56 protein-coding genes and 4 pseudogenes are annotated in these 55807 nt (G+C 58.8%); 31 read left to right on the forward strand and 29 right to left on the reverse strand.

Translation table 11 applies throughout. From position 1 onward, the window contains the following. Nucleotides 1-134 (forward strand): annotated as a pseudogene (locus tag G7016_RS22015) (IS3 family transposase); the annotation flags it as partial. Here the strand turns inward: G7016_RS22015 and G7016_RS22020 are convergent. From G7016_RS22020 to G7016_RS22035, 4 genes are all read right to left on the reverse strand, one after another. After that, complete coding sequence (locus G7016_RS22020) at nt 127-1077, reverse strand: LysR substrate-binding domain-containing protein (protein WP_181117849.1); 951 nt, start codon at nt 1075-1077, stop codon at nt 127-129. The pseudogene G7016_RS22015 and the gene G7016_RS22020 overlap by 8 nt on opposite strands. Nucleotides 1078-1137: 60 nt before the next feature. Beyond that, on the reverse strand, nt 1138-1848 hold the full coding sequence (locus G7016_RS22025) for a LysE family transporter (RefSeq protein ID WP_181117850.1): 711 nt from the start codon (nt 1846-1848) through the stop codon (nt 1138-1140). Beyond that, a complete protein-coding gene (locus G7016_RS22030; RefSeq protein WP_181117851.1) occupies nt 1829-2590 on the reverse strand; it encodes an SDR family oxidoreductase in 762 nt (253 codons plus the stop codon). The genes G7016_RS22025 and G7016_RS22030 overlap by 20 nt, the downstream gene beginning before the upstream one ends. Before the next feature lie 336 nt (nt 2591-2926). Next, nucleotides 2927-3799, reverse strand: coding sequence for a LysR family transcriptional regulator (locus tag G7016_RS22035; RefSeq protein ID WP_181117852.1), 873 nt, complete (start codon nt 3797-3799; stop codon nt 2927-2929). A 213-nt stretch (nt 3800-4012) separates the two neighbouring features. Between G7016_RS22035 and G7016_RS22040 the strand changes: the two genes are divergently transcribed. Beyond that, nucleotides 4013-4639: a hydrolase gene (locus tag G7016_RS22040; RefSeq protein WP_181117853.1), complete on the forward strand. Its 627-nt coding sequence runs from the start codon at nt 4013-4015 to the stop codon at nt 4637-4639. 319 nt (nt 4640-4958) lie between these two features. Here G7016_RS22040 and G7016_RS22045 read toward each other — a convergent pair whose 3' ends face one another. Continuing rightward, nucleotides 4959-5843, reverse strand: coding sequence for a LysR family transcriptional regulator (locus G7016_RS22045; RefSeq protein WP_181117854.1), 885 nt, complete (start codon nt 5841-5843; stop codon nt 4959-4961). A 103-nt stretch (nt 5844-5946) separates the two neighbouring features. Here G7016_RS22045 and G7016_RS22050 point away from each other — a divergent pair, with 103 nt between their 5' ends. The 8 genes from G7016_RS22050 to G7016_RS22085 all read left to right on the forward strand — a co-directional run bounded on the left by G7016_RS22050 (nt 5947) and on the right by G7016_RS22085 (nt 13236). Next, on the forward strand, nt 5947-7068 hold the full coding sequence (locus tag G7016_RS22050) for a muconate cycloisomerase family protein (protein WP_181117855.1): 1122 nt from the start codon (nt 5947-5949) through the stop codon (nt 7066-7068). A gap of 21 nt (nt 7069-7089) precedes the next feature. Beyond that, nucleotides 7090-7380, forward strand: coding sequence for a muconolactone Delta-isomerase (gene catC, locus G7016_RS22055; RefSeq protein ID WP_181117856.1), 291 nt, complete (start codon nt 7090-7092; stop codon nt 7378-7380). A 59-nt stretch (nt 7381-7439) separates the two neighbouring features. Beyond that, a complete protein-coding gene (catA, locus tag G7016_RS22060; protein ID WP_181117921.1) occupies nt 7440-8369 on the forward strand; it encodes a catechol 1,2-dioxygenase in 930 nt (309 codons plus the stop codon). A gap of 110 nt (nt 8370-8479) precedes the next feature. Next, nucleotides 8480-9439 (forward strand): AraC family transcriptional regulator, encoded by a 960-nt coding sequence (locus G7016_RS22065; protein WP_181117857.1) that lies wholly within the window; start codon nt 8480-8482, stop codon nt 9437-9439. A gap of 116 nt (nt 9440-9555) precedes the next feature. After that, complete coding sequence (locus G7016_RS22070) at nt 9556-10932, forward strand: Rieske 2Fe-2S domain-containing protein (RefSeq protein ID WP_181117858.1); 1377 nt, start codon at nt 9556-9558, stop codon at nt 10930-10932. Further along, on the forward strand, nt 10929-11417 hold the full coding sequence (gene benB / locus G7016_RS22075; RefSeq protein ID WP_181117859.1) for a benzoate 1,2-dioxygenase small subunit: 489 nt from the start codon (nt 10929-10931) through the stop codon (nt 11415-11417). The genes G7016_RS22070 and benB overlap by 4 nt, the downstream gene beginning before the upstream one ends. A 9-nt stretch (nt 11418-11426) precedes the next feature. Further along, nucleotides 11427-12464, forward strand: coding sequence for a benzoate 1,2-dioxygenase electron transfer component BenC (gene benC, locus G7016_RS22080; protein ID WP_181117860.1), 1038 nt, complete (start codon nt 11427-11429; stop codon nt 12462-12464). 10 nt (nt 12465-12474) lie between these two features. Beyond that, nucleotides 12475-13236, forward strand: coding sequence for a 1,6-dihydroxycyclohexa-2,4-diene-1-carboxylate dehydrogenase (locus G7016_RS22085; protein WP_181117861.1), 762 nt, complete (start codon nt 12475-12477; stop codon nt 13234-13236). Between the two features lie 464 nt (nt 13237-13700). On the opposite strand, the gene G7016_RS22090 is transcribed toward G7016_RS22085, so the two are convergent. Beyond that, a complete protein-coding gene (locus G7016_RS22090) occupies nt 13701-16391 on the reverse strand; it encodes a M10 family metallopeptidase C-terminal domain-containing protein (RefSeq protein ID WP_181117862.1) in 2691 nt (896 codons plus the stop codon). A 472-nt stretch (nt 16392-16863) separates the two neighbouring features. Here G7016_RS22090 and G7016_RS22095 point away from each other — a divergent pair, with 472 nt between their 5' ends. Beyond that, on the forward strand, nt 16864-17379 hold the full coding sequence (locus G7016_RS22095; RefSeq protein WP_181117922.1) for an acyloxyacyl hydrolase: 516 nt from the start codon (nt 16864-16866) through the stop codon (nt 17377-17379). 138 nt (nt 17380-17517) lie between these two features. Here G7016_RS22095 and ycaC read toward each other — a convergent pair whose 3' ends face one another. Next, nucleotides 17518-18138, reverse strand: a complete 621-nt coding sequence (ycaC, locus tag G7016_RS22100) for an isochorismate family cysteine hydrolase YcaC (RefSeq protein ID WP_375139713.1) — start codon at nt 18136-18138, stop codon at nt 17518-17520. Nucleotides 18139-18314: 176 nt separating this feature from the next. Here ycaC and G7016_RS22105 point away from each other — a divergent pair, with 176 nt between their 5' ends. Beyond that, the gene (locus tag G7016_RS22105; protein ID WP_181117863.1) at nt 18315-18596 is read left to right on the forward strand and encodes a hypothetical protein; all 282 of its coding nucleotides are present in this window, start codon (nt 18315-18317) and stop codon (nt 18594-18596) included. 151 nt (nt 18597-18747) lie between these two features. Here the strand turns inward: G7016_RS22105 and G7016_RS22110 are convergent, their stop codons facing one another. Together G7016_RS22110 and G7016_RS22115 are read right to left on the reverse strand one after the other, a co-directional pair. After that, nucleotides 18748-20310 carry a putative bifunctional diguanylate cyclase/phosphodiesterase gene (locus tag G7016_RS22110; RefSeq protein ID WP_181117864.1) on the reverse strand — a complete coding sequence of 521 codons (1563 nt, stop codon included), beginning with the start codon at nt 20308-20310 and terminating at the stop codon, nt 18748-18750. Nucleotides 20311-20809: 499 nt separating this feature from the next. Further along, nucleotides 20810-21082: a CopG family ribbon-helix-helix protein gene (locus tag G7016_RS22115; RefSeq protein ID WP_181117865.1), complete on the reverse strand. Its 273-nt coding sequence runs from the start codon at nt 21080-21082 to the stop codon at nt 20810-20812. Nucleotides 21083-21317: 235 nt separating this feature from the next. Between G7016_RS22115 and G7016_RS22120 the strand changes: the two genes are divergently transcribed. Continuing rightward, nucleotides 21318-22280, forward strand: coding sequence for a tyrosine-type recombinase/integrase (locus G7016_RS22120; RefSeq protein WP_181117866.1), 963 nt, complete (start codon nt 21318-21320; stop codon nt 22278-22280). A 129-nt stretch (nt 22281-22409) separates the two neighbouring features. Then, the gene (locus G7016_RS22125) at nt 22410-22814 is read left to right on the forward strand and encodes a hypothetical protein (protein ID WP_181117867.1); all 405 of its coding nucleotides are present in this window, start codon (nt 22410-22412) and stop codon (nt 22812-22814) included. A 72-nt stretch (nt 22815-22886) separates the two neighbouring features. Here the strand turns inward: G7016_RS22125 and G7016_RS22130 are convergent, their stop codons facing one another. Beyond that, entirely contained in the window at nt 22887-23267 is a 381-nt protein-coding gene (locus tag G7016_RS22130) for a DUF6166 domain-containing protein (RefSeq protein WP_219856343.1), read from the reverse strand. Between the two features lie 37 nt (nt 23268-23304). Next, nucleotides 23305-23706, reverse strand: a complete 402-nt coding sequence (locus G7016_RS22135; RefSeq protein WP_181117868.1) for a hypothetical protein — start codon at nt 23704-23706, stop codon at nt 23305-23307. Nucleotides 23707-24237: 531 nt separating this feature from the next. Between G7016_RS22135 and G7016_RS22140 the strand changes: the two genes are divergently transcribed. Both G7016_RS22140 and G7016_RS22145 read left to right on the forward strand, forming a co-directional pair. Next, nucleotides 24238-24549, forward strand: coding sequence for an addiction module antidote protein (locus G7016_RS22140; protein ID WP_181117925.1), 312 nt, complete (start codon nt 24238-24240; stop codon nt 24547-24549). Nucleotides 24550-24614: 65 nt separating this feature from the next. Further along, on the forward strand, nt 24615-25652 hold the full coding sequence (locus tag G7016_RS22145) for a hypothetical protein (protein WP_181117869.1): 1038 nt from the start codon (nt 24615-24617) through the stop codon (nt 25650-25652). 391 nt (nt 25653-26043) lie between these two features. Here G7016_RS22145 and G7016_RS22150 read toward each other — a convergent pair whose 3' ends face one another. After that, nucleotides 26044-26319, reverse strand: a complete 276-nt coding sequence (locus G7016_RS22150; RefSeq protein ID WP_181117870.1) for a hypothetical protein — start codon at nt 26317-26319, stop codon at nt 26044-26046. Between the two features lie 1144 nt (nt 26320-27463). Here G7016_RS22150 and G7016_RS22155 point away from each other — a divergent pair. Next, nucleotides 27464-27709, forward strand: coding sequence for a hypothetical protein (locus G7016_RS22155; protein ID WP_181117871.1), 246 nt, complete (start codon nt 27464-27466; stop codon nt 27707-27709). 61 nt (nt 27710-27770) lie between these two features. Beyond that, a complete protein-coding gene (locus tag G7016_RS22160) occupies nt 27771-27983 on the forward strand; it encodes a hypothetical protein (protein WP_181117872.1) in 213 nt (70 codons plus the stop codon). A 30-nt stretch (nt 27984-28013) separates the two neighbouring features. Here G7016_RS22160 and G7016_RS22165 read toward each other — a convergent pair whose 3' ends face one another. The 3 genes from G7016_RS22165 to G7016_RS22175 all read right to left on the reverse strand — a co-directional run bounded on the left by G7016_RS22165 (nt 28014) and on the right by G7016_RS22175 (nt 31697). Further along, nucleotides 28014-28445, reverse strand: a complete 432-nt coding sequence (locus G7016_RS22165; protein WP_181117873.1) for a hypothetical protein — start codon at nt 28443-28445, stop codon at nt 28014-28016. Nucleotides 28446-28706: 261 nt separating this feature from the next. Beyond that, complete coding sequence (locus G7016_RS22170; protein WP_181117874.1) at nt 28707-30275, reverse strand: sensor domain-containing diguanylate cyclase; 1569 nt, start codon at nt 30273-30275, stop codon at nt 28707-28709. A 240-nt stretch (nt 30276-30515) separates the two neighbouring features. Further along, on the reverse strand, nt 30516-31697 hold the full coding sequence (locus tag G7016_RS22175) for an HD-GYP domain-containing protein (RefSeq protein ID WP_181117875.1): 1182 nt from the start codon (nt 31695-31697) through the stop codon (nt 30516-30518). A 329-nt stretch (nt 31698-32026) separates the two neighbouring features. On the opposite strand from G7016_RS22175, the pseudogene G7016_RS25675 reads away from it, so the two are divergent. After that, a pseudogene (locus G7016_RS25675) lies at nt 32027-32713 on the forward strand (PAS domain-containing protein); the annotation flags it as partial. A gap of 105 nt (nt 32714-32818) precedes the next feature. After that, a pseudogene (locus G7016_RS25680) lies at nt 32819-33259 on the forward strand (methyl-accepting chemotaxis protein); the annotation flags it as partial. A gap of 83 nt (nt 33260-33342) precedes the next feature. Here the strand turns inward: G7016_RS25680 and G7016_RS22185 are convergent. Both G7016_RS22185 and G7016_RS22190 read right to left on the reverse strand, forming a co-directional pair. Next, the gene (locus G7016_RS22185; RefSeq protein ID WP_181117877.1) at nt 33343-33786 is read right to left on the reverse strand and encodes a globin domain-containing protein; all 444 of its coding nucleotides are present in this window, start codon (nt 33784-33786) and stop codon (nt 33343-33345) included. A 376-nt stretch (nt 33787-34162) separates the two neighbouring features. Next, nucleotides 34163-34435 (reverse strand): hypothetical protein, encoded by a 273-nt coding sequence (locus G7016_RS22190; protein ID WP_181117878.1) that lies wholly within the window; start codon nt 34433-34435, stop codon nt 34163-34165. Nucleotides 34436-34610: 175 nt separating this feature from the next. On the opposite strand from G7016_RS22190, the pseudogene G7016_RS25685 reads away from it, so the two are divergent. Next, nucleotides 34611-35393, forward strand: a pseudogene (locus G7016_RS25685) (MCP four helix bundle domain-containing protein); the annotation flags it as partial. Beyond that, entirely contained in the window at nt 35388-36251 is an 864-nt protein-coding gene (locus G7016_RS25690) for a methyl-accepting chemotaxis protein (RefSeq protein ID WP_375139714.1), read from the forward strand. The pseudogene G7016_RS25685 and the gene G7016_RS25690, both read left to right, overlap by 6 nt. Before the next feature lie 102 nt (nt 36252-36353). On the opposite strand, the gene G7016_RS22200 is transcribed toward G7016_RS25690, so the two are convergent. After that, complete coding sequence (locus G7016_RS22200; RefSeq protein WP_181117880.1) at nt 36354-38087, reverse strand: diguanylate cyclase; 1734 nt, start codon at nt 38085-38087, stop codon at nt 36354-36356. A gap of 517 nt (nt 38088-38604) precedes the next feature. Here G7016_RS22200 and G7016_RS22205 point away from each other — a divergent pair. Then, nucleotides 38605-38850: a hypothetical protein gene (locus tag G7016_RS22205; RefSeq protein WP_181117881.1), complete on the forward strand. Its 246-nt coding sequence runs from the start codon at nt 38605-38607 to the stop codon at nt 38848-38850. A 136-nt stretch (nt 38851-38986) separates the two neighbouring features. On the opposite strand, the gene G7016_RS22210 is transcribed toward G7016_RS22205, so the two are convergent. Continuing rightward, nucleotides 38987-39412 carry a potassium channel family protein gene (locus G7016_RS22210; protein WP_181117882.1) on the reverse strand — a complete coding sequence of 142 codons (426 nt, stop codon included), beginning with the start codon at nt 39410-39412 and terminating at the stop codon, nt 38987-38989. Between the two features lie 474 nt (nt 39413-39886). Between G7016_RS22210 and G7016_RS22215 the strand changes: the two genes are divergently transcribed. The 5 genes from G7016_RS22215 to G7016_RS22235 all read left to right on the forward strand — a co-directional run bounded on the left by G7016_RS22215 (nt 39887) and on the right by G7016_RS22235 (nt 46124). Beyond that, entirely contained in the window at nt 39887-41935 is a 2049-nt protein-coding gene (locus G7016_RS22215) for a hybrid sensor histidine kinase/response regulator (protein ID WP_181117883.1), read from the forward strand. Between the two features lie 87 nt (nt 41936-42022). After that, nucleotides 42023-42433, forward strand: a complete 411-nt coding sequence (locus tag G7016_RS22220) for a response regulator (protein WP_181117884.1) — start codon at nt 42023-42025, stop codon at nt 42431-42433. Between the two features lie 4 nt (nt 42434-42437). Continuing rightward, complete coding sequence (locus G7016_RS22225; protein ID WP_181117885.1) at nt 42438-43436, forward strand: sensor histidine kinase; 999 nt, start codon at nt 42438-42440, stop codon at nt 43434-43436. 734 nt (nt 43437-44170) lie between these two features. Beyond that, nucleotides 44171-45475, forward strand: a complete 1305-nt coding sequence (locus G7016_RS22230; RefSeq protein ID WP_181117886.1) for a hypothetical protein — start codon at nt 44171-44173, stop codon at nt 45473-45475. After that, a complete protein-coding gene (locus G7016_RS22235) occupies nt 45465-46124 on the forward strand; it encodes a LysE family translocator (protein WP_181117887.1) in 660 nt (219 codons plus the stop codon). Before G7016_RS22230 ends, G7016_RS22235 begins: the two co-directional genes overlap by 11 nt. Here G7016_RS22235 and G7016_RS22240 read toward each other — a convergent pair. From G7016_RS22240 to G7016_RS22255, 3 genes are all read right to left on the reverse strand, one after another. After that, nucleotides 46076-46882: a helix-turn-helix domain-containing protein gene (locus G7016_RS22240; protein WP_181117888.1), complete on the reverse strand. Its 807-nt coding sequence runs from the start codon at nt 46880-46882 to the stop codon at nt 46076-46078. The two genes, G7016_RS22235 and G7016_RS22240, sit on opposite strands and share 49 nt — an antisense overlap. Before the next feature lie 670 nt (nt 46883-47552). Then, on the reverse strand, nt 47553-47984 hold the full coding sequence (locus tag G7016_RS22250; RefSeq protein ID WP_181117889.1) for a LexA family protein: 432 nt from the start codon (nt 47982-47984) through the stop codon (nt 47553-47555). 2 nt (nt 47985-47986) lie between these two features. Continuing rightward, nucleotides 47987-48220 (reverse strand): DUF1654 domain-containing protein, encoded by a 234-nt coding sequence (locus tag G7016_RS22255; RefSeq protein WP_181117890.1) that lies wholly within the window; start codon nt 48218-48220, stop codon nt 47987-47989. A 296-nt stretch (nt 48221-48516) separates the two neighbouring features. Here G7016_RS22255 and G7016_RS22260 point away from each other — a divergent pair, with 296 nt between their 5' ends. Continuing rightward, nucleotides 48517-49359: a DUF3800 domain-containing protein gene (locus G7016_RS22260; RefSeq protein ID WP_181117891.1), complete on the forward strand. Its 843-nt coding sequence runs from the start codon at nt 48517-48519 to the stop codon at nt 49357-49359. 110 nt (nt 49360-49469) lie between these two features. Here G7016_RS22260 and G7016_RS22265 read toward each other — a convergent pair whose 3' ends face one another. From G7016_RS22265 to G7016_RS22285, 5 genes are all read right to left on the reverse strand, one after another. Further along, complete coding sequence (locus tag G7016_RS22265; protein ID WP_181117892.1) at nt 49470-49718, reverse strand: hypothetical protein; 249 nt, start codon at nt 49716-49718, stop codon at nt 49470-49472. Next, complete coding sequence (locus G7016_RS22270; RefSeq protein ID WP_181117893.1) at nt 49715-49993, reverse strand: hypothetical protein; 279 nt, start codon at nt 49991-49993, stop codon at nt 49715-49717. Before G7016_RS22270 ends, G7016_RS22265 begins: the two co-directional genes overlap by 4 nt. A gap of 135 nt (nt 49994-50128) precedes the next feature. After that, nucleotides 50129-50632 (reverse strand): GNAT family N-acetyltransferase, encoded by a 504-nt coding sequence (locus G7016_RS22275; RefSeq protein WP_308812204.1) that lies wholly within the window; start codon nt 50630-50632, stop codon nt 50129-50131. Between the two features lie 136 nt (nt 50633-50768). Further along, entirely contained in the window at nt 50769-51275 is a 507-nt protein-coding gene (locus G7016_RS22280; protein WP_181117894.1) for a YciE/YciF ferroxidase family protein, read from the reverse strand. Nucleotides 51276-51651: 376 nt separating this feature from the next. Continuing rightward, nucleotides 51652-51921 (reverse strand): DUF6555 family protein, encoded by a 270-nt coding sequence (locus G7016_RS22285; RefSeq protein ID WP_181117895.1) that lies wholly within the window; start codon nt 51919-51921, stop codon nt 51652-51654. A gap of 382 nt (nt 51922-52303) precedes the next feature. On the opposite strand from G7016_RS22285, the gene G7016_RS22290 reads away from it, so the two are divergent. Both G7016_RS22290 and G7016_RS22295 read left to right on the forward strand, forming a co-directional pair. Further along, on the forward strand, nt 52304-52693 hold the full coding sequence (locus G7016_RS22290; RefSeq protein WP_181117896.1) for a response regulator: 390 nt from the start codon (nt 52304-52306) through the stop codon (nt 52691-52693). Nucleotides 52694-52787: 94 nt separating this feature from the next. Continuing rightward, on the forward strand, nt 52788-53153 hold the full coding sequence (locus G7016_RS22295) for a hypothetical protein (RefSeq protein ID WP_181117897.1): 366 nt from the start codon (nt 52788-52790) through the stop codon (nt 53151-53153). 4 nt (nt 53154-53157) lie between these two features. Here G7016_RS22295 and G7016_RS25230 read toward each other — a convergent pair whose 3' ends face one another. Both G7016_RS25230 and G7016_RS22305 read right to left on the reverse strand, forming a co-directional pair. Next, nucleotides 53158-53868 (reverse strand): hypothetical protein, encoded by a 711-nt coding sequence (locus G7016_RS25230; RefSeq protein ID WP_258195294.1) that lies wholly within the window; start codon nt 53866-53868, stop codon nt 53158-53160. A gap of 658 nt (nt 53869-54526) precedes the next feature. Then, a complete protein-coding gene (locus G7016_RS22305) occupies nt 54527-55297 on the reverse strand; it encodes a MarR family transcriptional regulator (protein ID WP_181117926.1) in 771 nt (256 codons plus the stop codon). Nucleotides 55298-55807: the final 510 nt, after the last annotated feature.

The raw sequence follows: 55807 nt of genomic DNA on the forward strand, positions 1-55807 counted from the left end.
CTTCGCTAGCGCAACAGGATATCAGCCGGTTCCTGATGGAGCGATACAACTGGCGGCGACCGCATCAGTTCAACGAAGGGCTAGCGCCGGCGGTCGCTGAGGAAAAACTCAATTCAGTGTCCGGGATTAGTTGACCACTACACTCTCTTTCTGTCGCCCGTCAGGCCAAGGGTCCAAGGCACAGTCAAGTAGCCATTCTTTGAAACTCTCCGCAGCGACTGAAAGCCCCACCTTCTCCACTTGGACAACGTAGTAAGCCAGAGGGCTGGATTGCGCCTCACCAAAGGGTCTGATTAACCTTCCGGCCTGCAAATCCCCTGTGACCAGGCTGCTGCGTCCCAGAGCGATTCCGCTGCCTGCCATCGCCGCTTGCAACCCTGCGGCCGAGTCATTGATACGTAGAACTCGTGCTTGGTCTATAGGCGGGTTACCGGCCCGCTCTAACCAGCTATTCCATGTAGGGAACGCGGCGGTATTTCGCATCGATAGGTCGTGGATCAGCACATGGTGGCTAAGCATTTCGGGACCAGTGGGGGCGAACGGCCCTTCCATCAGTGCAGGGCTGCATACCGGAAAAAACGTATCCCCCATTAAATAGGTGGCAGTCAATCCTGGCCAATGACCGTGGCCGAAACGAATACCCAGATCGATCCTGTCTCCGGCCAGGTCCACCAGACGTCCTTCAGTGTTCAGGATCAATTCGAACTGCGGATAGATTGTCTGAAAGGCCTCGACTCTTCCTAGCAGCCATTTGTCAGCAAAGGCGGGGGGAACGGTGACGCTGATTGAAGCTGGCACTGCCCCGCGCTTGAGTCCCTCCACTGCTCGGCTCAACAGATCGAAGCCTGCACGCAGCTCTACCAGCGCGTGACTGGCTGCAGTGGTCAATTCAAGGCGTGAAGGGCCCCCGCGTGAGCGGTAAAACAGCTCCTGACCAAAGCTTTCCTCCAGCTGGCGTACCAACTGGCCGACCGCTGCCGGCGTGACGTTGAGCTCCTGGGCTGCACCGACGAAACTCAGGTGACGGGCAGCGGCTTCGAAAGCTCGCAATGCGTTCAAATGACGCGGGGCTCTCATATCCTCACTCGCATTCAAATATCTCACGATAAGCGAATAGACCGGGTATAACGCCGGTCATTACACAGCACATTCCACAGCGGGCGTACGGGCCGTGTCGCAGATCAGCCAGCAGCCCGGCAAAGCGTGCAGACGTCTGCCCAAAAATCGTATGAGCCCGATGACAATTACCCCATAGAGGAAGGTAAGACTCGAGACCGTAAGCGCCAGCGCAGTAAAAGTGGCAACGCCCCGATGCTCAGAGGGATCGATGAACAGGGGCAGGAAGGCAAGGTAGAAGAGAACCGCTTTGGGATTACACAACGTGATGAACAGCGTCTGGCGAAGATAATGGAAGGTCGCAATGTTCACTACGCTGGCCTCTACGGCCGTGGCCAGCATTAACCGCAACCCTGGATAGCCCAGGTACAGGCTGCCGAGGATTTGAGCGCCGTTGAAGGTGGCGGGGTAGGTTTTGAGCAGCACAGCCACACCTGCTAACGCAAGCCACATAAGAATCTGGTCGCCGATGATGACTCCGGCTATCGCGGTCAGACCTTCCTTTACACCTCCTTTGCCGGTCGAGGTAATCAGCGCAAAATTACCCGGGCCGGGCAGATAAGCAGCAAGATGAAGGACACAACGAAGGTGCCATAGTGCGCAGTCCCAAACATGGGACGGTCTCCTGATAAAAGCGGTGCCGGTGACAGCTGGGTGGTGTCCCGCGCTGTCACGAGTGCAGTGGAACCTCAGGGTGACGATCTCGCCAAAATCAGAATTGGGACAAACCACCGTCCACGATGATTTCTTCGCCCGTCATGAAGGACGACTGGTCGCCGGCCAGGAAGAGCACAGCGTTGGCGACTTCGGACGCCTCCCCGAAACGCCCCAACGGCACTGCGGCTTCGATGCCTGCAGCCACTTCGTTGAGCTCCGCATCCGAAAGACCAAGCTTTCCGTGGAAAGGCGTGCTGATCGGACCAGGACTGACAGCGTTAACCCGAATGCCGCGAGGGGCCAACTCTGCACCCAACGTACGCGCGAGAGATCGAACGGCTGCCTTGCTTGCCGAAAGAATCGACAGGCCGGGAGTGCCTACCTGATTCAGAAAGGAGGTGGTCAAGACCACGCTGCTACCTTTGCTCAGCAACGGTGCCGCTTTTTGTACGGTGAAAAAAGTACCGGTGAAATTAAGTGCAAACTGCTCGTCGATCTGAGTTTTGGTAACCGATTCCAGCGGCGCCGCTGTGCCAGCACCGGCATTTGCAAACACAATGTCCAACCGACCGAAACGCTCCTGGACGGTACGTATAACCGGGTCCAGCGCTTCGGGCTGACGCAGATCAGCCGCCATGACCAAGGCATGATCACCCAACTCCTCTTGCGCCGATTTGAGACGCTCAGGCGATACGCCTGTGGCGATTACCTGAGCGCCTTGAGCAACAAAGCGGCGTGCCACTTCCAAGCCGATACCGGAGGTACCACCGGTAACCAGAACCACCTTGCCTTCGAAATTACGGGATTGAATAGTCATCACATTTCCTCCTTCCGGTGGGGTTGGCCGAGCACTTCGGCATGGGTCAACTATCCAAAACTCCACCCAGGCCGCCAAACCAGAAGATTTACTGCAGCAGTAAAGAAAAACTATCCCGAGCGAAGTACTGAATAGGTTGTCGCTCATTGGGGCTGGCCGCAAGGAAGCGGACCGCGACGTGGCCGCGGAGCAGCGCCAAACGGCAAGGAGAAGAAGACAAGGCGCGAAGACAAGCAGCACGACAAATCCATGGACGCATTAGGTTCCACGACCGCAGCGATTGGGGCCCTCCTTGGCTCGTAGGTCAGCAGCGTGGCCAGCAGGGACCATGACTGATTAGGCTGATCGTGCGAAATGTTCAATCAACAGTTCGGTGAGAACCCGGATTTTTCGAGGCGGATTCGGGCTCGCAGGACGAACCACATATGCCCCGGCCGGAGGCGGCGGATAGCTCGTCATAATCGGCACCAATGCTCCGGAGACGATACTTTGCTGGATGAGGGTCTCGGGTAGGTACGCAATTCCCAACCCGGCCTCGGCAGCTGCAACCAGTGCGACGCCGTTGTCGGCTTTGAACCGCCCTTGGGGACGAACCGAAACAACCTTGTCGCCATCCAGAAACTGCCAGGCTTCGGTGTGCTGCATCAATGCTTCGTGGCGCGCCAGTTGGTCGGGCCTATCAGGCGCACCATGCGTGTTGATGTAGTCTGGGCCGGCAACAAGGGCAACCTTCAGGGGACCAACGCGCCTGCCGACCAGGTTGGAGTCCGGCAGGTAACCGACCCTTATGCAGCAGTCATAGCCTTCGGAGATAAGATCGACGAAGCGGTCGCTGTAACAGGTCTGGATATGCAGCTGAGGATGACAGCGCCCCATTTCTGCCAGCACTGGGGCGAAGTGTGTGGGGCCAAATGAAAGGGGGGCGGCCACGCGCAAGCGGCCACGCAAGGTACCCGTTGGTTGGATCGCTTCCCGCGCCGATTCCAATTCGGCGCAGACCCTCGCCGCATGATCACGAAACGTCGATCCCGCCTCGGTCAAGGACGCGCCACGGGTCGAGCGTGCCAGCAGTTGCACACCCAAGGCCGCCTCCAACCGCGCCAGACGGCGGCTGACAATCGACTTCGAGATTCCAAGCCTGAGCGCAGCAGGCGATACCCCTCCAGCATCGGCTACCTCGACAAAGGTTTCGAGCTCCTCCATGTCCATCGTGGCGTTCCCCTTCAAGCGACACAGTTGGACGCTGGATGCTACTACCGACGTACTTTGGGGAACAGCAGAATGCCAATCCACAGGCGATCGCCCCGCTGGCGCTTGGTTGGCGAAGGCAACATTTTGCTCGCCGCTGCGGCTTCGGGGCTGTCTGCCTGAGACGGTGCCTCAAGGCACATGCATGCGACCTAGAGAAAGGTAGATATAGCAATGGCAAGTGAGACTATTCGTAACCCACTGACCGACCAGCTGCTGACCCCTGATAATGCGCTGCTGGTGATAATCGACTATCAGCCCATCCAGGTATCCTCGATCCGCTCGATGTCTCGCGACGAATTGGTGTTCAACATCACCAGCGTTGCCAAGGCGGCGGTCAATTTCGGGCTTCCGATCATTCACTCCACGGTGAACGTCGGTACCGGCCGGAACAAGCCACCTATCCAGCAACTGCAGGACGTTATTGGGCACCTTCCTACCTACGACCGCACCTCGATCAATAGCTGGGAGGACACGCAGTTCAAAGAGGCCGTCAAAGCCCAGGGGCGCCGCAAACTGATCATGACAGCGCTTTGGACCGAAGCCTGTCTGGCGTTTCCGGTACTGGATGCGCTTCAGGAAGGTTACGATGTGTACGTACCCGTCGATGCGGTCGGCGGTACCTCCCTGGCTGCACACGAAGCGGCGCTGCGCCGCATCGAACAGGCGGGGGCGAAATTGATCAGTCGCGTCCAGATGTACTGCGAGCTGCAGCGCGACTGGGCTCGTGAAGCTACGGTTCCCGGATTTATGGGGGTATTTGAAAACTTCGACGGCTTCAATGCAGAAAAGGCTGATTAGGGAGCGTCACTCGGTTCTATGCCGAAGATAGCGTTACGTCACTTTCGTCACGCAATTGGTCGAAAGCGGCCATTCTTCGGCAGTTGCAATCGAGCCATAGCTACCCACCATTGAGGTAGCGATCGGCATGAGCCGCGTGGGCGCATCATGGGTTCAGCGGTGGGCATGATAGTGTTGGCTCAAGTCGGCGGCACAGGGCTCTACTTGTCCTGATTGTCCCGCTGCTGAGCGCTGCCATGGCTGTATTGGCGGTAATCGAGGCTTCGGCTCAACAGACAAGGGGCGCCTTGGTATTGGCCCATTGATAGCAACCTGATGTTCAAGGAGCCCCTGGCAATGGTAACTCTTTGAGCTCATCCAGCACCCGGAGCAACAGCTGCGACTGGTCTCCGGCACGGTAGCTGACCACGATAGGCGACGTGGCATACTCATCCACCAGCGGCGCATAGCCGATGTCGTCGCGGTGAAGCCGCTGCACCGACCCTGGCACCAACGCTACCCCGATGCCGGCCGCCACTAGGCCGATAGTGGTCTGCAATTCGTTGGACATCTGCGCAACGTGGATATTCAAGCCGTGCTTGGCGAACAGCCCTAGGACATGATCGGCATAACTAGGTCTGGGGGAGCCGGGGTAGAGTACGAACGGCTCCCTTGCCAGTTGCGCCAGTGTCACTTTCTGGCCCAGTAACGGGTGGCCACTGGGCAGCACCGCTACCAGAGGATCTTCACGTAGCACAAACTGCGTCACGGCCGGGTCGTCGAACAAGAGTCGGCCGAAGCCTATATCGATACGCCCGCTCTTCAATGCCTCCAGCTGTTGCAAGGTAATCAATTCCGACAGCCCTACTTCGACGTCGCCGAAGGCACGCAGACGGCGGATCAGCTCTGGCAGGGCGCCATAGAGGGTAGAGGGCGCAAAGCCGATACCCAGCCAACGTTTGTCCGCCTGGCCCATGCGGCGAGTGTCGTCGCTGATGCGCTGCAGCTGCTCCAGCAACTGGGAGGCATGTTCGTTGAAGAAGCGGCCCGCCTCGGTCAGGCGCAGCGGCCTGCCGCGCTCTAGCAACGGGACCCCAAGTTCATCCTCAAGCTGCTGAATCTGCCGGCTCAACGGTGGCTGTGCGATGTGAAGCTGCTCGGCGGCGCGTGTGAAATTCAGGGTCTGCGCGAGTACTCGAAAGTAGCGCAGGTGTCGAAGCTCCACGATACCTCCTGGGTATGGTCAAGACCAAAATCATATTGGACGCAGGGCAGGTCGGGCGTCAACCTGAGGTCAATAATGACAACACACGCTACTGGAAGATGCCATGAGCCGCGTGACCATAGACCGGTTGGAGACGTTCATCGTCGACCTGCCGACCATACGTCCACACAAGCTGGCCATGCACACCATGCATGGCCAGACCTTGGTGATCCTCAAGCTGCATTGCAGTGACGGCGTGGTTGGGTTAGGCGAGGCCACTACCATTGGCGGCCTGAGCTACGCAGGCGAAAGCCCGGAAAGCATCAAGGTCAACCTCGACACCTGGTTCGCGCCGCTGCTGCTGGGCCAGGATGCGACCAACCTCAACGCGGCCATGCAGCGCATTGATCGTGCCGTACGGGCCAATACCTTTGCTCGCAGTGCGGTGGAAACCGCCTTGCTCGACGCCCAGGGCAAGCGTCTCGGCCTGCCGGTTGCCGAGCTGCTCGGCGGCCGTGTACGTAATGGCGTGGAATGCGCCTGGACCTTGGCAAGTGGTGATACGGGTCGGGATATCGAGGAAGCCGAGCGCATGCTCGACCTGCGCCGCCACCGGCACTTCAAACTCAAGATTGGCTCGGCCGAGCCTGTTCGGGACATCGCTCACGTCGCGGCGATCAAAAGTGCCTTGGGCGACCGCGCCAGTGTCCGCGTGGACGTGAACCAGGCCTGGAGTGAGGCAGTAGCCATTAACGGCTGCCGCCGCCTCGCCGACGCTGGGGTAGAGCTGATCGAGCAACCGTTGTCACGCCATGACCGTGCCGGAATGGTACGCCTTAATGCGCACAGCCCCATCCCCCTCATGGCGGACGAGGCCATCGAATCGGTCGCTGATAGCTTCGCGCTGGCGCAGCTGGGCGTAGCCCCCATCTTCGCCTTGAAGATCGCCAAGACCGGCGGGCCTCGCGCGGTGCTGCGCACTGCGGCCATTGCCGAAGCCGCCGGGATCGGCCTGTATGGCGGCACCATGCTCGAGGGCAGCATAGGCACCATTGCGGCTGCCCATGCCTTCGCCACGCTGGACCGCCTGGAGTGGCACACCGAGTTGTTCGGTCCGCTGTTGCTGACCGAAGACATCCTGGTGCACGGCCTCGAATACCGCGACTTCCAGCTCATGTTGCCGACCACCCCTGGGCTGGGCATTGAGCTTGACGAACAGCGCCTGGCCCGATTCGCCCGCCACTGACCCGCCCATGGAGCACTTTCAATGCTTTTTCACGTACGCATGACCGTCAAGCTACCCGCCAGCATGCCCGCCGAGCAGTCAGCCAGGCTCAAGGCCGATGAAAAGGCCTTGGCCTCACGCCTGCAGGAAGAGGGCACGTGGCGCCACTTGTGGCGGATCGCCGGTCTCTACGCCAACATCAGTGTCTTCGACGTTCCCGACGCTCAAGCCCTGCACGACACTCTGATGCAGCTGCCGTTGTACCCCTACATGGACATCGAGGTCATGGCGCTGTGCCGCCATCCTTCGTCGATTCGCGACGACGATCGCTGACCGACTGCCTCAACCTGCCGAACTGTAGCGCTCACAAGAACAAGATGAGAACCTTCGCCATGACCGTACGCATTTCCCATACCGCTGACGTACAGAAATTTTTCGAGGTGGCCAGCGGATTCGAACAAACCGGCGGCGACCCACGCATGAAAACCATCGTGCACCGGGTATTGACCGAGACGATCAAGATCATTGAAGACCTCGGTGTGACGACTGAGGAATTCTGGCAGGCAGTAAACTACCTCAACCTCTTGGGTAGTCGTCAGGAGGCTGGCCTGCTGGTGGCTGGCCTGGGCCTGGAGCATTACCTGGACCTGCTGCTGGACGCCGAAGACGCTCAGAATGGCCAGCTCGGCGGCACCCCGCGCACGATCGAGGGGCCCCTGTATGTCGCCGGTGCGCCTCTAGTAGACGGCGAGGCCCGCCTCGACGACGGCCAAGACGCTGGCACCGTGTTGTTCATGCAGGGCCAGGTACGAGACACCGATGGCTCGCCCTTGGCCGGCGCGGTGGTGGACGTATGGCATGCCAATACTGGCGGAACCTATTCGTACTTCGACCCCAGCCAGTCCGAATTCAACCTGCGCCGTCGCATTGTTACCGATGCCGAGGGCCGCTATCGCTTTCGTAGCATCGTGCCTTCCGGCTACGGCTGCCCACCCGATGGCCCCACTCAACACTTGCTTGACCAGCTGGGGCGTCACGGTCAGCGGCCGGCGCACATCCATTTCTTCATCTCGGCCCCAGCGCATCGCCACCTCACCACCCAGATCAACCTCGCTGGTGACCGCTACCTGCATGATGACTTCGCCTATGCAACCCGCGACGAGCTTATCGCTGATATCCGATTTATCGACGACGCCGGGCAGGCGCAGGCTCGCGGTGTAGAAGGGCGCTTCGCTGAGATCGACTTCGACTTCGTGCTCCAGCCCACCGCGGAGCCCACCGCCGAGGAACGTCGCGAGCGAGCCCGCGCCCTGGAGGCTTGAAGTCAGGCACGCCAGGATGACAGTCAACAGGCCCGGGGCATTTGCTTCCGGGCTTTTGGCGTGAGACTTCGCGCCACCGCTGGATAACAAAAAAACAGAGGCACGCTGAAATGCTGACCTTATTAAGCGAACGCAGCCGTGTTTTCGAACGCGCCGATGCCCATGCCGTGTCGGATTACGTCAACCAGCACGTCGGCACGCATTGCATTCGTCTGCCACCAACCGGCAGGCCCGAAGCAAGCATTCGCCACAGGACCTTCGCATCCCTTGACCTGTGCCGTATCAGCTATGGCGGCGCAGTCCGCGTCACTAGCACTGCCCTGGGGACCAGTTATCACCTCCAAATATTGCTACGCGGGCACTGCACCTCTCGCGCCGGGGCGATCGAGCACACCTACGTGCCGGGAGAAATGCTTCTGATCAACCCTGACGACCCAGTTGACCTTACCTATTCACAAGATTGTGAGAAGTTCATCCTGCGCCTGCCGGTGTCGGTCCTGGAACGCGCCTGCCTAGGGCAGAGCCGCGCCGTGCCTACTACCGGAATCCGTTTCGGTCAGGCACGGCATGACCTCGCGCATCATTCGGAATTCGCCGGGCTCCTGGACCTGATCTGTCGCGAGGCCGAAGGCTACGCCTTGGAAGGGATACCTGTGCTCTACGAGCGAATCGTCGCAGGCAAATTGCTTGGGCTGCTTGCCAATAATGCCTGGCATGCTCCCTTGGCCTCGCCAGGCGCCAGCGTTTTCGACACGCTGAGCGAGTATATCGACGCTCATGTGAGTGAAGAGATTGGCCTGGAACGCCTGCTCAAGGTGGCCGGTGTCAGTGAGCGCACGCTTTATAGCCTGTTCGAACGCAAGGCCGGGGTCTCGCCGCGTGAGTACATTCGGCAGCGCAAACTAGACTGCGTGCATCAGCGACTGCAGCATCCCGCGACTCACAGCGTGACCCAGGCAGCGTTGGATATTGGCTTCCTGCACCTGGGTCGCTTCGCCGAGACCTACCGCAAGCGCTTCGGGGAACTGCCGTCGCATACCTGGAAACGGCATCATGAAACAGCTCCGTGAATTGATGAGGTGATTCGCGGAAAGCGGATAGCGATACGCAGGGCGCGGATAGTGGCTTGCCCACCCCCCGCGTAACTTGAAGTGGCCTGATACAAAAACAACCGAGGGCCACCCCCATGACCAGTACTTTCGACCGTCTGGCCCAGCACATCGCTGAGGCTGTCGAAGACGATCCTGCCCGCGGCGTATTCCGCTGCCGCCGAGACGTGTTCACCGATCCAGCGCTGTTCGAACTCGAGATGAAGCATATCTTCGAGGGCGGCTGGGTATACCTGGCCCACGACAGCCAGGTCCCGGCGATCAACGATTACTTCACCACCTACATCGGTCGCCAACCGGTGGTGATCACCCGCGACAAACAGGGGCTGCTACACGGCCTGGTCAACGCCTGTGCCCACCGCGGTGCCATGCTGTGCCGGCGCAAACACGGCAACAAGGGCTCGTTTACCTGTCCGTTCCATGGCTGGACCTTCAGTAACAACGGCAAGCTGCTGAAGGTCAAGGATGGCAAGACGGGCGCCTACCCGGAGCAGTTCGACTGTGACGGGTCGCACGACCTGACCAAGCTGGCGCGCTTCGAGAGCTACAAGGGCTTTCTCTTCGGTTCCCTGAGCGCGGACGTTCCTGAACTGTCGGATTACCTGGGCGAAACCCGGGTCATCATCGATCAGATCGTCGACCAGGCGCCCAATGGCCTTGAGGTACTGCGCGGCAATTCGTCGTACTACTACGACGGTAATTGGAAGCTGCAAATGGAAAACGGCGCCGACGGCTACCACGTAAGCTCTGTGCACTGGAACTACTCCGCGACCATGGGCCGGCGCAACTATGAAGCCGAGGGTACCCGGACCGTGGACGCCAATGGGTGGTCGAAGAGCGTGGGCGGTGTATACGGGTTCGAGTATGGGCACATTCTGCTGTGGACCCAGCTGCTCAACCCTGAGGTGCGCCCGGTGTATGGGCAGCGCGAGGAACTCGAGCAGCGCCTGGGCAAGGACCGCGCGACGTTCATCGTTGACCAGACCCGTAACCTTGGGCTCTATCCCAACGTGTACTTGATGGATCAGTTCTCAACGCAAATCCGGGTCGTGCGGCCCATCTCGGTGGACAAGACGGAAATCACCATTTACTGCTTCGCGCCCAAGGGCGAGAGCGCTGCCGATCGCGCCCTGCGGATTCGCCAGTACGAAGACTTCTTCAACGTGAGTGGCATGGGTACTCCTGACGATCTTGAAGAGTTCCGCTCCTGCCAGACGGCCTACCAAGGGACCAGCAAGTTGTGGAATGACCTCTCCCGCGGTGCCGCTCAATGGGTCGAAGGGGCAGACGCTAATGCCCAGGCCATGGGCATGAACCCTTTGCTCTCTGGTCCGCGTACCGAGGACGAAGGGCTTTTTGTGCGACAGCATGCGTATTGGGCCCAGGCGCTGACGGCGGCCGTGGAGAAGGAACGCGGCCCATTGCTGGCGACCGATCGGGAGATGCCACTATGACCACGCCACGTAGCCACTTGCTTGATTTCGTGTACCGCGAGGCGCGCCTGCTCGATGACCGACAGTGGGATGAGTGGCTAGCCTGCTACAGCCCCAGGGCACAATTCTGGATGCCGGCATGGGACGACAACGACCAGTTGGTCGAAGACCCTCAATCGCACATATCACTGGTGTACTACCCCAACCGCGAGGGTTTGGAGGACCGCGTGTTCCGTATCAAGACCGAACGCTCCAGCGCGAGCATGCCCGAGCCGCGGACCTCGCACTTCATTGCCAACCTCGAAGTGCTAAGCGATGACGGGTTAACAGCGCACCTTCGTTTCAACTGGCAAACCCTGAGCCATCGGTACAAGAGCACCGATGTGTTTTTCGGCACGTCGTTCTACACCTTGGACTTGAGCGGCGACCAGCCCCTCATCACCTATAAGAAAGTGGTGCTCAAGAATGACTATATCCACCAGGTGATCGACATCTACCACTGCTGAGGTGTAGCCATGACGTACAGCATCGCGTTGAATTTCGAGGACGGGATAACCCGTTTCATCGATTGCAAACCCGGGGAGAAGGTCCTCGACGCGGCCTACCGGCAGCGGATCAACTTGCCCATGGACTGCTCCGACGGGGTGTGTGGAACGTGCAAATGCCACTGCGAAAGCGGCGACTATGAGCTCGGCGAGGACTACATCGAGGATGCTCTAAGCGAGGATGAGGCCCAGCAGGGCCAGGTGCTCACCTGCCAGATGATAGTAACGTCCGATTGCGTCTTACGGGTACCGGTCCCGGCCGCCAGCTGCAAGACCGGCACCTCGACACTCAAGGCTCGTGTAGCGTCCGTAGAGGCGCTGGCTGACTCGGCGGTAGCTATCCGCTTCGAGCTGGACGTCGCAGCGGATTTCCTGCCTGGGCAGTACGTGAACATTGACGTACCAGGGTCAGGACAGACGCGTTCATATTCATTCAGCAGTAAGCCAGGGGAGCGCTTCGCGAGTTTTCTGATCAAGCAGGTGCCTGGCGGGCTGATGAGTAGCTGGCTTACGCGGGCCGCCGTTGGCGACAGCGTCGGAATGACCGGCCCCCTGGGGGGTTTTTTCCTGAGGGAGGTCAAGCGCCCGCTATTGATGCTGGCGGGAGGCACCGGGCTGGCGCCTTTTCTTTCCATGTTGGAGGTGTTGGCAGACCAAGGCAGTGACGCCCAGGTATGCCTGGTCTATGGCGTGAATCGAGACCAGGACCTGGTAATGATCGGGCAACTCGATACCCTGGCCAAGCGCTTGCCCGGGTTCAGCTACCTCACCTGCGTGGCGGACCCCGACTCCCAACATCCTCGCCTTGGGTATGTCACCCAGCACTTGACCTCCTCTGCATTGAACGACGGCGAGATAGACCTGTACCTCTGCGGGCCGCCACCGATGGTCGACGCCGTGCGCCAGTACCTGCGCGAGCAGGGTGTGACGCCGACGAGCTTCCATTACGAGAAATTCACCGCCAATGCCGTCACCACCGGTGCAATCGCCGCCGGGGACCTGGCCTGAGGAGAGCGTCATGAATACACGATTTGCAAGCAAGGTCGCATTGGTAACCGGGGCAGCCCAAGGCATCGGCCAGGCGGTTGCACTCAGATTGCGAGACGAAGGTGCTCAAGTGCTGGCGGTGGACCGCTCACCTTTGGTGCATGAGATAGGAGGCCCGCGCGTGCTGACCCTCACTGCCGATCTTGAAGAGCACCGGGAATGCGTCCGAGCGGTGGAGGCTGCCATCGGCCACTTCGGTACGCTGGATGTGCTGGTTAATAACGTCGGTGGGACCATCTGGGCCAAGCCCTTCGAGCACTACCAAGCTGCGGAGATAGAGGCGGAAGTGCGTCGCTCTCTGTTCCCTACCCTTTGGTGTTGTCATGCAGCACTGCCTCATATGCTTGCACGAGGGCGGGGCGCGATCGTCAATGTCTCGTCCATTGCTACTCGGGGCATAAACCGGGCGCCCTACGGTGCGGCCAAAGGTGGCGTCAACGCGCTCACGGCGTGCTTGGCATTTGAAACCGCGGAGCGGGGCGTTCGGGTCAATGCCACCGCACCCGGGGGCACGGAAGCGCCTGCTAGGCGCATTCCGCGTAACGAGAACGCCCAGAGCGACCAGGAGCGAATTTGGTACCAACAGATCGTTGACCAGACCCTGAACAGCAGCCTGATGAAGCGCTACGGGAACATTACCGAACAGGTTGCCGCCATTCTGTTCCTAGCCTCGGACGAAGCGTCTTATATCACCGGCGTAACCCTGCCTGTGGGAGGAGGAGATCTCGGCTGAGAGGTCTCCGCATTCGGGCCAGTCGCTGCCATGATATCGGCGTGTGGATTTGAAAAGGCGTTATCCTCGCTATCTTGGTCAGCGGCGCATTTTCAAAGCTAATAGTAAAAATAGGCTTTCTCAATCCATCAGAGACAGGCCCCAACCGTTATCGAAGCGGTAAAGGAATGAGTACGCTGCAGGGCATGCTCGGCGAGCTCGATCCTGGCTGTATGGGTTTGCCTGCTCCCCGATTTACCATATCACCCGTTCCCTCAAGCCTGAACAGGACGGGCCAGTACGCGCCGCCGAGCGCAGGAAAGGGCGACTATCCGCTGCGATAGCTGCTGCGATGGTCGGTTGCAGCCAAAGCTGTCCGGCTGAATGGGGTCGGAAGCCATTTCCCAGCCAAGGCCGGCTTCCGCCCCAACGCAGGCCCGAACGCTTTAATACCCTTTGGAAGCGACCACACCTTCGCTCGACATCTACACCCCCAACAATGTCAGCTCAGGACTTGCCTCGGCGAAGACGAACTGGCCCGCGCCCAGGTCGTGGCTGTGGTCTCCGCTCAAGGCGATCTCGAAGTGCTGGCCTTGAGTAGAGGTGAAGTCCTGAACATAGGTGCGGTCAAGCTCCGCGTTATAGCTGACCTTCAGCGTGCCGTCGTTACCGTTGCCCAGTGCCGTGTAACCCAGGGCAGACACATCGATCAAATCTCGGCTGGCGGAAAAGTCGGTGATCAGGTCGCTGGCGCCGCTCAGGCTGTCGGCGCTGCTGATAAAGCCGAAGGTATCGGCTCCCGAACCCCCGGTGAGCTGGTCCGCCCCAGTGCCTCCCGTCAGGCTATCGTCACCGGCGCCGCCGCTGAGCAGGTCGTTGCCGCTACCACCCGCCAACGTATCGTTGCCGCTACCGCCGTCCAGCGTATCGGTACCCGCATTGCCGTTCAGGGTATCGTGACCCGCCTCGCCACGTAGGTTGTCATTGCCCGCCAAGCCGCTGATGCGATCATCGCTGAAGTACCCGACGATAGTGTCGTTCCCGGTAGTCGGCGAATCGATGACCCGATTGTCATAGCTGGCAGGTTGCTCATTGAAATGGGTAGCTACCGGATCGCCGAAGCGGATCGCCGCATCATTGATGTCATTGGCGTGTTCCAGCACCAGTTTGAAGTAATTGCCGTTAGCGTCCGGGTCCAGCGATTGCAGCACCATGGCGCCTGTGTTGCCCAACTGCGTGGCCTGAAGGGTGCCATCGTGGCCATTCCCCAGCTTGCTGAAGCCCAGTGCGGACAGGTCCAGGACGTCCTGGCGGTAGTCGAAATCCGTGAGGGTATCGCTGAAATCCACGCCGCGTGTGTCGTTGGCGTAGCTGTCGCGCATGGCATTGAACACGAAGGTATCCGCGCCGGCGCCACCGGTGAGATGATCAGCGCCGGCGCCCCCGATCAGGTAGTCGCTGCCGCCGCCGGCGTTCAGGGTGTCGCGCCCATTCAGGCCTGCAAGCGTTTCGTTGGCATCGGTGCCGCTTAGGGTGTCTTTGCCGCTAGTGCCCTGGAGCAGCGTTTCGAAATCAGTGGCGCTCAACTGGCCGACGTAGTTGCCGGTCAGCGTCAGCTGGAAATAGTGGCCATTGACGTCGGCGTCCAGGCTTTGCAGGTAGGTGCGGTCCAGGCTGGCGTTGTAGGTCATGCGCAGCGTACCGTCGTGGCCATTGCCTAGACCGGAATAGCCAAGGCTGGCCACATCGAGCTTGTCCTCGCCGGGCTTGAAGTCGGTGATCAAGTCGCTGGCGCCGCGCACGCTGTCGCTGGCCCGGGTGTAGCGGAAGGTGTCCGCGCCCGCGCCGCCTGTCAGCCGGTCACTGCCCGCGCCGCCGTATAGCAGGTCATCATAGGCGCCGCCGATCAGGCGATCATTGCCGCCGCCGCCGTAGAGGAGGGTATCGGCTGGATCAATCGCGGTCAGGGTGTTGCTGCTGGCCGTGCCGGTGATCGCCAACCCGGCGTGGTTGCCGAAGGCGCCGCTGCCTTCGCCGTAGAGCACCGTGGCAGGCTCGTCCAGTTGGCTGAAGTAGTTATCGAACACGGTATTGTGGTCAACCAGGCTTTCGTTGGACTCGGTCACGGCGTAGCTGGCGTTGCCACCCGTGATGATGTTGTTGTACACCTCATTGCCGTATGTCCAATCCGTCGCGGTAACATCCTTGTCGTCCGAGCCCTGTATCGTAATTTCCGCGTTGCCATGGCTCACGGCGTTGTTGTAAAGGGTATTGCCAGCGATGGTGAGTCCTTTGCTACCGATCAGGCCTATGCCTGCTTCACCATTATCGTGCACAGTGACGCCACTCACGCGACTGAACTCAGTCAGTTTGAGCGCCAGGCCTTCCTCCCCATTGCCATACAGCTCGCCACCGGTAACCTGCACCTCGTCGTCTGTCTCAGCGCCCTCTGCGCCCTGGACGAGAATACCGTGCCCTCCGTTGTTGATGGCGTCGTTGTCGGCGAGGCTGGTCTGGTAGTTGTCGAGCAGCACAGTGAAGCCGTTGCGGCCGTTGTTCTCGCTGAGGTTGTCCTGGAAGCCGCCAGCGTCGAAGTACGGGTTGCCCACGCTGGCCAGGTTGGCATAGAAGCCGTCGAGGCCGTTGCCCCTGGCCACGCTGTCGGTCACGCTGAGGCCATAGGTGTTTTCCTGGGCATTGAGCCCGTTGCCGCTGCAATTGACCAGCGCCACGCCGCTGAGGGTGACAAGCGTGTCAGGGTTGTCCCGGTAGTTTTCACCGCCGGTGGTAAAGCCATCCACGCGTCCGCTGGTGTTAGCACTGTTGCCGTCGATGGTGAGGTCCTTCAGGCCAGATTCCTGTGTTTCGCCAGCGGTTCGCACCATACTCACGGCCTGGTCCGAGCCATCAGCCAGCTTGATGCTGGTCGCGTCGGCCCCATCGCCGCCAAGGGTGATCCGGCTACCAATCCGCAGGCAGGTGTCGTCGGCCCACTTGGGGTTACTGCTGACGATGTAGGTGCCCTCAGGCAGGTAAACCTGGGCATCGATGATCTCGTCAGCAGAGCCAATGGCGGCACTGGCCGCATCGATGGCTTTCTGAATCGCCAGGGTATCGTCGGTGACGCCATCGCCGACCGCGCCATAGTCTTGTACGTTGTAATAGATAGTGGTCATTGGTTCTCCTAGAGACAACAGGCAGCTCCTTGGGTACCTATGCACCGCCGGCGTGATTCGGCTTGTGTATAGGAGGCGATACAAAGGTAGCTCACGTTGGCCGTTGGAGTGTCGATCGACGGAACCAGCCGATAAGAGTGACATCTCCGGCTTCCACAACACTTATAGTGCGCTGCGCCGTGGTCCATCTTTTTGCTTTCGCTGATGCGCAGCGGCCCTGGGTCCACTGCTTGAATACCGCCGATGAAGGCGTGACGCATTACAAGGCAAGCTTTGGTGAAACCTGGACGAAGCCGCTCCCGCTCGACAGTCCTGTAGGGCTCAAATGAGCACAACGGGGCAAGCCAGGACGCCCAGCCCTCGAGACAATTGCAAGCCAACCACTTCCCTGAAGCCCAGCCTGGTTTTCCGGCTGCGTTCCCCAGCCGACGTCAGGCGGGGAGCTATCGCTTTACAACGATTGAAGATGACTATGAAAAAGACTGCACTGTTGGCCACGCTCGCCGCCTCCTGCTTGACCATGAATCTGAATGCCGCCGAGGTCTCCGCAGGGCTGGGCGCGACGAGTCAGGGCGGTATAACGGCGCGGGCAGGGCTAGGTTTCGGGTGGGAGAAGTCATGGTTGGAAAGCGCGACGGGCAAGCTGACCGGCTATTGGGATCTTGGATATACCTACTGGGGTGCCGGGGATCAAGCCGGTGGACGCCACTCCCTTTCCTTCGCGCCGGTGTTCATGTATGAGTTCGGCGGGGACTTGGTCAAACCATACGTTGAAGCGGGTATTGGAGTTGCGATGTTCTCGGGCGCTGCCGCCGGGGATCAGAAATTCGGATCTGCCTTCAATTTCGAGGACCGGATTGGTGCTGGGGTCAGGATCGGCGCATCCCAACGGTTGGGCCTGCGAGTAACCCATTATTCAAATGCGGGGATCAGAGAGCCCAACGACGGTATCGAGTCCTACGCGATCGTGTATAGCCATTCCATCTGACACTTCGAGCACCCGCATTTCTATGCGGTCTCGCGGGCCCAGCTGCCGAACTGCAGCGTGCCAGCCAGCAGGTAGACGCCAGGATTCGCAATAATCCGACGTCTACCTTCTGCCATCTGTTAAGGCGTGTTCAGCCTTTCATTTGGCCGTCAATGCCGCGTAGCTGTTCATGAGGTTGCGGTAGTTGGGGATGCGCTGCGACAGCAAGTTGCCCAGCCCCTCGATGTCGTTGCGCCAGTCGCGGTGCAGCTCGCAGGCCACACTGAACCAGTTCATCAGCTGAGCGCCGGCGGCGGACATGCGGGCCCAGGATGCCTGCTGAACGGTTTCGTTGAAGGTGCCCGATGCATCGGTGACCACGAACACATCGAAGCCTTCAGCCAGTGCGGAGAGGGTAGGGAAGGCGACGCACACGTCAGTCACCACGCCAGCAATGATCAGCTGCTTGCGGCCGGTGGCCTTGATCGCCTTGACGAAGTCCTCGTTGTCCCACGCATTGATCTGGCCAGGGCGTGGAATGTAGGGCGCGTCGGGGAACATTTCCTTCAGCTCCGGAACCAGCGGCCCGTTCGGGCCCTGCTCGAAGCTGGTGGTCAGGATGGTGGGCAGCCCGAAGAACTTGCCGCAATCGGCCAGGGCCAGCACGTTGTTCTTGAACTCGTTTGGCGAGAAATCCTGTACCAGCGAGATGAGGCCCGTCTGGTGGTCAACCAGCAGCAGTACGGCGTCGTCTTTGTTCAGGCGGTTGTAGGTAGTCATCAGGGCATTCCTTTAAGTAGAGAGTGTTCAAATTGGGGTATGGCAACCGAGTGGAAGCACATCGCCGGTGCATGTGAGCCAATTTACGTTGCGCCCTGTCCTGACACAATCTAGCCATAACGAATCTATCTGTTTCTAAAAAAGGAACAATTGTGCAGTTTAACGGCGGTGTAGAGATGCCTACACTGTCTTGCCGCGCATCCGGGGTGGTTCGCTGCAATAGGAAGCTAAGGTGTGCAGGGCACCCTTGGTCAGCCGCGCGCATCGCCCAGCTCGAGACCCCTGAGCAGGTCTTTGCCGAATACGAAGTGGAAGCGGTGGTCAACTGTACCGTTCAGGTCTACCGCCAGGCTTACGCCAGCCACCTGCTGGCCATGGCGGGAAAAATTCAACTGTCGCGCGAATCACTCGACACCCTGGCGGCGCAGTGGACGTTTATGCCTCGCGAGGCGCCATAGGCGGCTAGCCCACCTTTGATACGGGACGCCGGAACAAGCGCCCGACCGGCACGTCTTTTCATCCACCGACGTCAGGAAACTGCATGATGCAGTGCAAGGTTGGCCTTTCCACGGGCAACGTGGACGGCCTGACGTTCAGCCGTCGATGGCATCAACCATAGTCAGGCAAGGGTGCGCTCAACAGTTCTCGGAGTCTGGCTTCCGTTAGAGGTTTGCTAAATAGATACCCCTGCGCCAGGGGACAGCCCGCCTCGCTAAGCCATTGCGCTTGGCCTTGGCTTTCAACGCCTTCAGCGACTGCGGGTAATGCCAACCCTTCGCTCAGGTGAATAATGGCTCTGACGATACGGCCATTTTTATCATTTTCCAGTACGGTGTTTATGAATGAGCGATCAATTTTAAGCTTGTCAAAATTGAGGTTGCCAAGCTGGGCCAAACTTGAATATCCCGTTCCAAAATCATCCATTGCAATACGGATTCCCATGCCCCGTAGCGCTTCAAGGTGCTTTCGAGCCAACGCAATGTTATCCACGACCGCCGTTTCCGTGACCTCCAACTCCAGCCTGTTGGGGGCAAGGCCGCTTCGCTGGAGTGCGGTTTGGACTCGGTGAACCAGGCATTCATCCCGTAGGTCCAGTGCACTTAGATTGAATGCCAACCATAGGTGTGCAGGCCAGCCCTGGGCCTCCCTGCAAGCGCGCTCCAACAGGAGGTTTGTTACATCTCGCATCAAGCCTGAGCGCTCGGCGGCCGGGATAAATCTGGAGGGAGGGATTTCCCCATGCAAGGGATGAGTCAGCCTGGCTAAAGCTTCAAAGCCTACAATCCGCTCCCCCTTAACCGTGACGATTGGCTGATAAGCCAGGCTCAGGTATCCATTGTCAAGGGCTTCACGTAACAACTGCGTCGCTTGTGATTGCTCCTCCAGGCGGCAATCACGACGCTCGTCAAAGAAACAGATGGTGCCCTTACCATCGTGCTTGCCTTGGTAAAGGGCCAGGTCCGCACGGCGAAGGAGACTGCTCAGGTTGTCTCCGTCCTTGGGATATTCAGCAACGCCATAAGTGCTCGCCGCTACAAGGCGTATAGAATCGAACGTCACCGGGCTGGAAAGGAGTGGGGTCAGCTGGGCCAGAAGGCAGCTAGCGGATTCCGGGGTCTTTGCCGACCGGATAATCAAGGCAAATTCATCACCACCCAAGCGGCAGGCGAAGTCGCCTTCCGGCAACGCCGTACGTATGCGACAGGCGAGTTCCTGTAAAAGCCGGTCACCAGCGCTGTGCCCGTATACGTCGTTGATGGATTTAAAGCCGTCAAGATCGAACACTACCAGGAAGAAAGGCTCGTTCGGATTTAGTCTCCGGGAATGAAAATTCAGGTCCAGCCCTCTGCGGTTGGGCAGCCGCGTCAATGGATCATGAGTGGCCATTTCTAGCGCAGCTTGTTCCGCCAGACGTCTGCTGTGGATTTCCCGCCGCAGCTCGGCTATGCGGCGGATACCAAAGATAAATCCACACCAGCCGATCACAACGAAAGCCAGGAACACTTCATCCGCCTGCCACCGCTCATGCCGGGCGTTGAAGCCCGTTAGTACTTCGTAAAAATCAAGCTCGATGCAGAGCGTCAGCACGCCAGCGCCGAAGAGCGCAATGAGGAGCAGATCGAGCCATGCTTGGTGAAGGCCGAGGAAGCGACGCAGGACGAAGGAAGCCATGAGTGGGCATCGTAGTGGCATTTTGGTAACCATCTATCGGCAACCCAGAAGGTTCCTTGAAGCCGTTGGTCAGCTTATAAACCTTGAGTGTAACTTCACTATCCTCTCAGTTCCTGCTGATCGTTTTAAAATATCAAAAGGAGACAACTCAACGATAGCCCAACCCGTTCCAACAGCTATAGCGAATAAAGAAAGCCATAGAATATAACTACCTATACAAGATGGCCGAAAGTTGACATCTAAGTCAGCACATTATTAATTTCTGCGATTATGCCAAGAGCATAGTAAGTACATATCTGATCCTGCAGTCTCATGACCTCTATCAATAGCCGACGCTCGAACCCTTCCAGTGCTCATCCAAGTGGGGATTTGTCAGCAGCGTAAGCGGCGTACCCGTGAGTTGTTGCACCCGTGTGCGGCCCACCGGGCGATTTACCGGGTCCAGAATTCCTACAGCGAACTAGGTCAGAGTCGGCCTTGCTGGTTCACTGCAACTCCATCAGCGCGGTACCGGCAACGGCGTTTCGGTGTCCAGGCTCGCGGCCCAGGCCTGCACCGCCTGGTGATCGATCACCCGGCCGGCATCGACATCGAGCAACGCTTCACGGGTCAGCCGGCTGCGCTCTTCCTCCTGGTCCAGCCAGGCAGTCAAGGCCTGTTTAAAGATCCAGTTTCTCGAACGCTCCAGGCGCTCGGCGATTTCATCGACGCGCTCAGCGAGCTCCACCGGAACGTGGGCGGTGACGGAACGGATTTTCGCATTAGCAGCCATGACGCACTCCCAAGATCTGAAGCAGATTCATCCTCGTGACTAAGTGTGGCGAGGTCAGGCTGATTTTGCTGCAAAGGGGAGCACAAAGAGGGTAGCGTCCATTACTAGTGATAAAATATATTATTATCACCAATTATCAGCGGCTTTGATCGGGTTGGTACGCTCACCTCGGAACTGTGCTATTTATGACTGTGAAACCGATAAGCTTCCCGACCTGACTTGAGGACTGACGCGCGTGCAAGAACTGGCTATCCCGGAAAGGGAAGGGGAGCGGCGGCTCACGGCGGTGGAATTTCAGCACCTGAGCCGGGTGCCCGCCGCGGTGGAATGGTTTGCGAACATCGACAACCCGCGCACGCGCCGTGCGTACCAGAATGACCTGACCGATTTCTCTTCCTATATAGGACTCGCCGGTGCGGAGGACTTTCGTCTGGTCACGCGGGCCCACGTCTTGGCTTGGCGGGCCGATCTGGAACGACGCGGCTTGGCCGGGGCCACCATCCGCCGCAAGCTGGCGGCGCTGGCCAGCCTGTTCGATCACCTACTGGAAAACAATGCGGTTGCCGGCGGCAACCCGGTGCATGGGGTCAAACGGCCCCGGATCGAAACCAACGAAGGCAAGACCCCGGCCCTCGGCGATCATCAGGCCAAGGCGCTGCTCGAAGCTCCCGATCACACCACGCTCAAAGGGCTGCGCGACCGGGCCATCCTGGCGGTGTTGCTTTACCACGGCCTGCGCCGGGAAGAAGCGGCGCAGCTGCGGGTGAGCGACATGCTCGAGCGGCGTGGGGTGAAGCATCTACTGGTGCAGGGGAAGGGCGGCAAGGTACGTTATTTGCCGCTGCACGCCGTGGCCGCCGAGCGCATCCATGCCTACCTGGAGCGCTCCGCGCATCACCTGGTGAACCCCAAGGCCCCGCTGTTCATGCCCCTGCGGGGCCGGCAGACTGGCGCCGGCGTCACCGCCAATGGCATCTATACCGTGGTGGAAGCGTATGCGAAGAAAGCCGGCATCGAGGTCACTGGCCTGGGGGTGCATGGGCTGCGTGCAACCGCAGCCACCAATGCCCTGGAGCATGAGGCGGACATTGCGAAGGTCCAGGCCTGGTTGGGGCATGCGAACATCAGTACTACACGGATCTATGATCGGCGGCAGAACCGGCCGGAGGACTCACCGACCTACAAGGTAAAGTACTGATAAGGACATCATCGTACATAGGTGCAACCGCGTGGGTGGCGCAGGAAAAATTGAGCGCGAAGGGCGAAATACCTTAACAGAAAGGCAGATGGTGGAACGCAGTGAAGAAAAACAACCCGGCGGTAGGGCTTGGGAAAATTCGCGCGAAGGCAACGCTCCATCGGAGGGACTGCCTTCGGCTGCGGGTCATCAATAGGCGCGGGGCTGGCCAACGCGACGATACTGGCGGGATGGGGGTTTATCTTTGCTGGTGGGGGTGCAACGGCCCAGGTGCGACAGGAAAAATTCCTGATCGCTGGCATGCAGCGCATTCAGCTCCACGGCCTGCGCCAAGACAAGCTTCAAACTGTCATGCCATTCCTGCTTTTGCAGGACCGCTACCGCCAAGCATTGGTCAAGGCGTTTAACAATACCCACTCGATATTGACCGGCCAATTGCTCCTTGCAGGAATACATAAAATACCGGATGCGTTGCTGGTACAGGACATAAGGATCGCTCATGTGCTGCTCAAAACTATGTCGCTGATCGGATGATAGCGCAGTCAACATATATCCACTCCAAGCCGTGTGAAGCGCCTTGATCAATTGTTGTCCAAAAATATCAGACTAAGCTAAAAGCTTTTCAATGTCAGCGACCTTTATATCATGTTCTTTATCTTGGGGCAGCTGGCTGATCAGGCTTAAGATAACGGAGGCCCGTTCAATCAGGTCCGAGTCTGTTAACAGTGAGTCTTGAAAGAGATGGGCCGATATAGCATGGCTGAGGTTCCGGGGCCCCGAACCGCCGTAGCCCCAGGTATAACCCCCTCGGTAAGGGAATAGGTGGGGAGCGGCGGGGATAAGCTCTGCGCCGCTATCATCATCATGGCGATAAAGTGCTACGCCTGCACCTTCAACCAAACGAAGCAAGATTGTGGGCTCCCCAAGGCGCGGCTGGTTGACCTTGGAAAAATCAAAGTCATCTAGCGTGTATCGTTTTTCAGTCATCTAATCTTCCTCGATTCGGTTACTGATGAATGCATAATCAGGCATTACCCGCAGCAGTATTAAACTTGAGGTACTGCTGGCTGAAGATTTTCAGCATCTCGCCTTCGGATAGAGGCTCTGCGCCCAAGACTCCAAGACGGGCGGGTAGCAGGCTGTATTCAGGGCTATCGAACTGACGGAGGGTGTCTGAAGTGATGAGCGCTGTATGCAATGCGGCTGTGAATTCGTAACCATCATTATGGTGATAGCTGGTTTTTATGAAAAATCCACCTACCAGCTGCTTAAGCTTACCCGTGTTTTTCGCAATACAGACGACATACAGGTGAGGCAATGCCTCATACAATGATCGATCAAATTCCTTGGTAAAGCTGGTGATGGATTCAGAACCGTTGAACAGGCATTCAAATACGGGAATGGAAACGCCGCCTTTTTCGGACATGTAATAAGCCTTGAATGATGGTGGATCCACAGCGTAAAACATACAAAAAGATTTATCAACCAACAATCAGACTTGCTCGGCCATTGATATATATTGCCATCATGTGACGACAGGCCTCAGCCCGTTGGCTTATCTATAGAATTTTTGAAAAGGCCCATCAGGTAGGCTTCATTTTCGCGGGCGCGAAAATTTAGCGGTGCGGGGCGGTGGAGGATAAACCCACGCCAGGTGCTTCGGACGAATCGAGTCGCAACCCATCCTAAGGGCTGAGCCCTATGCTTGTGCCATGTATCGTTTTTGGACCACACTACAATCCTGATAGCGGTGTAACAATCGGTCAGAGATCACCTGCAATCTGGTAAAGATGGCTCAAACGCGGCCTTTTCGGAGCGGCTACCGATGCTTTGAGTTTATGCTTAGCCAAGCGCTTTGTAGGCGCTTCATTCCAAGCGGCGGAGGCCAAAGTAATTGACAAAAGTAGCCAAGCTTCCGTCATGGAAAGGTGGAATTGCCGAACGGCTGGAGTTTGATATGAAAGAACCGCTGTATGACTATGACCCAAGCGCCGGGTTGAAAGGACCGGAGGCAATTGCCATATTTTTGTCCGACGCATTCGAAACAGGTGACGCCGAGTATATCGCTAAAGCGCTGGGCATCGTGGCGCGAGCCAGGGGTATGAAGGAACTGGCACAGGAAACCGGCTTATCCCGGCAGCAGCTTTACCGTTCATTAAGCAGCCACGGTAACCCTACCTTGAAAACCCTCTTAGCCGTTACCAAGGCACTTGGCGTAGATATAACGGCGCGCCTTCATCCTCAACCTAGCGGGGCTGACACAGTATAGCCTTTACCAAAGTTTATCAGAATTAAAAACGCAGGCTTCAGTGCTAATCATTTAGGACCACGGATATGACAGGCAGCAAGCGGTCTACAAAAAAGAATCAATTCGAGGTCGCCGAACTTCTCCGAAATGCCGTCAGCTCAATCCAACTGGGTGTCGAAGATTTTGTAATCAGTAGGGATAAACCTGGGCAGTCGGCACGCGCACTATCGGCCGCGAGAAATATCTATGCCGGTGTTCTGCTGTTGTTCAAATACAAGATTGCGTCGCTAGCGGCAACACCGGAGGAGGCTAAAGCACTAATCTACGTCCCCCAGACCATCCTGCCTCATGTTACCGATGCTGGTACCATCGCCTGGTCGCCACTGCCACACCCGCGCAAGACCATCGATGCGCATATGATTGAAGCGAGACTGAAGAGCTTAAACATTTATCATGACTGGAGCGCTTTGACACCTCTTCGTGATTGTAGAAATGCGCTTGAACACTTACATCCAACAGACCCGGTCAGCGGCATCCAAGCCTCCATATCGACGCTTTTCCCCATGCTTGGATATTTTATTACGAAGGAATTAGGTGAGCTGCCTGGTGCCTTACTCGGTGACGCTTGGCCTACAATGCTGGACACGCACGAATTCTTCAGAAGTTGCGAAGCTCAAATCAGTCAGGAATGGGCTGATCTCCATTACCCTCTACCGGCGCTTGAATTCATGAAGGAGTGCAGGTGCAAGGCTTGCTATTCCTCACTGCTCAAACCGCTACAAGAGGATGTCGATCACACCACTCCTACCGATACCCTTGATTTTCGTCTCCAATGCTATTCCTGTGGGCAGATCGAATCGGCTATAGAATTTCTTGAGGACAATTTTTTAACCTTACACGAAGACCCCTTTAATCAGTCTCCCGTAGAAGGCGTTCAGGAGTGTGTATCGTGCAACGTTCAAATGTTTTTAATAGCAGATTCCACCTGTCATTGGTGTGGCTATGAAAGAAAGTGGCCAATATGTGCCCAGTGCGAGCACCCCGTCGTCGAACGTGGTGCCCATGCAGGGGATGGATTGTGTGACAGATGCGCTGAGGCTCAGTGGCAGTTCGAACACCGGTAGGAAGCTCCCCTACGGTGCAGCCCTTTAAATGCCGCTCATGATGCACCCGATCAGCCGCGAGGTTCAGCTATCAATACGGCCAGCCTTGCAACACCGCCGAATGGCTAACACCAAGAACGCGGCTCTGGCTTTCATCAATACCCTTGCTGATCATTCCCACCCCTCAGTCGTGCGGCGAGGGCGCGCTTATACAGTGCATACAGCCGCTCAATTCGAGCCAAGGGCATCACCTGCAACAGTTCCAACGCTTCGATAAAACCTGCAGCGCGCTGCTCGGCCTGTACAGCGTTGGAAGCCGTGTCCGCGCGCTGGATGCCCTCCAGCAGGGACTGACATTTACTCTCAAGATACCGAGGCAATTGCAGCCCCGCCACGGTTGGCCACGGTCCTCTCATGGCAGACAAGCGCGCGGGTTACCCGGTGTCTGCGTCATGACCAGCCGCTGCCAGAAGGCTTCCCCCAGCCCAGGCGGCTGAACGGATCGGCTTTCCAGTAGGGTGACGTTGAAAGCGCGCACATTCTTCAGCCTGAAGCACGCCTGGCCATATGTAGGGTCGGCTTGCGGTACTGCGTCGGCGGCGTCATTGGCGCCATACAGCTCATCATTACCGACCCAGATAGCCTGCAAGGGCCGGGTCAGGTTCAAGGCTTCATTGGCTGCCTTCATTTGCTCTGCTCTATGCTTCTGTGCGTTACGCCTAACGGTAGGTTATACCGCTGGACTATCGGCCGTCGATCTACGCCGGCTGCCCCTTTGCCGCATGATCCACTCCTTCCATCAACAGTGCGCTTAGCCAGCCCATGGCCAGCGCCTTTCGAAACCTACGGTTTAGGTCTCCCCCAGCGCTCGCCATCGGGAGCCGTCACTTGCGCGGATCAGGTATGGGGTGTTCGGTCGATCACTCCACCGCCTGGAGAGGATATTGCTCAGCCACGTATCGTGGGCAGGGTAGGGCAACTCGATCAGCACAGATTGTCGCGTTTGGTCTTGCCCAAGGAATCATGATGCCAAAGGCCATCGCTTCGTCGGCACGAGTGGACGGGAAAAGGCTGGATGCCTAGGATGCGCTGTAATGGATCCTTATCACGAATGCGTCATTTTCCTGGAAACATTGGTCCTATTCACAGAATTTATTGAAGTAACGGATCCATTCTGTGGCGTTGTTATTACATAGGGAACATACGTAGGAACCTGATTGCTGCTTTCGAAGGATTAACCACCCTGTCCTGAGAAGCGTATGTATCAGCTTTTAGGGGAAATTCAGAAGTCTACAAATACAGCGCCGGACTTAATGGATTCACGTTATGCCGCTGAGCTGTGGGACCAGGTGACCACAGACTCTACGCGGCAGGACCGAAGGCATAAGCAGCAATCGCGACGATTCGCGTACGGATGTAGCAACACACCGACCGACAGTGCTGGCCACTTCGCTGGCTCTTCACCGAGTCGAATGAAGTCGGCTTTACCTAGACGATACCGTTTCGCTGTCCAGTCCGACCTTGCTGATGGTGCCTCGACCTATGTCTGTCTATGATGAACACAAGCGTCTTCTGGATTTGGTACTGGAACAGGCTTGGACTCGCCTCGATCACGAGGACAAGCCTCTGCTTCAATCATTGATGTGCGCCGGTTATGTCACCGCCCAGCTTCTTTCTGGCAGCCCCAAGGCCAGGACACAGTTGGTGCTGACACCCAGGGGCAGACAGTACCTGTCAGAACTCCAGGAGCAGTCCGAGCAGGTACGCGTTGGGCAGCCATATGGACGGCGGTCAACAGACCGTCCTCGTGGCAGCCCCGAAGGAGGTTAACGATGACACCAACCCCTCAGCAATTCAGGCTGCTGGCAGACATTGGCTCAGGTATGTCGACGGTCACCGGCAATGGGGTGGTCCACGTAGACGCCCTGATTGCACGAGGGCTGGTAACCGGCGTCCGCCTCGGCTACTTCCATTTGCGGCTGACGCCTGAGGGACGGCATGTGCTTTCGCAAGCTGAAGGGCCCATCGAGCAACCGTCTGCCCGCACTTACCAGCGTCGCCGCTCCGACAAACCATGACGTTAGCCGCTTGAACCCACGGGCAACGCCGGGTCGTTACAACACACTGATTGATCTGACCATGCCCGTTCCCACGACGATTACCTCACGCATTCTTATCGCGGCCGCGCGGGGCTTACCGATCCGCCTGGATAAAGAAACATGCCACTGGCTGGAGGAGCTTTCCCGGTCTGGGCACATCACTTTGAACGGCGCCCTTGAGTCCGATGCCATTACCGTCACGGCCAGGCTAACCCGCCTCGGCCAGGAACTGCTCGATTGGTTGGAGCGATGAGAAGGGGCAGGCCGGCGGCGACAAACGACCTTACCCCTCGCTGCGATCGGGCTGCAACGTCCCAAGAACCGAAGGGCTCACGTCGGCTGAAAGGTCTGGTAGCACAGGGTCCGGTCCAACCGCTGGAAAGCCCAACGCTTCAGCACCGACGTCCAACGCCAAACTATCAAAACGTGGCATACGAAGCGGCGGGTGTGCCGGGTGATATTCCTCGCTGAGCTTGACCAGGCGACCTGGCGCTTCCTCGGGGCTGGGGCAGGGGACCCCCTTCAATTCTTTTGCCAGCGCGTCATTCCCCGGCGGCAGGTACAGCCACAGGCTGACGTCTACCTGGTCAAGCAGCACAGGGAACGCGACGTCCGGCCTGGCGCTTTCGTGTCGCAGTCGCAACTGACGTACCTCACGCAGCGCCTGGTATTCAGCCGCGCCTTGCCCGAGTGGGAATCTATACCAAGTGTCCACGTAATGCTCCGCGCGGAATGACAAGCCGTGATTTTCTCATACCCGCCTACTGACCGGGAGAGGGCCGTCTCGCTGTTCATCGCCATTCTAGAGCGAAGGAGGGACCCCTGGCGGATCCAAACAGCACAGCCCGGCTAATCACGTTCGGTAATCGACCCTACCGATAGCTCGTCTTCTGGACGGTGCGAAGCTGATTCCGGCGGCCGTGCCGAACAAACCTGCGCTCCAACCTGCCAACATCGTCATGCCCCTACTGAAGTCTCACGTCACGGCGCTGAGCAGCGCTGCAGGCGAGGCCACGCGGTTGCGACCGCTCTGTTTGGCCACGTACAGCAGTTTGTCGGCCTGTTTCAAGGTGCCCGCGACGGTTTCGTCACCACGACTGTTCCAGGTCGCGACCCCCAACGAAAGGGTGAGCGGATGGCCGGGCAGCAGGGGTGTCTCCTGTACGGCCGTGCGGATTCGTTCGGCCAAGGCAACTGCCGCGGAAACAGGCGTGTTGGGCAACACGATGATGAACTCTTCCCCTCCCACCCGGCAGGCAAGATCGCCTTGACGCAGCTGCTGGTTGAAGACTTCGGCGATTCGGCACAGTACAGTGTCGCCAACGTTGTGGCCGAAGGTGTCATTGACCCGTTTGAAATGGTCGATATCGGCCGCCAGGACGGAAAACGGCTGGCCCTGATCCGCCAGATTCGCCAGCGTTTCATCCAGGGCGCGGCGGTTGGCAAGGTTCGTCAATGGGTCCCGGTACGCTTGAGTATTCAATGTGGCCAGTTTCTCGTTCATCAGGCCAATGCCGGTGAGCAACGCGCGTCTGATCCGCCACGCTTCGGCATACCAGCCACCGGCTTCCTTGATCAGGCTGATACTGTTGGCCTCGCCCAGCCGTCGGGCCCCCTCGGCGAGCTGGCGCAGAGGACGACTGATCCTGGTTGCACCCCAGATGGTCAATCCCAAACCCACCAGCCCGAGGGGCAAGATACCCCAGGCCATGGACTTGACCAGGTCCAGGACCATGCCGTCGGCCACCTGCAGCGGTTGCTTGAGCACGACCCCCCAGGGGGTTTGGCCGATCGGCGCATAGCCGACCAGGGCCAGCCCGCCGGCGACGTCCTTGATGATGACCGAACCGCCTTCACCACGGCGCAGGGCCTGCCGGGTAATGTCATCATCGCTTCGCTTGCCCAGTGCGCTTTCGTTCGGGTGATAGAGATAATTCCCTTCGCCGTCGACCAGGTACAGGAACGCACGGTTATGGAAACTGTGCTCCGTCAGCAACCTGCGAAAAGCGCTGTCGGCCTTGACATTGATCGTGGCCACCAACACGTTACCAGGCACACCGTTGGGCCGAGCTACGGGGTGGGACACGTAGAAAAGAACGTTACCGGCCGCTGAAAAAAAAGAGGAGCTTATGCTCGCGCGCGTCGTTAACTGGGCCGACCAACCGGACAGGGTTTCACCGAGCAATTCGGCACGCGGGGGCAGGACGCTCTGGATGGCGCCTTCAGGGCTGACCACCAGAATGCTGTTGAATGTGGAATCCTGATGAAGTAGACGGTCCATTTCCGTGGCTTGATCACCGCCGCGAGCCATGGCCTGGGCGCTGTACTTGAGCCGGGACATGCCCTCCAGGATATTCCCGTCCACTGCGGCGGCAATCTTTTTGGCATAGGCTTCGTTGACGTCGAGCGAGTGGCGTATCAGCGCATTGCGGTAGGTCACGTACGCCACCATGATGCTGGCAAGGAGCATGCTCATGGCCGCCGTCAGTGTCAGCACCAGAATAAGTGTACGTAGCGTGATGAATCGTGGCATCTGGCGAAACATGATCATTCCAAGTGTGACAATCCAATACTGGTCAAGCCTTGGAATAAAGGCACTGGGCGCCGGGTAAGACATCAGCGCGGCTGTGCTTGCATTCGGTTCCTGTTGCGCCTACCCAGGCGCTACCAGTGTCAAAAATGATACCATAAAGCCACTACATTGGGCAGGGTTATTGCCCGCGTGACGCAAGCCAGCGCAGCCGCCTGGCCAGCCCACTACCGCACCGATGCGACGGCAGGGGCGTTAGCTGAACAGGCACTGCCGGGTCGTTGAGACCCCTGACCACAAGGCGTCCAGATCCCCGAGTGCCCAATCTTCGGGTTTTTCGATACACACGATCCGCCGATCGCCATCGGCCAGGTCGAGCGCTACCGGGTCCAGGATTCTTCGCCGTTTGCAGTCGAACACCACGACGACTTTAGGGGTCAGCAACACCTTCTCGTTCTGCTCGGCCACTACCGCCAAATGATCGTCGGAGAGCCGTACCAGCGCGCCTACAGGGTAGATCCCGACCGTGCGCACAAAGGCCTGGAACAACCGGCGATCAAAATGGCCCTTCCAGCCCGCCATTTCACGCAACGAATGCGCAGGGCCCCAGGGCTTCTTGTACGGTCGGGCCGAGGTAACAGCGTCATAGACGTCGCAGATAGCCCCCATTCGGGCCATGACGCTGATCTGCTCACCAGAAAGCCCGTGCGGGTAACCGGTACCGTCGAACTTTTCGTGATGGTGCAAGCAGACATCCAGGGCGGCGACGTTACTGAAATTGCTTTTACGCAGGATCTCCGAACCGCCGGTAGGGTGTTGGCGCACGACGACAAATTCATCGTCCGACAGCTTCTCGGGCTTGTTGAGGATCTCCACGGGGATGACCATCTTGCCGATGTCGTGCAGCAGCCCGGCAACGCCGGCCTCATGAATCTCAACGGCGGAGTGGCCCAATTGTTTGGCCAACGCCACCATCAGCCCGCAGACGGCCACCGAGTGCATGTAGGTGTATTCGTCCGAGGACTTGAGCCGTGCCAGGCTGATCAGCGCATGCGGATGACGCATCACCGACGCGGTGATTTCCTCGACCGCCGCGATGGAGGCCTCGTTGTTGATGGCCTTGCCCAGCCGGGCATCGGTGAACATGCTGGCAACGGCATGCTTGGCCCGTGTGCAGACCTCGATCGCCTGCTCGACCTCCTCGTGCAAGCTCCCTTGGCTGGCCGGTGCAGCGGCAGGGACCTCGTTCGCGATATCAAGCCCTTTGCTGGTGTCGATGTAGACCTCGGACAGGCCCGAGTCCTGGATACGCTTGAGATCGACCGGGTGCTGTACCTTGAAACCCACCTTCCACAGTGACTGTGTGATACCTGCCCCGGCCGCCTCATGAATGAACATGCCGATCGTTAGATCAGAGACGGCTATTTTTCGGATCATGAGCCTTACTCCAAATTTTACCTAATAACGGCACAAACCCGACTGGCTTGAGGCTTTCAGGCCTCTTTCCGACGAAGCGGTTGTTACTCCTGGATCCCTCGCTAGATAGTTGCCTACCTAAGTAATTATCTGGACATTTCTATTATGACTTTAACAATTAAAGGCGTTTAAAGGCTCAAGAGTTCCCTGGGCAGGCCGACTGTTTGATCATCAGTTTATGGCGTTACGCCTGGTGCCCCATGTTCAATAAAAAGCTCAAAGCCGAAGTTGCCGCGTTGCGCAAGGAGCTTGCAACGGTTCATAAGATGCGCCAGGGACTGGACGCCGACATGCTGGTGCTCCACCTCGATGCTAACGGGTGGATCTCCTATGCCAATGCCAATTTTCAGTCCGAACTGCGGTATGCCGAGCAGGACGTGCTGGGCAAGCCGCTGGATGCCTTCGTGCCGGCGGCGGCCAGGAACGATGCGTTCCACCTGCGGGTCAGCAAGGCGCTGGACCGCGGCGAATCGTTCAGCGGCGTGCTGCGCCTGCTGAGAAAGGATGGCCGCGAAGCCTGGCTGCGGGCCTTGGTGGTGCCGGTGGAGGACAGCGACGACAAGGTGACGACGTTCTTCATTTATGCCAGCGACCTGACACGGACCATCGAAGCCTCGCGCGAACAGGACAGCATGATTCAGGCCCTGCTGCGTTCCACGGCCGTGATCGAATTCGACGTCCAGGGGCATGTGCTCACGGCCAACGCGCAGTTCCTTCAGGGCATGGGCTATCGACTCGAGCAGATCCGTGGCAAACACCACCGGCTGTTCTGCTTTTCCGAAGAGGCCAGCTCGAGCGACTACCAGGCCTTCTGGGAGCAGCTGCGCCGGGGTGAATACGCCAGTGGCCGTTTCAAGCGCATTGACAGCCAGGGACGTACCGTCTGGCTGGAGGCCTCGTACAACCCGGTGTTCGACACCGCCAACAAACTCGTCAAGATTGTCAAATTCGCCACGGTCATCACCGATCAGGTCACCCGCGAGCAGGCCGTCGCCGAAGCGGCGAACATCGCCTACAGCACTTCCGTTCAGACCGACACCAGTGCCCAGCAGGGTACCGAGGTGGTTCATCAGACCGTGGCGGTGATGCGGGAACTGGCTCAACACATGCTCGATGCCACCGAGGGTATTGAGGCGTTGGACCAGCAAAGCCAGATCATCAGCACGATCATCAAGACCATCAGCGGGATCGCCGAACAGACCAACCTGCTGGCCCTCAATGCCGCCATCGAGGCGGCGCGGGCGGGGGAGCAGGGTCGTGGCTTCGCCGTGGTGGCCGACGAGGTCCGTCAACTGGCGTCCCGCACGTCCCAGGCCACCGCCGAGATTGCCGGCGTCGTGCAACAGAACCAGAAACTGGCCTCTGGCGCCGTCGCCATCATCACCATCGGCAGGGAGCAGGCGCAGGAGGGCCTGACCTTGGCCGCCAAGGCCGGCGATGTCATCGTGGAGATTCAGGACGGTGCGCAGAAGGTCGTCAGTGCCGTAGGCCGCTTCGCCACGCAATTGGCGCCAGACGTTTAAGCGGCGCCTGCACTGACTGAACCTGCCCTGCAGGTGCGAAAAGGCCCTGTCCGTGAGCGGACAGGGCCTAGAGACTCGAACGGTCAGGACGCTTGGCTGTACAGCGTCTTTTCACGCTCGATCATGATATTGGCCAGGTACCAGTAGGCCTGTCCCCAGGCATTGAGGATTTCATCGGTCGCGGCGTCCCCCAGCACGTCGCGAATGGCCGGCAGCAACGCCTCGGCTACCGCCGGGTAATGCTCGGCCTTGATGTGGGTGGCCACATGGCGGGCGCAGATCTTGTTGACCGCGTCATTGATGACATCGAGGCGATCGACGTTGTTGGCAAAGGCCAGAATGGCGGCGGCCAACCGCCGCGGTTGCTCACCGGAGGTGTGCGCGGCCTCGTCGAACAAGGCCTTGATCTCGGGATCGACGAACAATCGCTCGTACATTCGGGTGCTGATCGCGACCCCGTGCTTCTGCAGGGCCGGGGCGGTTGATTTGATGATTGCAATGGTTTCAGGGGCAAGAGGCTCACTCATCGGGCTACTCCACACATCAGGCTTATGGGTATGCTTCTTCACCAAGCGTAGTCCAAGGCCCTGGAGGATGGGGAGCCACGTCTCGAACTCCCACGATCAGCGTGCTTTCTCGGCCGCCTCCCGGTGCGCGCGCATGACCTCCTCACGCTCGATCAGCGCCTCAGCCAGCGACCCGCCAACATGGGCCCCTGGGTAAGGTTCATCATGGCCTCGGCTAGCATCGCCATGGCCTCCTGCCGCTTGGTGATGGCCGTCTCATGCACGTCATCGTTATCGCTGTCCAGTCCAAAATAGTGGATGTCGGCTCGGGCGGCGTCCTAGATGTAGCCCAGTACAAAATCCGGCAATTCAACCATCAAGGGGGAATTTTTACTCATCAGGTAGGTTCCTTGTCCGCGCTGAGTTCGCGGGTGATCTCGTCTTCTATCAGGTGGCTGTACGCTGCCAGGTGGCTGTACGCTGCGCCGGCCAACGCGCGCAGGTTCACAGGTTCGATGCCATGCACGACGCCTTGGGTACGCAACGCGGTAGCCAGGCGCCGCAGGTCGGCGTCCCAGCCCTCCAGCTCGCCCTGGACACGGCTGTTGTTGACCAGCTCCTCCCACTCGGCCAGGCGTCCAGCCTTCTCTTCGTCGGTATCCCAAAACATGGCATCGCTCCCTGGGGTGGCGTTATGCATCGGCCCTGACGTGTCTGGCTAGCCCAAAGCATTGTACTGGGTAAAAAACGTGCCGTATTTTCCGTGACGCTGCCGACATCCTGCCAACGCTCATTCCTTGTGCTTTGATTGTGAACACGCCAATTGTGAAGTGGACGCTTTCGATATGAGTATTTTGCGCGATACCCGGCTGTCCAGACGTCTGCTCATGGCCTTCGTGGCCTGTGCGTTGATCACACTGGCCGTAGGCCTCACGGGCCGGTCGGGCATCGGTATGCTTAGTCACAACCTGGACGATGTTGTTTCCAACAACCTTGTCTCCATCTACAAGGCCAGCAATGCCCGCGCCAACAGCGTCGCACATTACCGTGACCTTCATCGCGCCCTGCTGCTCACGTACATGAAGGCCGACCCTGCCGGGTATGGCGAGGCGGTGGCCTCGATGAAGGATAACCAGTCGGAGGTGGAGCAGTTGTTCAAGGATTATCTGCAGACCCCTCAGGAAGATGACGAGCGCGTGGCCAGTGAGCACTTTGAAAAGGCCTGGCCTGTCTATATTCAGCATGCCAATCAGGTGATCGCCCAGGTAGACGCGGGTAACCTGAGCGGCGCCACGCAGGTGTTCGAGCAGCAGGTTGCGCAGGCCTACCAGGCCGTCAACGATGCGCTCAAAGTGATCGTTTCGTCCAACAACCGGCAAAGTGCCGAAGCGGCTCAAGCGACGAAAGCCGATTCACGCAAGGCCGACCTGACCCTCCTGAGTGGGGTAGTGATTGCCTTCCTCGCCGCGATCGGGCTGGGCCTGGTCATCACCCGCTCCATCACACGTCCGCTGGCCGAGGCGGTCGACAGTGCCAATCGGGTGGCCACAGGGGATCTCTCCTACCCGCTGGCCAGCGCAGGCAAGGATGAAATCGGTGTGCTGCTCAACGCCTTGAACGTCATGCAGGGCAACCTCAAGACCACGGTGCAGAACATTGCCCAGGCTGCCGATCAGCTGGCGTCCGCCTCCGAAGAACTCAACGCGGTCACCGAGGAAAGCACGCAGGGCCTCATTCGGCAGAATGACGAAATTCAACAGGCGGCCACGGCCGTGAACGAAATGACGGCGGCCGTGGAGGAAGTGGCGGGTAACGCGGCCAGCACCTCGCAGGCGTCCGAACAGACCAGCCGTAATGCCGCTCAAGGTCGCGATCAGGTGCGCGAGGCCGTGGCCTCGGTCAGTGCCATGGCCGATGAAATCACCCATTCGACCGAAAAGGTGGAAGTGCTCGCGTCCAGGGTCGAGGAGATTACCAAAACCCTTGGAATGATCCAGGCCATTGCCGAACAGACCAACCTCCTGGCGCTCAATGCGGCCATCGAAGCCGCGCGCGCCGGTGAGCAGGGGCGCGGCTTTGCCGTGGTGGCCGATGAAGTACGGGCACTGGCCCACCGCACCCAGGCCTCCACCGCGGACATCGAGAACATGATGAACCTGATGCGCACCGGTGCCGAGGAAGCGGTGACCGCCATGAGCCGCAGCAAAACCCTGGCGTCCACCACGCGGGCCCAGGCAGTCCAGGCCGGCGAAGCCCTGGAAAAGATCACCGAGGGGATATCGCTGATCAACGAGAAGAACCTGGTCATTGCCTCTGCTGCCGAGGAGCAGGCGCAGGTAGCTCGGGAAGTGGACCGCAACCTGTCGACCATTCAGGCACTCTCGACCCAGACGGCGACCGGTGCGCACCAGATCAATGCCTCCAGCGCCGACCTTTCAAAACTGGCCACCTCGTTCAATGGACTGGTGGCCCGGTTCAAGCTCTAGCCGGTTGGATAGGCGGAAATTTAAGGGCCGTGCAACGGCGTCCAACATTTTGCAGGGCATCGGCGGGAACAGAGGGGGAATCGTAATGTAAGCATTCCCGGACTATCCGCCGGTACCGACAGGAAGGAGCGACAACCACTGCTCGACCTTGTTTTTTCCGCTCTTCTTGGCCTTGTAGAGGGCGGCATCCGCCGCTTTGAGCAGTGCGCCCTGGTTGAGTCCGCACTCGCGGGTGGAGGCGACCCCAAACGAGCCCGTCACCTTGAACGTTCCGTCTATTTCCTGATGACTCATCTTTTCCAATGCGCTTCTGATGGCCTCGGCCCTGATCCGGGCGTCTTCGATCCCACAATCGGGAAGGATCACCAGCAGCTCTTCGCCGCCGAATCGACACGCGATATCGGACGATCTCAAGGCGTTTTTCAGCAGCGCTGCACACGCCTGCAGGACAGCATCGCCTGCAGGGTGTCCATAGGTGTCATTGAGCGACTTGAAGTTGTCCAGGTCGAGCATGACGACACTGAGCGTGGAATCGCTCCGCTTGGCGCGCGCGAGCTCGCGCTCCAACGTTTCCTCCATGAACCGGCGATTATAAAGACCGGTCAGCGGATCCTTGATCGACTGGCTTTGCAGCACCTGCCGCATCCTGCCATTGGCCAGGGCCAGGGCCGTCTGCTCGGCGATGGCTTCGGAGCACTGCAGGCTCGCCTCCGAGACTTCCTTGACCCCTGGAAAGCAGATATGCAGCAATCCGAGAATCTCTCCATAGGCTGTCAGCGGTAGGCAAACGTGCCAGGTGTTGTCCGGATCAGCCTCCGATGTGTAATGACCGCACCGGACGTCATCGTCGGGCCCGACAACGTATCGACGTCCCCGCCTTACAGCCCAACAGTCCTTGGGATTGAGCAGGGGCCCCTCTGCCTCGTCCATAGTCCCCCAGCGCGCTGCTGGCATGAGCACGTCCGCCGAGTTTCGGTAGAGATAGAAAATACCGCTGCTACGGGCCAGTGAGCGCCGGCAATACGAGCTGGCCAGCTTCAGGGTTTCTTCCTGGTTCAGCTCGCTTTGCAGCAGCTGGGCCAATTCCGCGATCATGCCGATCTGATGGTTGCGCTGCTCCAGGCGCTCCAGGCTTCGGTTGAGCTCTGCCGAGGCGGCGATGGCGGCCGCCGAGGATTCCTTCTGTTGGGTCACCAGGCTGGTTTGCTGCTGTATCGTTCGCCGCATCGAGACAAAGATGAAGCGTACCAGTGCCAGAGCCAGCAGAAACGAGGCAGCCGACAAACCCACTGCCCAGCGCAGGTTTCGTTCGAGCCGCTCTTCAAGCAGGGCCCGCTCCTGGTATCCATCTGCCAACACGAGCGCACAGAGACTGCGCAGATGATCCATCAATGCCTTTCCATGCCCATTGGACACTTCAGCCTCGGCGGCTTCAAATCCACCCCCGCTTCGCAGGTTGATCACATGATCCAGGTGCTCCATCCTCAGATCGACCTGCTTGATCAGCTGATCGATCCGATTGATGTCTTCAGGGCTACGTGCTGCATAGGCCTCGCGCAGTTCCCTGAGCGCGCCGGGCAATAACGAGGTCGTGATGTAATAGGGCTGCAGAAAGCGCTCCTTTCCGGTGAGCGCATACCCCCGCTGTCCGGTCTCTGCGTCTACCACCAGCGCCTGCACGGTACGAACGCTTTCCAGCTCCTGCTCGACCTTATTGCGCTCCAGCCGGGTCTGGTTGGTCCAGAGCAGCGTCACAGGACCTACGGCCGCCGTCAGGGTCATGACAACCGTCGCCAGGGTGGCGGCAAACACGAGGCTGGCTTTGCGGTAAGGCATGAGGTCGGCACGCTCCAGTCAATGCTCGTGAGCTTTGCATATCGGATGATAGGTGAGCCTAGCACTGCCCGTTGACTCACGACGGCGGCAGACCTAACGCCTTGCGCAGCTGCGCAAGGCGTGTTCGCCGGCCGCGTATCATACGGTGGCGAGGAGACCGTCCTGTACGACATTGTCGCTGCCATACCGCTTTGTATAGGTGTCGTACAACTTTTCATGGATAGTCGTCCTTTCCCTGTCTATGATGAGGAAGGGTATCTTGCGACGCTGATTCCTGGCTGGATATGGAGCACGCATCAGAAACGGCAACAGTGTCCTGCTGCAAACCGCTTGGAGTGCCGGATGGGCATAGCTGGATAATTCCTAAGCGAAGCCGTCAGAAGAACGCGGTTTTGCTTTCACGGCGAAGGGGTCCCCCGAAAGTTGCATGAGCCGTCCGACCAGAGGTGGTCGCGCCGTTGCCTTCCGGCCGCAGATCCATCCACGTTCTCTGTTAGCCTCTGAAGGAGGTCATTCGATGACTGCCACTCCACAGGAAATGCAGCTGCTCTCGGCGATTGGCGAAGGCCAATCATCCTTGAACGGGAACTGCGTGGTTTATATCGATGCGCTGATCGCGCGCGGCCTGGTGGCCGGCGTCCGCCTTGGATACATCGAGTTACGATTAACTCCTGCAGGCCGTCAGGCCCTGGCTCAAGCTGAAGCCAAGGCCCAGAAAACTTCCCACATGTACAACCGGCGTCGTAGCGACCAGCAAGGGTGAGTCTTCGGCGTCAGTGCGTATCCATCCCTGGCGGCGAATCAACAAGCGTAAGGGTTGTTGATCGAAGGCTTCGAAGAACGAGGATTTCTAGTGGGTCACTCCAGCACTGGACCCGCTATACGCTGCCTGCCAGGCCTCAGCGGTCCTTCCAGTAGCGTTGCATTTCCAGAAACAGGAACGACGCCGTCCAACTGATCAACACAAGGCCGGTCAAGCCTTCCAGGCCGGCCAAAAACTTCAGGGCCCCGATGGGCTCGATATCCCCGAAGCCAATGGTCGTGAACGTGACGAAAGAGAAGTAGGCGCAGTCGAGCACGGTCCCATCAAATGCGCCAACCAGGCTGCCGTGTCCCCCCGTGCGTATCAGGTTGAAGTAGGCCAGGGCAAAACACCAGATTTCCAGGGCGTGGGCCACCAATGCACCAAGCACGCCGAAGGCGATTCTGAATCGGTGCCACAGGATCAGCCGGGGCATCCAGGCATTGAGCCGCAGCAGGCATTCATAATGGATGAGCACCGCCAGTGTGACGACCGCCGTGTTCAGTACAGTGATGCCTAGCATGGCCTGCGCTCATCGTAACCATTGGCTGCTGTGCATCCAGTACAGGCCGTAGTGGGCAGTGCCGCCTGGCTACCTGCCTAATCCTGGCTGCTGTAGCCGTGCGATGCTATCAACAGGTGGCGTTCGGGAGTAGGTACGCTGAAAACTCACACCGCACCCAAATACAGCAATAGAGAGACTTCAAGGCCGGTACCCACACCGGAAATAAGGGCAATGCAGAGCCATTCACGACTGTTCATTTTATTCTCACACCGAGTGGTCGCAAGGGCCGCAGACGCGGCTGACGCCTTCACCAGGAGGGGCTTCCTCAACACCGTGATTGCGCCTTTGCAGCTTGCCCCAAGCGAGCGCCTGCAACCAGACGAAGATCATGCGACCCGATGACTGGCCAAATACCACTACTGTCGCTATCGCTGTTTTACCTTGCCAAATGCGATCATAGCCCAGCACACGCTGTCAGCCTGGAAGACCCCCATGAGCAGTACGCTCAAACCCGCCCAATCCCACCAGACACTCGAAGACCCTGCTTATGAAGCTTTTGAGCGGCTGCGCCTGGCATTGGATGCAGGGGCCATCATTGGTACCTGGATCTGGGACATTCCCCGGGATGTGGTGACGGCGGATGAGCGCTTCGCGCGTTCCTTCGGCCTGCCACCGGCGGACTGCCTTTCGGGCCTATCACTGACTGACACCCTTACCGCTATTCATCCGGACGACGTGGAGAGGGTACAGCGGGCAATCAACGCAGCGCTCAACCACCCGGGGCCTTACCGCTGCGAATACCGGATTCGCGGTACGAACGGTATTTACCGGTGGGTCGAAGCCTCCGGCCGGGTTGACACCGACGAGCTGGGGCGACCCGTGCGCTTCCCCGGCATCCTGCTGGATATCGATGCCCGCCGGGCCGCTGAGGCCGAGCGTGACCGCGCGACGACCCTGCTGCGCATGTTCGCCGAGGCGGTGCCTGGGGTCGTCTACGCCAAGGATCGCCAGGGCCGCATGCTGGTCGCCAACCGGGGCGCAACCGAACTGATCGGAAAGCCACCCGAGCACTACCTGGGCAAGACCGATGCGGAATTTCTGCAGGATGCCGAGCAAGCCCGGATCATCACCGAGACGGACCAACGGATCATGGCGAGCGGAACAGGGGAAACCGTCGAAGAGGCCGTGAACCTGCCCGATGGGACGGTCAGCGTCTGGCTGTCCACCAAAGAACCGCTGTTCAATGAGGCCGGCGACGTCATTGGGCTGATTGGCTCCTCCGTGGACGTCACCGATCGCAAGAACGCCGAAGCGGCTGTTCATCAGCTCAATACCACCCTGGAGGAAAGAGTCAGGCACGCGATCCAGGAGCGTGAAGTGGCCGAGGAACAGCTGCGGCAGTCACAGAAGATGGAAGCGGTCGGGCAGCTCACCGGTGGCATTGCCCACGATTTCAATAACCTGCTCGGCGGCATCTCCGGTTGCCTTGAAATGATGCAGGCCAGGATCAACCAGGGACGGTTCAATGACCTGGGCCGCTATGCGACCGTGGCCCAGGGTGCGGTGCAACGGGGGGCAGCCTTGACCCACCGGCTGCTGGCCTTCTCAAGACAGCAGGTGTTGGCACCCAAGCCCACAAACATCAACACGTTGATCACGGGCATGAAGGAGCTTATCGAGCGGGCCGTGGGGCCCTCGGTTCAGCTCGACGTACAATTGGCCTGCGCGCCATGGCCGGCGTTGATCGACCCCGGCCAACTTGAAAATGCCCTGTTGAATTTGTGCATCAATGCCCGCGACGCCATGCCCGGAGGCGGGAAAATCACCATACAGACCGCTAACAAGACGGTCACCAGCTCCAGAGCTGGCCAGTTGGACCTGCCGGCGGGTCAATACCTGCGCATGAGTGTCGCCGATACCGGGGTAGGGATGCCGGCCTCGGTGATCAGCAAGGTATTTGAACCGTTCTATACAACGAAACCGGTGGGCGAGGGGACGGGTCTAGGGCTTTCGATGGTGTACGGCTTTGCCCGCCAATCGGGCGGGCAGGTCTCCCTCAACTCCATGCCCGGCTGCGGCACCACTGTAACCTTGTATCTACCACGCTCCGAAGGAGACATTGTGCCTGAAGAACTCGCCTCTACTATCCGCACGTCAATCAGCTCAACGACCGATGACCGGACGGTATTGATTGTCGAAGACGACGCTGCGGTGCGCATGCTGCTTGCCGAGGTTGTCCTGGACCTGGGTTACACCGTGATCGAGGCCACCGATAGCGTGGCAGGCCTACGCACCCTTGAATCGGACGTGGCGATCGACGTGTTGATCACCGATGTGGGCTTGCCAGGCGGTAAAAACGGTTTCGAGATGGTCAGCCAGTGCCAGGCCCGGCGACCTGAGCTGAAAGTGCTGTTCGTGACCGGCTACGCAGAGGATGCCGCGACCCTCTCTGGCCGGCTTGAAAAGGGCATGCATATTCTGACCAAACCGTTTGCACTGGACGTGCTGAGCAATCGATTGAAGGAACTGGTTGAGAGCTGACGGGTACCGGCCGTGTATTGCCGATGCCCGTCTGCCACCAGGTCGGCGTCTTATCTGAAGATTTTTAACCCTTTTTTGTTGAGCCCCATGCGTATCCTTTTGATCGAAGACGACCCTATCCTGGCCCTGACGTTTGCTTCAACGCTGACCCTAGGCGGACACGACGTGGTGGGAATAGCTTATTCCGCCGAAGAGACCTACCAGATCGTTTCCGGCGAGAGGAACGTTGAACTTGCCCTGGCCGATGTCAACCTCGAAGGCCGCGATGAGGGGATAGAGATTGTTCGCCAATTGCAGGCACGCTTCGGCATTCCTTCCCTGTTCGTCAGCGGCCAGGTGGCCGCGGTACAAAGCCACTCGACTCTTGCGCTGGGTTGGATGAAAAAACCGTTTCCACCGGCCGATCTGCTCAAGGCCATCGACGTGGTAACCCCAGACAATACACAACAAAGCCTACCCCCCGCCTTGACCCTCTTCGCGCAATCGCCGGCAGGATGACCCCATGAGCCCTTCGAACCTTAATACGCTCTCTGTGCCGGACATGGGTGAGCAGGAATTCCGCGAGCTGGCCGATAACGCTCCCGTCATGATCTGGCGCTCGGACATCGACAAGCAATGCGACTGGTTCAACAAGCCGTGGATCGACTATGCCGGCCGGACCATGGAACAGTTGCTGGGCTTTGGCTGGGCGGAGGATGTCCACCCGGATGACTACGACCGTTGCGTCGAAATCTACGTGACAGCCTTTGATGCGCGTGAACCGTTCACCATGCCCTATCGCTTGCGCAGGAAGGACGGCGTGTACCGCTGGTTCCTGGACAACGGCGCACCCTATTTCCGCAATGGGCAGTTCGCCGGGTATTTCGGCAGCTGTATCGACATCACCGAGCAGCGCGATCTGCAGGAGCATCAGCGGGTTTTGCTCGCGGAACTGAATCATCGAGTCAAAAACAACCTGCAACTGGTCATCGCTTTCTTGCAGCTGGCCGGCGCGCGCGCGGTGGGCCAGGAGGTGCGGGAGGTCGTGGATACAACGATCAATCGCATTCTGGGGGTAGGCCTGGTCCAGGAGTACCTTCATCAAAGCAAAACGGGACAGGTCGATCTTTCCGAGTACCTGGTCAGCCTGGGCGAAGCCGTCCTCGCTTCCGAGGGCAGTGATACCGCCAAGCTGCTGGTTGAAATGGACAGTCTCTGGGTCTCGTTCCCGCTGGCGTCCAACCTGGGCCTGGTACTCAATGAACTGATCACGAACTCGATCAAGCACGGCGGGCCATCGGCTTTTCCCATCAAACTGACGCTTCGGCGCATCCCTGACAACAGGGCGGTCCTGACCATCTCGGACAGCGGCCAGGGCTTTTCCGAAGATGTCCTTTCCGCCCGCCCCGGGACGAGTCGAGGCACCGGTATCATCGACGCGCTGGCCAGACGCTTGAAGGCTACCATCGAGCGGTACAATGAAGGCGGAGCGCAAGTCCGGCTGGTCTTTCCGATCGACTAAAAGTCCTGCCGTCGGTGAGGATGAGGCATGGCCAGGGCTTGAAAATGGGGTAGATGCAAGCGCCCGTAAAGCGTTGAGCGAGAGGCCCCCGTAGGTCACTGCCGGTCGGGTAAAGGTAGTGCCCTGCGTCACCGAGCGTCCGTTGGAGGAAACCGTGAGCCCGTGTGAAGAGCATGCCGAAATCGAGGTCGCGCTGTGGACTGTCCAGTGACCGCAGCTGATCTGAACACCTTCAGGAAAGCGTCATCGAGATTCAAGCGACTACGGAAGAGGTGGCCGTAGATAAATCGGCGCGCGTGGTGGAAGACATCAGCGTCGGCAAATGCGAGCCAGTCCGCCAGTGGCCTCAACCCAAAGCTGACGCTCGCAAGCGGCAGCAACGGTCGATAGTAGCCTTAAGCGAGTTTTGTTTCGGGCCTCCAGGGGCTTCTAGGATCAAATAGGTAACGCCTGCAGTATCTAATCCCTCAACTGGTAGTGCAGCATGATATCGATCAATCTGCCATGCAGATCGATGCCGCTTGGACAGACTTCATGCTTGACCCTAGGAAATACGGTCATGAATGGTGGTAGCGGAAGCTCTGAAGTCAAAATGACGAGTCCGCTGAATCGGAAAGCGCCGCACCTGTTAAAGGCGATAACCAGAGCGTGCCCGCGGTCTGCGTTGAGCAATTTTTTCCAATAAGCGGCGCAGCCTCGCTGGCTTTATGTGCTCCCTTTCTAGGAGCACCATCATGAACGAGATCTTCTGGCCCCCGCGCTCGCAGAACGTTGTTAGAACGGTCGAGATGTCTTCACCTATACTTGACCCCAGGCTTATCGCGCTGATGCGGAAGATCCTGGTGAGGGTAGATGCCCTTCGAAGCATCCAAACCTGCAACGATCCTGATCGGCATGTGGTCAACGAGCTGACGAAAAGCATTGCCACGCATCTGTCTGAAATTTCCGCCCTACTGCATGATGAGGACTCAAGCAAAGCAGTCAGTTTTACTGCCGAGGGGTTGATGGGCAGTACCCAATTCGCAGATATGAGCCAAGCCGTGGCTGCCCTAGATGAGCGTGAGTTAGTGTGCCACGTAGGGGACCTATCTACCTGGCTAGGCAAGTCACGCAATACGTTCTGCTCGGCATTCTTCGGTACCCCCAATTTGGCTCTTCAGCGCGTCTCTGATTGTGTGGACCAGCACTTTCCTGCTGCACTGCAGCGATTGGTTGTCGATCTGGGCGCCCCACTCAAAGCCTTACCCAATTGTGCGTATAAGATCATCGACCTTTTCGGCATTGCTGGCGAAGCGAATTACTTCCCCAAGCATTTTGCTTATTTCATGCCTGAAGATCAGGGAGTCAAATATTCCCAAGTCAAACGCACCATTGTTTTCGCCAATACCTATCGCAATCTCTACGAGAAAATTGCCGTGCAGCAGGCCACGCTGTTCGGTTGGCAGGCATCCGACCTACCAACAGCCGATGACCTGCAACGCTATCTTATTACTTGGTTTAGAGGGCACGATCTCGGGCATTCCATCGTTCTGCAAGACACCAACTTCGGTAGGTTGAGTAAGCATGACCGGTGGGGATCAATGGTAATCCAGGAAGCGCTAGCAGATGTGTTTGGTTTTTTGCTGAGCGTAGATGCCGCTATCGCGAGAAGCGTAGACCTGCAGCCGTCACAAATGGTCCGAGTGTACGTGCTGGAATTGCTACGCTACCTCCGTCGCGGGCCTCGTCATTTCCCCGACGCCGGCTCCGCCTACATTCAGCTGCGAATTCTCAATGACTCTGGAGCAATCACCTCCACAAGCAGCCAGGGATGGTCGGTCGATGCCGACCGTTTCATTGCGGCCATGCATACGATTGCGCAAGTATTGATCGACGCGGCGCTCACAGGGGATCTTACTAGATTTGAAGGCTTTATCGAGCAATACTGCCCTCATCGACTTAAGGGCGACGAGGATGACTTCATGTTTGGGCTTGGTGGCTGCGAAGTTACCCTAGGGTATGTGCAGCAGATTTTTGAAGGATCAAATCATGCAGTTTAGTAATGGTTTTCTGCTAAGCCTGTCGCTTTGTTTGGAGATCGGTCTTGCCAACATGGCCATGATCACCCTCGCCATGCAGCGAGGGTTTGCTCAAGGGGTCTGGCTGGGCGTGGGGACCTGTGTAGGTGACCTGATTTACGCCATTCTTGCCATGACCGGCATGGCTGTGCTGCTGCAGAGCGAATGGGTGCGTTGGATGCTGTGGATCGGCGGGTCAGCAGTATTGAGCTATCTGTGCTTGAAAATGATCTTAAGTGCCTTGAAGGGGAACACCAGCGAGCATGACGGGACTGTAAAGCAGTGGGGAGAAACCAATCGAGCGTTGTTTTCCCGCGGCGTCATGTTAGCGATGTCTTCCCCAAGCGCCATTCTCTGGTTTGCCGCCGTCGGCGGCGCAATCATTGCTCGGCAAGGTTCGGATATCGCCAGCGCCGGACTATTCCTCTGCGGCTTTTTCATTGCCGGCATTTTCTGGGCGTTAGTACTGTGTACCTTGGCTGCGCAGGGCGGTCGGCTGATGGGAGCGCAACTAGTCAGGTATACGTACATCGCCTCGGCATTGATTTTTGCCTACTTTACAGCCTACGTCGTGATCACAGGCTACACGGAGTTCATCGGCAACCCGACGCCCCCGAGCATTGAGCTGTAATTCCAGGGCGAAGCGCCTATCACCTTGCGAAACGCATTGCTCATATGGGCTTGGTCGAAATAGCCCAGGTCCACGGCAATGCGTGTGGGGGATTCGTTGAGGCGTAGACGCCTGCGCGCTTCGATCAGCTTTAATTGTTTGAAATACTGCATGGGGGGCAGATGCTTCTGAGCCTTGAAACTTCGCACGAGATGAAACTTCGATAAATTAGCTTCAGCGCAAAGGTTTTCGAGCTCCAGCGGTTCATAAAGGTTGTCCTTCATGAAGCGAATCAGCTGGGTCACGCGCAACGGTTCTGGGGGTGTGGTCGGTGTGGTGCGGAAACGAAGCAACTCACCGTATAGGACAAGCTTCGCTTCCTCGCAGCCCTCGGAATCCCATTGCGCCGATAGACTAACGATAGAGTGGAACAGCTCTCTATCCTTGATCACGCCTTCCACAAAAATGGGCATGGCATGGGTGTTTGATGCTTCCCCAACCACATCTCGGACATGTTCGCTATCTAGGTGAAGACTAATGAACTGAGTATCGCCGTCCTGAAACTTGGACGCCTGGACGGTCATAGGATTGTACAGTGTCACCTCGCCTTGAGTGACGTTCTGCTGCTTACCATCGTACCAAATGTGCTCCACCCCACAGAGGTTCGCACTGAGCACGTACTCTTCATGCGTGTGCTTAGGATAGCACGTGCTGCTTGCATTGATTTTCGAGCATTCGATGTGCTCATGGCGATTTAGGCTCTCCATGACCATGGACATGGCCCGTCTCCTCCGTGAAATCATGATGTCGTCCAAGGCATCGCAGGCCCCGAGGATGTCCCATAATTATAATAAACTGACGCTTTTAGAAAAAGGACTGTAAGGTAGCAAATTTCGTACATTAGCTAGGGAAAGCTGCCTAGCTGCATTACATCTGTACAAAATCACGCAGGATGGCGATGACCGTTCTGGATTCGGGGACGTTTTTGGAGGGATTTTTCGAGTGTTACCTGCAGTAGCCAGGACGAGTTTTAGCTATGCAATTGGGATGCACTAGCCCTGTGCGGCGGGATTCGTGTTGGTCATTGACAGGCGACTGAACAAGCGCAATGTACAAGCAACTCCTTGCCCAGCCCCGCAGCGGCACCGCCAAGCCCAAACCTTGACATCGCGTCGGGAGTTGGGGCCACGCTGACCATACCAGCAGTTTCCCGATTGCTTTTGCTGCAGCGGCCATAGGCAGCTTTTAGCCGTGGACTGTCCTCTACCAAGGGCAGCTATGGGTCGATAGCTGCTTGTCGCTGCCATGGATATGAGAGCCGAGCCCGGTGTTGCTAACGGTTGGTATCACTCAGATAGTTGTTCGACAGCACCACGATCAGGTCCGGGCGAAACACCCGCTCGCACGAGGCATAGAAGCTGTTGCAGTCCACCAGGGCGATTTACCGGCTCAGGCGTAGGCATGATCGCGCACGCTGTAGCGCACTACACCCCAGATGGTCATGTCATCGCTTTCCAGGACGTAGCGTTGCGGATAGGCGGGGTTTTCGGACTGGAGAATGACCTCGGCGCCTTTGCAGTGCAGCCGCTTGCACACGGGTTCGCCATTGAGCGCGGCAATCACGATGTCCCCGTGCCGGGCCTCGCGGCCCCGATCTACAATCACCAGGTCACCGGAAAACAGGCCGGCACCGTTCATGCTGTCGCCCTCGATCTTCACCAGGTACACGTGCGGGGCGCGCAGGTCGAACAGCTCATCCAGGGAGATATGCTTTTCCAGGTGATCCGCTGCCGGCGAGGGGAAGCCGGCCGGTACCCGGCAGGCGAAAAAGGGCAGGGGGTAAACCGAAGGCTTCAGCGGCCCCAGGACAGAAAACGCCATGGTCAATCGTCCTGCAGCACGGTCCAGAAAATCTGGAGATGGCCATCGTCGCGGTAGGCCAGGGTCACGTTATCGTTTTCCCCCAGCTCTTCCATGATTTGCTCCCACGCCTCGTCCGAACCGCCCTCGAACCGTTCCAGCAACGCGGTTTTGGCGTGCTGAGCGGCGGGATGGTTGATAGCTCGCTGCAGGCGAATCGCAAGCAGGTCGTAAGGGTTGGGCTGAGGGAGGGCCATGGCAGGTAACTCGAAACTGTATGTATTTACAGTATTACACCACGCTCGCGGGTATCAAGATGTTTGACCCGCCGGCCATCGTCGTGATGGGCAGAAGCGGAAGCGGATCGCAAAACCTTGATTACAGCCTGCTCGAAGTAAACGGTGACGTAAGGTACGGCGTAAGGTTGACACACGTGTCAGCTTGTATATGATTGTTCTCAACGCATGAGAGGTCACTTTCGTGCCTACCTTCCGAGACCCGCCTAGCGAAAGCTGCGGGTTTTCGTGTTTCTGGGGCAAGGAATCAAGCAGCCATGACGCATTACGTCGCGTACCTGGACGAATTCGGGCACGTCGGCCAATACGTCTCACGCCACCATCCAAAGTACAAAACGCATCCCGCGTTCGGGTTTGCTGGCCTCCTGCTGCCAGCCACCGAGATTCGCGAGTTCGCCATCTTTTTCTACAAGCTCAAGTGCCGGCTTCTCGCGCACGATCTTGCGCACAACAATCCGAAAAATCTGCCTGCCTACCAGTGGGAGAAAAAGGGCTCGCAGCTCTATACGCTGCGCAATGTCACGCAGTACGAGCAGCTGCGGCGATCCACGTTCCGTCTCCTGGCGCACATCGGGAAAATCGGGGGGCATGTGTTCTACACGGGCGAACACAAGACCACTGACCCCGAAGCCCACGACTCCACCGAAACGTTCAAACGCCAGCTCCTGCAGTCGGTTCGCAAAATTGACCGATTCTGCGCGGACAACAACTCGACCTTCATGCTGATGCTCGACGAGCAGCAGGCCGGGAACGAATGGCGGGAAACCAACGTGGAAGTCTGCACGCTGGCCATGTTCGAGGATGCTTCCGAGAAATGCAGGACGCTCATCGAGCCGCCCATTCAGGCAGAAAGCCACCTGTTTCAAACCATCCAGTGCGCCGACTGGATCTGCGGCCTGATCGGGCGGCTGACTGCCTTATCGGTAGCCCCTGAGGAATATCCCGAGCTGGAACCCTTCGACACGTATTTCGCGGATCGGATAGCCAAGGTTGCCATGCCCTGCAGCGGTCTGGAGCATCAAAAGACCGCTGAGATTCCCGCCGAGCAGGCGGGTGAAACGATGCCGGACGCCGCTGGAGCCCTTGCAGGCGACCAATAGGGCTCATGCAAGGGTGTCGTAAAACGTAGCGGGCTCGCACTGGCGCAGCAGAACTGACTCCGCCGTCCCGTCGCAAAGCCCTTGATGCCCTGCATCAGCGTTGTCCGGCTTCAATGCCCCAGTACCGCGATCCGTGCTGTCAGGGCCCGTTCATACAGCTCATGCAGTCGCTCGAGATCGGTCGGTTGTAACAATTTCAGCCACTCCAGCGCTTCGGTAAAGCCCACTGTGCGTTGCTCGGTCAGCAGGGCGGCATCCGCGCTGTCAGCGCGCTGAATGTCCTCCAGCAGCGCCTGGCATTTGTCCGAGAGATACGCCGGCAGCTGCAACGACATCACATTGAGCAGGGGCGCTTTCATGGCCGTCTCGCACACAGGTAGCCCGGAGCTGGCATCAGGGCCAGTTGTTGCCAAAGCGTCCCCAGTCGCTGGCCCGCCGGTGAATACGCCGGCCCGTCCAGCACGGCGCTGTCGCATGGAATCACCTCTTCCAGGCTGAAACAGTCATAACCGTATTCGGCGTTGGCCAGCTGCAAGGCACCTTGCGCATCAAAGGCTGCATACACCGTGTCCTCGTCGATCCAGAAGGCCTGCAAGGGTCGGGTCAAGGTCAAGAGTTCGTTAGCCGCTTTCATCGGTAGACTGCTCCTCAGGGGTTGGCCTAACGGTAGGCCATATGGATACACCAGGGCCGTGCGCCCCGACGAATGCCAGCCAAACGATCGCAACAGCGGCTAGACAGTCACCCTGGGGGAGTTGGCCTGCTGATTTCAAAAGCCAGGCTGGCGGGCTGACCAAGTACATTGGCGAGCACCACAGCGCTGCATGCCGATCTTTTCCAGTACCCTGATCGAGGCCGCATGATCAGGACGGACCACCGCCCAGACACGGTTGATGCCGGGCGTTCCGAACGCACATCGCAAGGCGACCTCGCCCAGCTCCGTCGCATAGCCCTTGCCCCACGCCTCTACCGCAAAGCAATAGCCGATGTCCAGACGGGGTTCGCCCAGGTAGTCGTCATATGCAATGCCTCCAAATCCAATGACCCGCTCGGGTTCGGCTTTATTGGCAATGCTCCACCACCCGTAACCCTGCTGGTCCCAATGGTTCAGCCATTGGCCCAATAGCGACTCGGCCTGGGTCAGGGTTGCCAGAGGGCCTGCAGGAGCAAAGACCTGCGTTCGCGAGTCGCTGTAGATTTCGAACAGGCGGGGTAAATCGCTGACTTTAGGCTTTCTGAAGGTCAGCCGAGGGCCGTAAATGGGCATCTGCATAGGGTAACGCTGGAAATTTTGCTAACGCTAGCCTACGGCAATAGGGACAGCAACCACCCTGGGCCAAAGCGCTGTACTGCTGCCAGCGCGCGAACCGTAGAAAGGACAGGGCGATCGGAAGATCGCCCTGTCCGCCTTACTTTTTCTTTTTCTCCAGGGTTGCTGCCTGGTTACCACCCTGCTCGGCAATGGCAGAGAGTCGCTCATCGGCGCCCTTCTCTTCGGCCAGGGTCTCGCCCAACAACGCGGCGGCCTCGGTAAGCCCCAGGTGTTTGGCCATGGCAACCAAGGTGCCATACGCGGCGATTTCGTAGTGCTCGATCTTCTGGCAGGCACCAATCAGCGCAGCGTCCAGCACCGGCCCTTTCTCGATTTCGTCGAGCAGCTCCTTGCCTTCCTCGATCAAGCCTTCAGTCGCCACGCACTTCATGCGCTTGAGTTTGAACCCGGTCACTTCCACCACTTGATCAATCCGCTCGATCTGACCCTGGGTTTCTTCCAGGTGCGTGGTGAAGGCTTCGGCCAGCAGAGGATTGGTTGACGCGCGAGCCATCCGCGGCAGCGCCTTGGTGATCTGCTTTTCAGCGCTGTAGACATCGGACAGCTCGTGGATAAACAGATCTTCTACGGTTGTGCGGGCCATGGTGATACCTCATCGTCATTGATCAGATTGGGGCGCATCGCTTTTGCTGGGAGCGCGTGTACTGCCACGCTACCGGCGCATTCCTGCAACCCATTTGCCTGGAAAGGCGTGTAGTACCTGTTCATCAGAGAATCTTGCACACCGTTTGTCCTGCGCGCTTCGCTTTTGTCGGATAAGCGGTACGGCTACAGGACGCCGTCCACCTGCATGTGGCCTGCATGAAGGTGAACGGCTTGATTCAGGTGATGGACCTGAACGCCAACCGCAGCCAAGTGGCTCGAACTGCTGTCCTTCGGGAGGGGATAACGCGGATGTATTTAGCCGTGGCCAAAGCCTGGCCAGTAAGCGGTCCTGAAGACCGCAGCCAGGCGGGCTCTTAGTCGGTGTCGGCTGAGCTGATCATGGACGCCTCGCCTGGGGACTGCATGCCTACCGCGCGCCATTGCACATTGCCGATGCCTGCCTGTTCGGCTTCGGACTGCGAGGTGCGTTTGATCCGGTCATGCTTGTGGCGCGGTATATGCCCGATCCCGGCATCACAGCTTGCCCAGTGCCACGCCTGCGCCGCATCAATCTGATCCAGCCGGATGATGAAGGACTTCTGGTTGCCGTGCAGGGTGTAGTCGATGGTGAAGAGTTTTGACATGGCAGTGCGCTCCTCTGAAAAATTCATCTAACCGAGTATTTTCGTAGTCGAAGATTCCAAACGGGCAAGGGATTTCGAAGTTACTGGCCTTCAAGCGCGGGAGGTGTCACAGGGTATGCCACCTTGCGGCCTACGGCTTTCTAACGCGGGGACTGCATGATCCAAACCTGGTGGCGAGGCTTGGAAGGCTCAACTGCAGTGTTTGCAATCGAACACCGCACGCCCTAGAAGGACGGCGCCGATCGGCCTGAAGTGCTCCCATAACGCAGCCGAAAACGTGTACAGCCAATCGGCTGCGTAGCGTTAGCAAGAAGATTTTGTACAAACCTGACCGCTTGTCTCTCAGTCTCCAACGGGACCGCAGCCGCAGGGTCTGAAGGGAATGCACGCTTACTCTGGATCGACCGCTGCCCCTTCCATCATGATCGTCGAGGACGAGGATCTGCTGCGCGAGCTCCTGACCGAGGCATTTTCGGAAATGGGTGTAGCGGTGAGCGCTGTTGCCACAGCTGACGACGGCTTGACAGCCTTCGAGAAAAATACGGCCTTCGATCTCCTAGTCACTGATGTCCGAACGCCTGGCCGCATGAACGGTTGGGACCTGGCGAAAGCCGTCTATGACCAACGACCAAACGTCCCTATCATCATCACCAGCGGCTATTCGGCCGAGCAGCATAATAATGAACTGCCTCCCAGTGCCTGCTTTGTGCAAAAGCCCTGGTCCCTGGAATCGTTATGTGAACTGGCAAAAACCCTTCTTCACGGGTCATGAGGCGCTATCGCAGCTGAAGCCCGTCGGCCGCTCATTCCCCACCCCACGCTTAGGGCTATACTGTACATCCATACACTATAATCGGACAGCCGCCATGGACGCTCAGCCCTCGAATTCACTGCCCGCCCCCAACCAGGACGCGTTCTCCCTGGGTATCCCGTCCATGCTCGCCGCGTGGAAACACCACTGTACGTTGCTCAACCATGAATTGGACGAGACGTGCCGCGAACTCGCTAATGGCCGGCGCCGGATCGCCCAGCTGGTGACCCAGCACGACAACGACCAGCAGCGGCTCAAACACCAGCAGGCCCGGATCGGTGAGCTTGAAACCGAAGTGAAGCGGCTAAAGGACCGGCTTGTCACCGCCATGGCCCGTGAGGCCGCCGGCCACAGCGCCGCGATCTATGAGAATGCGTACCACGGCACGCCGCCGGCAGCGCGTCTCCCAAGTCATCCCTGAGGCGTTAGGCCGGCTCAATGCCGGTGGCGTGGCGATACCACTCCCACCACCGGTGCAGCCTGGCCAAGCCCTCGGCATCCACCTCCGTAACGGTCGGGGGAGGGCCGTCCAGGGTGCTGTCGCGAGGCTCATCGCGGCGGGCCAGGCGCCAATGGGTCACCCCGCTGATGCCCAGTGCCTGGCGTTCGTTGTACCAGCGCGCCCCGCTCAAGCTGAACGTGCACCGGTGCAAGTCACCGCCGTACGCGGGGCTGTAGACGATGTATTCGAGCTCCCCCTGATAGTCATTCCAGGGCAGGGCGTCGGTACAGGCCACCCAGCCATGTCCCAGTGGCAGGATCAATTCACACGGCCATACCGCTGACCACAGGTCATTGCCCCCCGTTTGCCGGCCCATGGCTGGCGTAGCAGGGTCGCGGACACAGGCAGACGCCCGGGGATCCGGGGCGTTCAGCGTGCCGGCCAGTGCCTGGTGCGCGCCGGCCGGGTTGAACACCGGTCCCCAGTCATCCAGGGTGTAGACCGAGCCGGTTTTGCTGAGGATCACGCCGGCCTGCTCGCCCGCCTGGGCGACCAGGTGCGTCACGGTCTTCTTATCGAGGCCGGTCCTGGCTGCGACCTTGACCAGGGTCGCGTCGGGCGTTGCCTCGATGGCGGCGAGGACCGCAAGCATTCGGCGCAGGTCGCCTTTAGGGTAGGTCGCCATCACGGTCATCACAGTTCAAAGGTGCGTTTAATGCACCCACTGTAGCCAGGGCCACACGCCTTGTCACGTTGAAAAGCCCGCGTCCCGCCGCCGTGGCGATTGCCGCGTCAGCATCATCGCCCGGTCGGCCGAGAGCTCAAAACGCATGCCTTCACCGAAGGCACCGTGCGGACGTTTAAACGCTGCCTGCTCTGAAAGCCTGCGCGCACGCGCGCCCGGTTGAGGCGCAGCCAGGCGTGGCCTGGCTGGGGCGATTTATCCGGGTCTTGGCGCCCGTAGGGTGGCCGCAGGCCAGGGCAGGGCGGGGACCGCCCTGGGCCGCCTAGACAGGCTTTTGTGGAGGCTCAAGTTCACCTGTCCACGCCGTGCCATCGGCACGAAATGCGTGGGCATTATGCTCTACGAGGGGGGTTCTACACCTCGTAATTCCCTGTTTTTCCGGGACGGGGAAACTGAAGGGGGTATAAAATTTCATTTATTTTAAAGCCTCCACAAACCGCCGCGCTGAACGCTCCAGGAGCGGGTGATTCGGGGGCAAAACCGGGGTGCTTGGGGCCGTCGCCTGGCTGGGCGATAGCCGCGTGAAACCTCGATCAAAAGCGCCTTAAATCGCAGGCGTGACAAGGCCTCCGCGTGAGCGGATACGGATTTTGGGCAGAACAGGGAGTTATTTGGCTTTGTTGGCCACCGACGCAAAGAGCTTGTCCATCGCGCTCTGGACCTTGTTCGCCGCCTTGACGGCCGTGTTACCTCGCATTTCGGGTTGAGGCTGGACGGGCGCCTTGCGTGGGCGCTCTACGCCGGCCTCGCGCGCTTCCTTCGCCTGCCAGCGCTCCCGGGACACCTCACGGCGCTGGAGCTCCAAGGAGTGGCGTTCCAACTCGGCCATGCGCTGTTGCCCGATGTCGCGCAGCGCGGCGTCACGGCGCTTCTTGGCCGACTTCTGCACGCGCTCGTAGACGTAGGCCAGGCCCAGGTCTTTCCAGAACAGCTTGGTGAAGCGCACCAGGACACGGGTGCGCACCAGGTGCAGCCCGTTGTCGTCCCTTTCATCCAGGCGCACGCGCTCGATGCGCCGGTACACATAGCCGGCATCGTCCAGGGTTTTCAGCAAACGGCACAGCGCCGGCGCGGAGATCCCCGCGTCTTCGGCAATGCCGCGCTGCGTGTTGAGCACAAAGCGCCCGTTCTGCGGGTCGATGTAGCCCAGCACACTGGTGGCCAGGTCCAGGCGCACCAGCAGTTGCTCGGCCACGCGCTCGATGGCGCAGAATTTCTCGCGGCGGGTACGGCGATCACCATGGACGCCGTCCAGGCGGCGCAGGTAGCGGCCGCGGTAGCTGACCATGTTGCTCAGCCGCTCATAGGCGCTACGGATCAGGGGGTTTTTCAGCTGCTGTTCGGTGAGGTGACGCGGCGCGGCATAGCGGGCAGGCATCGGCCGGCCAGGTCGGCGCAACGCGGAATGAGGGTCAGAGGGGGCGAGCCTGACGGCCTTGAGGTGGCTCATGCTTCACCGCCTGGGCCGCTGGGGGCATGCGCTGCGGTGAAGCCTGTCAGGTCTGGGTGTCGCGTGGTGTACAGGGCAGGGCCGGGAAACGGCACAGCCTGCGGAGGAATCTTTTCCATAAGTCCGCCATTCAGCGGTGAGCCAGTTAGGATCACTTTTTGGGCTTGCACGAAGCCGTAGTGATCGCCATAATTGGCTCACGTTATGTGTGCTGGACAGGTACCCGATCTCAAACAGGCCTGTTCAGGATTTTCCAAAAAGCCCCGGCGCCAACCGGGGCTTTTTGGTTTCTACGATTTGGTTATCTCACTAAAAATCTCTTTCTATCTGGTCACGCCGGCCCTAAACGGCTGCGCAAAGCACCGGCGTACAGCGTTCGGGAACGCAAAGTGCGTGAACACTATCACCGCAGAAATTTCTCTGCAACGAAAACGCGTC

Source organism: Pseudomonas japonica, from assembly GCF_013522925.1.
Taxonomy (GTDB): Bacteria; Pseudomonadota; Gammaproteobacteria; order Pseudomonadales; family Pseudomonadaceae; genus Aquipseudomonas; species Aquipseudomonas japonica_A.

Bases quoted from the DNA above. Each gene is read 5' to 3' on its own strand.
- G7016_RS22020 (WP_181117849.1), bottom strand. From the start codon at position 1,077: ATGAGAGCCCCGCGTCATTTGAACGCATTGCGAGCTTTCGAAGCCGCT.
- G7016_RS22030 (WP_181117851.1), bottom strand. From the start codon at position 2,590: ATGACTATTCAATCCCGTAATTTCGAAGGCAAGGTGGTTCTGGTTACC.
- G7016_RS22035 (WP_181117852.1), bottom strand. From the start codon at position 3,799: ATGGACATGGAGGAGCTCGAAACCTTTGTCGAGGTAGCCGATGCTGGA.
- G7016_RS22040 (WP_181117853.1), top strand. From the start codon at position 4,013: ATGGCAAGTGAGACTATTCGTAACCCACTGACCGACCAGCTGCTGACC.
- G7016_RS22050 (WP_181117855.1), top strand. From the start codon at position 5,947: ATGAGCCGCGTGACCATAGACCGGTTGGAGACGTTCATCGTCGACCTG.
- catC (WP_181117856.1), top strand. From the start codon at position 7,090: ATGCTTTTTCACGTACGCATGACCGTCAAGCTACCCGCCAGCATGCCC.
- catA (WP_181117921.1), top strand. From the start codon at position 7,440: ATGACCGTACGCATTTCCCATACCGCTGACGTACAGAAATTTTTCGAG.
- G7016_RS22065 (WP_181117857.1), top strand. From the start codon at position 8,480: ATGCTGACCTTATTAAGCGAACGCAGCCGTGTTTTCGAACGCGCCGAT.
- G7016_RS22070 (WP_181117858.1), top strand. From the start codon at position 9,556: ATGACCAGTACTTTCGACCGTCTGGCCCAGCACATCGCTGAGGCTGTC.
- benB (WP_181117859.1), top strand. From the start codon at position 10,929: ATGACCACGCCACGTAGCCACTTGCTTGATTTCGTGTACCGCGAGGCG.
- benC (WP_181117860.1), top strand. From the start codon at position 11,427: ATGACGTACAGCATCGCGTTGAATTTCGAGGACGGGATAACCCGTTTC.
- G7016_RS22085 (WP_181117861.1), top strand. From the start codon at position 12,475: ATGAATACACGATTTGCAAGCAAGGTCGCATTGGTAACCGGGGCAGCC.
- G7016_RS22090 (WP_181117862.1), bottom strand. From the start codon at position 16,391: ATGACCACTATCTATTACAACGTACAAGACTATGGCGCGGTCGGCGAT.
- G7016_RS22095 (WP_181117922.1), top strand. From the start codon at position 16,864: ATGAAAAAGACTGCACTGTTGGCCACGCTCGCCGCCTCCTGCTTGACC.
- ycaC (WP_375139713.1), bottom strand. From the start codon at position 18,138: ATGACTACCTACAACCGCCTGAACAAAGACGACGCCGTACTGCTGCTG.
- G7016_RS22105 (WP_181117863.1), top strand. From the start codon at position 18,315: ATGCCTACACTGTCTTGCCGCGCATCCGGGGTGGTTCGCTGCAATAGG.
- G7016_RS22110 (WP_181117864.1), bottom strand. From the start codon at position 20,310: ATGGCTTCCTTCGTCCTGCGTCGCTTCCTCGGCCTTCACCAAGCATGG.
- G7016_RS22115 (WP_181117865.1), bottom strand. From the start codon at position 21,082: ATGGCTGCTAATGCGAAAATCCGTTCCGTCACCGCCCACGTTCCGGTG.
- G7016_RS22130 (WP_219856343.1), bottom strand. From the start codon at position 23,267: ATGACTGAAAAACGATACACGCTAGATGACTTTGATTTTTCCAAGGTC.
- G7016_RS22135 (WP_181117868.1), bottom strand. From the start codon at position 23,706: ATGTCCGAAAAAGGCGGCGTTTCCATTCCCGTATTTGAATGCCTGTTC.
- G7016_RS22140 (WP_181117925.1), top strand. From the start codon at position 24,238: ATGAAAGAACCGCTGTATGACTATGACCCAAGCGCCGGGTTGAAAGGA.
- G7016_RS22145 (WP_181117869.1), top strand. From the start codon at position 24,615: ATGACAGGCAGCAAGCGGTCTACAAAAAAGAATCAATTCGAGGTCGCC.
- G7016_RS22150 (WP_181117870.1), bottom strand. From the start codon at position 26,319: ATGAAGGCAGCCAATGAAGCCTTGAACCTGACCCGGCCCTTGCAGGCT.
- G7016_RS22155 (WP_181117871.1), top strand. From the start codon at position 27,464: ATGACACCAACCCCTCAGCAATTCAGGCTGCTGGCAGACATTGGCTCA.
- G7016_RS22160 (WP_181117872.1), top strand. From the start codon at position 27,771: ATGCCCGTTCCCACGACGATTACCTCACGCATTCTTATCGCGGCCGCG.
- G7016_RS22170 (WP_181117874.1), bottom strand. From the start codon at position 30,275: ATGTTTCGCCAGATGCCACGATTCATCACGCTACGTACACTTATTCTG.
- G7016_RS22175 (WP_181117875.1), bottom strand. From the start codon at position 31,697: ATGATCCGAAAAATAGCCGTCTCTGATCTAACGATCGGCATGTTCATT.
- G7016_RS22185 (WP_181117877.1), bottom strand. From the start codon at position 33,786: ATGAGTGAGCCTCTTGCCCCTGAAACCATTGCAATCATCAAATCAACC.
- G7016_RS22190 (WP_181117878.1), bottom strand. From the start codon at position 34,435: ATGTTTTGGGATACCGACGAAGAGAAGGCTGGACGCCTGGCCGAGTGG.
- G7016_RS25690 (WP_375139714.1), top strand. From the start codon at position 35,388: ATGCAGGGCAACCTCAAGACCACGGTGCAGAACATTGCCCAGGCTGCC.
- G7016_RS22200 (WP_181117880.1), bottom strand. From the start codon at position 38,087: ATGCCTTACCGCAAAGCCAGCCTCGTGTTTGCCGCCACCCTGGCGACG.
- G7016_RS22205 (WP_181117881.1), top strand. From the start codon at position 38,605: ATGACTGCCACTCCACAGGAAATGCAGCTGCTCTCGGCGATTGGCGAA.
- G7016_RS22210 (WP_181117882.1), bottom strand. From the start codon at position 39,412: ATGCTAGGCATCACTGTACTGAACACGGCGGTCGTCACACTGGCGGTG.
- G7016_RS22215 (WP_181117883.1), top strand. From the start codon at position 39,887: ATGAGCAGTACGCTCAAACCCGCCCAATCCCACCAGACACTCGAAGAC.
- G7016_RS22220 (WP_181117884.1), top strand. From the start codon at position 42,023: ATGCGTATCCTTTTGATCGAAGACGACCCTATCCTGGCCCTGACGTTT.
- G7016_RS22225 (WP_181117885.1), top strand. From the start codon at position 42,438: ATGAGCCCTTCGAACCTTAATACGCTCTCTGTGCCGGACATGGGTGAG.
- G7016_RS22230 (WP_181117886.1), top strand. From the start codon at position 44,171: ATGAACGAGATCTTCTGGCCCCCGCGCTCGCAGAACGTTGTTAGAACG.
- G7016_RS22235 (WP_181117887.1), top strand. From the start codon at position 45,465: ATGCAGTTTAGTAATGGTTTTCTGCTAAGCCTGTCGCTTTGTTTGGAG.
- G7016_RS22240 (WP_181117888.1), bottom strand. From the start codon at position 46,882: ATGTCCATGGTCATGGAGAGCCTAAATCGCCATGAGCACATCGAATGC.
- G7016_RS22250 (WP_181117889.1), bottom strand. From the start codon at position 47,984: ATGGCGTTTTCTGTCCTGGGGCCGCTGAAGCCTTCGGTTTACCCCCTG.
- G7016_RS22255 (WP_181117890.1), bottom strand. From the start codon at position 48,220: ATGGCCCTCCCTCAGCCCAACCCTTACGACCTGCTTGCGATTCGCCTG.
- G7016_RS22260 (WP_181117891.1), top strand. From the start codon at position 48,517: ATGACGCATTACGTCGCGTACCTGGACGAATTCGGGCACGTCGGCCAA.
- G7016_RS22265 (WP_181117892.1), bottom strand. From the start codon at position 49,718: ATGAAAGCGCCCCTGCTCAATGTGATGTCGTTGCAGCTGCCGGCGTAT.
- G7016_RS22270 (WP_181117893.1), bottom strand. From the start codon at position 49,993: ATGAAAGCGGCTAACGAACTCTTGACCTTGACCCGACCCTTGCAGGCC.
- G7016_RS22275 (WP_308812204.1), bottom strand. From the start codon at position 50,632: ATGCAGATGCCCATTTACGGCCCTCGGCTGACCTTCAGAAAGCCTAAA.
- G7016_RS22280 (WP_181117894.1), bottom strand. From the start codon at position 51,275: ATGGCCCGCACAACCGTAGAAGATCTGTTTATCCACGAGCTGTCCGAT.
- G7016_RS22285 (WP_181117895.1), bottom strand. From the start codon at position 51,921: ATGTCAAAACTCTTCACCATCGACTACACCCTGCACGGCAACCAGAAG.
- G7016_RS22290 (WP_181117896.1), top strand. From the start codon at position 52,304: ATGCACGCTTACTCTGGATCGACCGCTGCCCCTTCCATCATGATCGTC.
- G7016_RS22295 (WP_181117897.1), top strand. From the start codon at position 52,788: ATGGACGCTCAGCCCTCGAATTCACTGCCCGCCCCCAACCAGGACGCG.
- G7016_RS25230 (WP_258195294.1), bottom strand. From the start codon at position 53,868: ATGACCGTGATGGCGACCTACCCTAAAGGCGACCTGCGCCGAATGCTT.
- G7016_RS22305 (WP_181117926.1), bottom strand. From the start codon at position 55,297: ATGCCTGCCCGCTATGCCGCGCCGCGTCACCTCACCGAACAGCAGCTG.